Source organism: Candidatus Pantoea gossypiicola (genome assembly GCF_008632075.1).
Classification (GTDB): domain Bacteria; phylum Pseudomonadota; class Gammaproteobacteria; order Enterobacterales; family Enterobacteriaceae; genus Pantoea; species Pantoea gossypiicola.
In genome coordinates this window covers 230687-288357 of record NZ_VWVM01000001.1, presented here as the reverse complement: position 1 = coordinate 288357, position 57671 = coordinate 230687, and the positions used below count along the sequence as shown (strand labels likewise).

The window sequence follows — 57671 nt, the reverse complement described above, 5'->3', positions numbered from 1 at the left end:
TTTTGTCCGGTGTTTTTGAGGGTGTGACCACCGGCACCTCGATCGGCCTGCTGATTGAGAACACCGATCAGCGCTCGCAGGATTACGGTGCCATCAAAGATCTCTTCCGTCCGGGCCATGCTGATTACACCTATGAGCAGAAGTATGGCCAGCGCGACTATCGTGGCGGCGGCCGCTCATCGGCGCGTGAAACCGCGATGCGCGTAGCGGCCGGGGCGATTGCCAAGAAATATCTGCAGATGAAACACGGTGTCGTGGTACGTGGCTATCTGTCACAGATTGGTGATGTCGCCTGTGAGCTGAAAGACTGGAGCATCGTGGAGCAGAACCCGTTCTTCTGCCCGGATGCCGATAAGCTCGAGGCGCTGGATGAACTGATGCGCGGCCTGAAAAAAGAGGGTGACTCCATCGGGGCTAAAGTCACGGTTATGGCAGATAACGTGCCCCCAGGCCTGGGCGAGCCGGTCTTTGACCGTCTGGATGCCGATCTGGCGCACGCACTGATGAGCATTAACGCGGTGAAAGGGGTCGAAATTGGCGACGGCTTCGCGGTGGTTAACCAGCGCGGCAGTCAGCATCGTGATGAGATCCGCCACGACGGTTTTCAGAGCAACCACGCCGGCGGCATTCTGGGCGGCATTAGCAGCGGGCAGACCATCAGCGCCAATCTGGCGATGAAACCGACCTCCAGCATCACCGTGCCTGGTAAAACCATTACCCGCGACGGCGAAGAGGTGGAGATGATCACCAAAGGCCGTCACGATCCCTGCGTCGGGATCCGTGCTGTGCCGATCGCCGAGGCGATGATGGCGATCGTCCTGATGGATCATCTGCTGCGCCAGCGGGCGCAGAACGGTGACGTCAACAGCTCTGTACCGCGCTGGTGATGGCATGAAAGCTATTCTGCTTACGCTGAGTGCGCTGCTGATCAGCGCCTCCAGCCTGGCCGCCACACCGTGGCAACAGATTCAGGAGCCGATCAGCGGCGCACCGCAGTCAATTGGTGGCTTTGCCAACGGCTGTATTGTCGGCGCGCAGGCACTGCCGCTCAATTCACCGCACTATCAGGTGATGCGTCAGGATCAGCGGCGCTATTTTGGCCATCCCGATCTGATTCAGTTTATTCAGCGGCTCAGCACCCAGGTGCATAACCTGCAACTGGGTAACGTGCTGATTGGCGACATGGGCATGGCGGCCGGCGGGCGCTTCAGCAGCGGTCACGCCAGTCACCAGACCGGGCTGGATGTGGATATCTGGCTGCAACTGCCAAAAACACGCTGGAGCGCGCAGCAACTGCTGAAGCCGCAGCCGCTGGATCTGGTTGGGCCGGGCGATAAAAATGTCATTGCGCGCCACTGGCAGCCGGAAATCGACAGCCTGATTAAACTGGCCGCAAAAGACGATGATGTTACACGCATCTTCGTCAATCCGGCGATTAAAAAGCAGCTTTGTGCGGATGCGGGTAACGATCGCGACTGGCTGCGAAAAGTGCGACCGTGGTTCGCGCATCGTGCTCATATGCATGTGCGACTGCGCTGCCCTGCGGGCAGTATCGGCTGTGAAGATCAGCCCGCACCGCCTCCGGGCGATGGGTGCGGCGCAGAGCTGCAGAGCTGGTTCCTGCCGAAAAAGCCGGGTTCTGGCGCGCCCGTGAAGCGTGAGCCGCCACCGTTACCGCCTGCCTGTCAGGCCCTGCTGGATAAACATCTACTGTAAGGGATTCCATGGAGTGGTTTGTGGTCAGCCCGCTGCTGGTCGGGCTGCTGTTTTTAATCGCCATGCTCGCCGGTTTTATTGATTCAATCGCGGGTGGCGGAGGATTACTTACGGTACCTTCACTGCTGGCGGCGGGCCTCTCTCCGGCTCAGGCGCTGGCAACCAATAAACTGCAATCGGTCGGCGGATCGTTTTCCGCCAGTCTCTATTTTGTCCGGCGCGGTGCGGTCAATCTGAATGAGCAGTGGCTGAATATCGCCATGACGCTGATGGGATCCATTCTGGGCGCGATACTGATTCAGCGCCTGCAGGCTGATTTTCTGCGCCAGATGCTGCCGCTGTTTTTGATCGCGATTGGCCTGTGGTTCCTGCTGATGCCTAAGCTGGGCGAAGTCGATCAGGCGCGCCGGCTGCACGGTCTGCCTTATGCGCTGGTGGGCGGCGGGGCAGTGGGATTCTACGATGGATTTTTCGGGCCGGGCGCAGGCTCGTTTTATGCGCTGGCTTTCGTTACCCTCTGCGGCTACAACCTGGCCAAAGCGACCGCGCATGCCAAGGTGCTCAACTTCACCTCAAACATGGGCAGCCTGCTGTTCTTTATGTTCGGCGGCAAAGTGGTGTGGGGAACCGGTCTGATCATGATGCTTGGTGCCTTCTGCGGCGCGCGTCTGGGCGCACGACTGGTGCTGAGTCGCGGACAGAAACTGATCCGCCCGATGGTGGTGATTGTCTCTGCCGTCATGAGCATTAAATTACTGTGGGACAGCCATGGCAGCGACGTTATGGCCTGGCTTGCCACGCTGCATTCGTAACCTGAAACGCGATACTGTCATGAACCCGACCCATCATTATGAACAGCTGATTATGCTGTTTGATCGCTGCTTCAGCGATGAATTTCAGACACGCCTGATTAAAGGCGACGATGAACCGATCTATCTTCCTGCTGATGCAGAGTCGCCGTGGAACCGCGTAGTGTTTGCCCACGGCTTCTACGCCAGCGCCCTGCATGAGATCTCTCACTGGTGCATTGCCGGTGAAGCACGCCGCAAACTGGTCGATTTTGGCTACTGGTACTGCCCGGATGGCCGCGACGCGCTGACCCAGAGTCAGTTTGAAACGGTCGAAGTCAAGCCGCAGGCGCTGGAGTGGATGTTTTGTATGGCGGCAGGCTTTCCCTTCAACGTGAGTTGTGACAATCTCGACGGAGATTGTGAGCCGGATCGCATTGCCTTCCAGCGTAAAGTGCATGCTCAGGTCATGAGCTATCTGACGTCGGGCATTCCCGATCGTCCCGCGCGTTTTATTACCGCTCTGGCGGAATTTTATGGCAGGCCTTCACTCACCGCGTCGCAGTTTCCCTGGCCGGACGATCTGTGATGCAGGAAGGCATTATTAATAGAGGAATTGAGATGATCGCAGAATTTGAAGCGCGTATTCTGGCCCTGATTGACGACATGGTCGAGCATGCCAGTGACGATGAGCTGTTCGCCAGCGGTTATCTGCGCGGGCATCTGACACTGGCTGTGGCCGAAGTGGAACAACTGGGCGAACATACGCCAGAAGCGCTGCAGATCCAGGTCTCACGCAGTCTGCAAAATGCTATCGCTGCCGGAGAACTCTCACCGCGCGACCAGGCATTAGTGGTCGGAATGTGGGACAACCTGTTTGTTCAGGCACGCCAGCTCTCCGCATAACGTTGCAGGGCGGCGTGCCGCCCTCAGCATCGACTAAACTGCTTTTCCCTTCAGTAATTTCCTCACCCAGTAACGATTCGGATTAAGCGCTGCCAGCGTACTCACGTCCAGCGGCTGCGGTTCGCCCGTCAGCTGAGCTGCCAGCACTTCGGCTGCCAGCGGCGCACTGCACAGGCCGCGCGATCCCAGCGCTCCAAACAGATACAGGCCCGCCAGATCGGGCGCATCAGCGATATCGTGACTTGCGGCCAGCTGAGCCGGTAAATCAGCGTACTGCACCAGCGTAGCGTCATAATCCGGTACGCCGCCCACCATCGGCAGGTGATCCCGCGTGGCGCAGCGCACACCCATTCTCGCCTCTCTGTCACTGACATCCACGTTTTCTGCCCAGCGACGGTCAGGCAGGCAATCCAGTAGTCGGCTGCGGTTCTCCTGCTGATCCTCTTCCCGGTAATCCGTTGCGGTTTCGCCACGATGATAGCTGGCACCGATACAGTGGGTGCCAAACTGCGGGCTGACGGGCGTCAGGTAGCCATCGTAACAGAGCACGGTCTGCAGCGCGTCGAGGCCCGGGGTTGAAGGAACATGGCTCACCTGACCGGCCACCGGATAGGTCGGCAGCGGGGCGCTCTGCGCAACGTCGGCAATCGCATGGCCGTTAGCCAGCACCACCGTCGGATGACGGACCGCCGGGCGATCGCTGAACGTCAGCGTCCAGTGATCATCATCCCGTGAAAGGCTGTTTACCCGGTGCAGCCAGTGAATGCGTAATCCCTGGGCTTCGCCATAAGCCAGCAGCACGGTGGTCAGTTCGGCCGGTGAGAGCCAGCCACCTTCCGGGTAGAAAATGCCGCTACAGCCATGGTCAACATTCGCCAGTTTCTCCGCCTCTGCGACATCCACGCCACGGGCGATGGATTCAGGCAGGCCCATCGCCAGCATCTGATCAATCTTCTTACGGCTTTTCTCATCCCAGCCGAGTTGCAGCACACCACTCCAGTGATGCTCATAGGTGACGGTTAACTGATCGTAGAGCCGCCGGGCGAAGCTGAAGGCCGCCGGGAAAAAGGTGGCGAGCGCCGGGTCGTGCTGGTTGAGCAGCGGATAGAGCGCGCCCTGACGATTACCGGATGCGCCCAGCGCGGGGGCTTCGTCGGCACAGTAAAGGGTGACCCGCCAGCCGCGACGCAGCAGCGCCAGCGCTAAGGTGGCACTGGCGACGCCGCCGCCAATCAGGGCAACATCATGCTGCTGCGCAGATTGGCGATGATACCAGGGCTGCGGGCTGGGTAACGGAGGCGCATCCTGCAACGGCCCGCACAGCATTTCGCGCTTGGGACCAAATCCTTTGCGGCGAATAACGTCAAAGCCCGCCTGCTGCAGGCCGCGCCGGACAATACCTGCGGCGGTAAAGGTCGCGAAGGTCCCTTGTGGACGCGCCAGTTTTGCCATCATGCTGAACAGCGCCGGCGTCCACATATCGGGGTTCTTCGACGGCGCGAAACCATCCAGGAACCAGGCATCCACCTGACGATGCAGGCTTTCATCCAGATCTCCCATCAGCTGGTTGATATCGCCCAGCCAGAGGTCGAGCGTGATTCGTCCTCCGTCAAACAGCAAACGCTGACAGCCGGGCAGGGCTGCAGGCCACTGTTCCTGCAGCGCTTCGGCCCAGGGTGCCAGTTCCGGCCAGTGCTGCAGAGCAGCAGCCAGGTCTTCACGGGTTAACGGAAATTTCTCAAAGCTGATGAAATGCAGACGTTTTAACGTGGCATCGGGCTGTTCGCGCTGAAACGCATCGAATGCCTGCCACAGCGTCAGAAAGTTGAGGCCGGTGCCAAAACCACTTTCCGCCACAATCAGCAAATCACGTGGATGCTCTGCAAAACGCCCGGGAAAACCGTTGCCGCCAAGGAAGACATAGCGTGTCTCTTCCAGACCATTGTCATTAGAGAAATAAACGTCGCCAAACGCTCGGGAAACAGGTGTACCCTGTTCATTCCAGTTTAGCTGTGCATGTTCAACCGGGGTTATTTTCACGGTAAAGGCTCGTTTTTCAGGCAGTGGCGCGATTCTAGCGACCCACGTGACATGACGCAAATTTACAAAAGGAAATAGCTGATCGGACTTGTTCGGCGTACAAGTGTACGCTAGAGTGCATGCCAATTAAGAAGAAGTGGATGAGGAAGATTGAATGAAACGTGCTGTGATTACTGGCTTAGGGATCGTTTCCAGTATTGGTAATAACCAGCAAGAGGTGCTGTCATCTCTGCGTGAAGGACGCTCTGGCATCACCTTTTCTGAAGAGATGAAAGATTCCGGCATGCGTAGTCACGTCTGGGGTAACGTTAAATTAGATACCACCGGCCTCATCGATCGCAAAGTTGTGCGTTTTATGAGTGATGCGTCCATCTATGCTTATCTTTCCATGGAAGAAGCGATTAAAGATTCTGGCCTCACCACTGAAATGTATCAGAGCAACCCGCGTGTGGGTCTGATTGCAGGTTCAGGCGGCGGTTCCCCGCGCTTCCAGGTCTTTGGTGCTGATGCAATGCGCAGCCCACGCGGCCTGAAAGCGGTTGGCCCTTATGTGGTCACTAAGGCGATGGCTTCTGGTGTCTCTGCCTGTCTCGCCACGCCATTTAAAATTCATGGCGTAAACTACTCGATCAGCTCCGCCTGTGCCACCTCTGCGCACTGTATCGGTAATGCCGTTGAGCAGATTCAGCTCGGCAAACAGGATATTGTTTTCGCCGGTGGCGGCGAAGAGCTGTGCTGGGAAATGGCCTGTGAGTTCGACGCCATGGGCGCGCTCTCTACCCGCTACAACGACACGCCTGAAAAAGCGTCACGCACGTACGACAACGAGCGCGACGGTTTTGTTATCGCCGGTGGCGGTGGCATGGTGGTTGTCGAAGAACTGGAACATGCGCTGGCTCGCGGTGCACACATCTATGCCGAAATCGTCGGCTATGGTGCGACCTCTGACGGTGCAGACATGGTTGCACCATCAGGTGAAGGCGCAGTGCGCTGCATGAAGATGGCGATGAACGGTGTCGATACGCCAATCGACTATCTGAACAGCCACGGAACCTCAACCCCGGTCGGTGATGTGAAAGAGCTGGGTGCGATTCGTGAAGTGTTTGGCGATAACACGCCTTACATCTCAGCCACCAAAGCGATGACCGGCCACTCGCTGGGTGCCGCTGGCGTGCAGGAAGCGATTTACTCGCTGCTGATGCTGGAGCATGGTTTTATTGCGCCAAGCATCAACATCACCTCGCTGGATGCTGCCGCAACCGGTATGAACATCGTCACTGCGCCGATGAAAAAAGAGCTGACCACCGTGATGTCTAACAGCTTTGGTTTTGGCGGCACCAACGCCACCCTGACCATGCGTAAATATCAGGCATAATCATTACGTCAGTACGCTGAAGGGCCGGCTTGCCGGCCCTTTTTGTTTTTCAGCCCCTCTGCGTGACCTCGTTTAATCCTCCCGCTGCAGTAGCCTTAACAACTTATCGCATCCTGCCACAATCTCGTCAGGCGTCAGCGCAGCAAAGCCCAACAGCCAGCCTTGCTGAGACTCAGGTCCGGCATAGAGCGGGCTGAGACGTGGCAGCAGCAAACCCTGTTGTGCCGCCAGCGCGGTTAAGCGCGCCTCATCTTTGTTGATTTTCACTGTGATCTGTAACCCACCGCCGCTGGCAATCGGTGTCATCCAGGGCGAGAGCCGCTGCTCAATCTGCTCAAGCAACCGATCGCGACGGCTGCGATAGAGCTGACGCATCAGCCGCAGATGGCTGGCGAAATGTCCCTGTTGCAGGAAGGCGGCCGTGACAGCCTGTGGCAGCAGGGCGCTGTGCCCATCAAGCACGCTGCGTGCCTGACCGATGGGCGTAATCAGCGCAGGCGGCACCACCATCCATGCCAGACGCAGAGAGGGAAACAGCGACTTCGAGAAGGTGCCCAGCGTGATCACCCGCTGATGGCGATCCAGCCCCTGCAGCGCAGGAACAGGCCGTTCGTCGTAATGAAATTCACTGTCGTAGTCATCTTCGATTAACCAGCCCTGGTTGCGCTGCGCCCAGCCGAGCCACGCCAGACGCCGCGGCAGGCTGAGCGTGACGCCGGTTGGATAATGATGCGAGGGCGTCAGATACATCAGCTTCGCACTGCCGCTGGCGGGGATAGCACCTTCAGCGTCAACCTCAATGCCGCGCACCTGTGCGCCTGCGGCCATGAAGGCGTTGCGTGCGCCAGGATAGCCAGGCTCCTCCATCCATACCGCATCACCGGGATCGACGAACATCATCGCCAGTAACTGCAGCGCCTGTTGTGAACTGGTCAGAATGATCACCTGCTCCGGCTGGCACGCTACGCCTCGTGAGAGCGCCAGATAATCAGCGAGTGCGCTGCGTAACGGCAGGTAGCCGCAGGGATCGCCATATCCCATGGCGGCGCTGCCCAGCGAACGCTGCACGCTGCTGCTCAGGCGTCGCCAGCTGTCATGGGGAAAAGCGCGTAACTCCGGGGAACCGGCGGCAAAGGCGTGAGGAAACGGGGGATCCTGACAGCCTCCGGTTGCCAGCACCTGCTGACCTCGCGCCGAAAAACGGGCAGACTGAGGCCGTATCGGTGCTGACAGGGGACTGGCAGGGATGATTATCGCGACAAAGGTGCCGCGACCGGTTTCACGTCGCAGGTAACCTTCACTTTCCAGCTGTCCGTAGGCGGCTTCCACCGTCACACGAGACACCTGCAGATCCTGCGCCAGCTGCCGGCTGGAGGGTAACTTCTGACCAGCGTGCAAATGATGCCGGTTGATCGCCATCCGCAGGGTAGAGCAGAGCCGCTCACGCACGCCGCCACTGGCCTGATGCTGGAAAAGTTGTAATAACGGTGAAGGCATATGGGTCTTAACCCTGCGGGATAATGGGTATCAGTAAGCAGTCCACTTTGCCGTAAACTGCGACTTCACCACAACAGGAGAATCGCTATGTCATTGGTTTTACAGTTTCCGGCCGCTACGCCGCAGCAAAGCCTCGATTATCTGCAGACAAAACTCGCCTATTACACCGACGCCTGGGATCTGGCGGAAGATCTGGCCCGTCAGACGCCAGAAATTGTAGTGATCGATGCCCGCGCCCCTGAAGCTTATCGCGCCGGTCATATCTGCGGCGCAATTAACTTTCCACATCGCGGGATGGATGCCACCACGACGGCGCGGCTTGACCGCAGCAAAGTCTATGTCACCTATTGTGACGGCATTGGTTGTAACGGGTCGACGAAAGCGGCCTGGAAACTGGCATCGCTGGGATTTCAGGTGAAGGAGTTAATTGGCGGATTGGATTTCTGGAAACGTGACGGTCATCCGCTGATCTGGGGTGATTCAGCGGGCGAATGGCCTGCCGCCGCGCCCCTGGCATCCTGCGGCTGCTGACTCAAAGTACCAGCCAGAGTAAAAGGGTGATGACCACCAGTGCGACAAAAAATCCCAGCAGGGGACGCTGCGCCAGCGGCTGTATCGCGGGCGGCAGCGATGCAACAAACGGTGACCAGATCGGCTGAGGTTTAATCTCACTGGCAGCCAGCGGCTGCTCGAGAAGTTTTTCAGCCCGGTCAGCGCGACGGCTGAACAGGAAGTTCAGCAAATCCTGCGTCTGTGCCGTGGTCAGAACCATCTGCGGCGTCGTCTGAAAACGCTGCTGGCTGTAATCCTCCAGCTGCTGCCGTTCCTGCTGATCGAGCGGCTGCTTCAGGGACGCCTCCAGCAGTTGCAGCGTTGGCGCGCTGTGCTGACTCAGCGTCTGGCGCACCTGCAGATACTGTGTCAGCAGCGGGAAGTGGCGCGAGGGGATCGGATCGCCGCTGGTCAGATTCACCAGCTTCAGCGCCGCCGACCACAGCTTACCGGTGGATTCGCCGGTGGCGGCGGCCAGGCGCACCACCTGCTGATTCAGAGTATGGTGCTCGGCAGGCAGCAGCGTGCGATCGCTGACGCGGATCTGCTGCGGCTGGGGAATCGTCATCTGCCCGTTCTGCAGCATCGTCAGCACCTGGCGCAGCTGATCCTGACTCAGCGCGCTCAGGACGGTCTGACCAAACTGCTGACGGATAAAATCACTGACGGCCTGACGGTTATTACCTTTCGGCAGTAGCTCGGTGAGCTGAGTCATCAGCTGGCGGGTGCCATGTCCGTTCTGCGCCTGCGTCAGGCGACTATTCAGATACTGTTCCGCAGCCGGAAAATGACGCGACTGTAACTCGGCTTCACTCTTTACACCTACTTCATGACGGACGCCCGCCCAGAGTTCAGGCGCTTTAAGATTGCTGAGCGATAAGATACGCACGATCAGGCGTTCTAACGTCGTTCGCTGGGCAGGGGAGAGAGGCTGTTCGCCCGCCACAGAACCGTGACGGGTTACGCCGGTTTGCGGATTGACAGATGAACGATCGACCGGCGCACCGGGGCCGCTGAGAGGTTGCATGGCGGATTCCTTGGGAAAACAGAACAGCGTGGGGTGCGCCGGAAAACGAATAGGCCATGATAGCAAAAGCCCCCGGGAAATCCCACGGGGGACTCGCGTTTCGGTGCGAGATTTACGCTTCAGTTGTGAACCCCAGCCGACCTGGTTTATCACTGCCTTCAGTTGCATCTTTACTCACCGCAGCCCTGCACCTTAATCCGCAGCGGGTGCGGTTCAGGATGGTGGCTGAGTTACCGGTTTATGCCGGGTTAAAGGTGTGCGCAGCCGCTGCGCCAGTATGACACCGCCCAGCGTCAGACCACCGCCTATCCAGTGGTAACTGTGCAGCTGCTCATGCAGAAACAGCACGGCGATCAATGCGGTAAACAGCGGCGTCAGATTCATAAAGATGCTGGTGGTGCTGGCACCGAGGTGCTGCACGCCGTGAATCCATAAAAAGGGCGCGATGAGGGAGGCGAACAGTCCGGCGAACGCCACCAGTTGGAGGTTATGCCAGTTAAGCGATACGTCAGGTGCCAGTAAAAAGCCGGGCAGCAACAGCAGTACGCCGAATACGATCTGCACATAGAGACTCTGCCAGATTGGCAGTGGCAGCGCCCAGCGTTTCGTCAGGACGCCATACAGCGCATAGGCGGTGGAAGCAGCCAGCATCATCAGTTCACCGTTGCCCATGCCGTGATTCAGCAGTTGCATCACGTCACCTTCACTAACCAGCCACACCAGCCCGCAAAAAGAGATGATACTGCCGAGCAGGATACCGAGCGTTGGCGCAATCCGCAGGATAACCACGCTCAGCAGTACGGTAAGCAGTGGGATCAGCGCGCCGATGATCCCCATAAAGAGGGCGCTGACACTGTGCGCCGCGTAATAGGCGAGGCTCTGGTAGAGCACCATGCCGAGCAGCCCAAGAATCGCCAGCCGCCAGAGATGCGGTTTGATGATCTGACGCGTGCGCCACACGCCAGGCAGCACAAAGGGGGTCAGCACCAGTAGCGCCAGCAACCAGCGATAGAATGAGATCGCTGCCGGATCGATCGCACTGGCCGACAGTTTGCTGACAATTGAGTTGATCGACCAGATCATCACCGCGAAGAGCGGGTACAGGAAAAACATGCTGACTCTCCATATATCATCACACGCCATTAATGAGGCGCAGTGTACGCTTGTCCGGATTTATCCAGATAGTTAATATCGGACAAAATGAGCGAGTGAGCGGACAGAATGAGCCTGAAAGTGACCTACCAGCCGCCGGTCAATGCACCGCAGCTACGCTACTTTATGCGCTATGAACAGGCCAATGCCCGCACCGAATATCTGCCACATTCTCATGTCTGGGGCCAGCTGATCATGGTGAAGAGCCACGTCCTGGAGATGCAGGTAGAGGGTGAACGCCTGCTGACACCGGCCGATATTCCGGTCTGGATCCCGCCGGGTCAGCTTCACAGCAGCTATAACCATCGTCAGGCGCAGTTCCGCACCTTTAATCTGGCGGCACCGCTCTGCGCCGACTTACCCCGGCGCGCCTGTCTGATGCTGGTGGATCCCATTGCACACGCCATCATGGACGATTTCGCTGAGCAGCAAATCGAGCAACCCGCAACGGATGCCCAGTGGCGACTGTGCGAGGTGCTGCGCGATCGTCTGAAGCTGGCGCAGGTGCAGGAGAGTTATCTGCCGACTTCGGACGATAAGTTTCTGGCACCGGTGTTACATGCGCTGGAAGCGCATCCGGGCGATAACACGACACTGGCGGGCTGGGCAGCGCGGGTCTTTACGACTGAACGGACGCTGGCGCGGCGCTGCCAGCAGCATCTGCATATGACGTTTGGTGAGTGGCGACAGCGCCTGCGGTTTCTGCGCGCCATCGTACTGCTCGAGCAGGGAGAAAGTGTGCAGAGCATCGCCCATGAGCTGGGATACAGTTCCGCCTCGGCGCTGATTGTGATGTTCCAGCAACAGGCAGGCACCACGCCCGATCGCTACCGTGCGCGGTTAGGCTAACGCGTCGCTTTGTGCCAGAATAATTGCCTCACATGTAACAGACAGGAAAGCCGTAGTGAAAATTCTGGTCGATGAAAATATGCCTTATGCCCGTGAGTTATTCAGTCGTACCGGCGACGTGGTCGCGGTGCCGGGGCGTCCGCTGCCGGTGGCTGAGCTGGCCGATGCCGATGGCCTGATGGTGCGCTCTGTCACCCAGGTGAATGAATCGCTGCTGGCTGGAAAACCGGTGAAGTTTGTCGGCACCGCGACGGCGGGCACCGATCATATCGACGAGAACTGGCTGCAGCAGGCGGGCATTGCGTTCTCTGCCGCTCCCGGCTGTAACGCTATTGCGGTGGTGGAATATGTTTTCTCTGCGCTGCTGCTGCTGGCGGAGCGCGATGGTTTTGAGCTGCGTGACCGCACAGTCGGCATTGTGGGCGTCGGTAACGTTGGCGGGCGGCTGCAGAAGCGGCTGGAAGCCTGGGGCATCACAACCCTGCTGTGCGATCCACCACGCGCCGATCGCGGTGACGTAGGCGATTTCCTGTCACTGGAGGCGGTGACAGAGCAGGCGGATATTCTGACCTTCCACACACCGCTGTTTAAAGACGGCCCTTACAAAAGCTGGCATCTGGCGGATGCCGCGCTGCTGATGGCGCTGAAGCCCAACACCATCCTGATCAACGCCTGTCGCGGCCCGGTCGTGGACAACGGCGCGCTGCTGGAGGTGCTGAAAATGCGCCATGATCTCAGCGTAGTGCTGGACGTCTGGGAGCCGGAGCCGGATCTCTCGCTGGCGCTGCTGGATAAGGTCGACGTCGCCACGCCGCACATCGCGGGCTACACGCTGGAAGGCAAAGCACGCGGCACCACCCAGGTCTTTGAAGCCTGGTGCAACTTTATCGGTCAGCCGCAGCAGGTGCCGCTCAGCTCATTACTGCCGGAGCCGGAATTCAGTGAAATGACCCTGAATGGCCCGCTGGATCAGCCAACACTGAAACGCCTGGCGCATCTGGTGTATGATGTGCGCCGCGATGATGCCCCGCTACGTAAAGTGGCGGCGAAACCCGGCGAGTTTGATCGTCTGCGCAAGCAGTATCTGGAGCGCCGCGAGTGGTCTTCGCTGCAGGTAAACTGTGATGACGCCTCAACGGCTGAGATGCTGAATCAGCTGGGCTTTAACGCAATCTACTCCCCGAAGTAACGGGCGCTGCAGGCCAGCGCCCTGGCGCGCTTTTCCGTACTGTACTGAACAGTTGACGGAAGGTGCGCAATGCTGGCGTGCCTGTATGACGGCCAGTTCAGGGGAGATAGACCCAATGGATTTCGGGTTGCATTAAGGCGGCAGGAGAACGAATCCCGATGAGCTTACTCCGATAAGTGATTCGGGTGAGTGAACGCTGCCAGCAACGCTGCAACGTGAAAGACGATGGGAATAAATCTGAATCCCTGGGCGGTGAATATCACCGCCTTCTGTTTTTATGTCATTGTCTGGAGTAAACCAACATGTCTGACGGCTGGAATATTGCGCTACTGGGCGCAACAGGCGCAGTAGGGAACGCTGTACTGGAACTGCTGGCGGAACGCCAGTTCCCGGTTGGTGAATTATATTTGCTGGCCAGCGAAAACAGCGCGGGTGAAGTTAAACGTTTCGAGGGCCGCTCGGTGCGGGTCGACAATGCAGAGACGTTCGACTGGTCACAGGCACAGCTGGCCTTTTTCGTGGCGGGTCGTGACGCCTCGGCACGTTTTGCCGACGAAGCGGCCAATGCGGGTTGTCTGGTGATCGACAGCAGTGAGCTGTTTGCGCTGGAACCCGATGTGCCGCTGGTGGTGCCAGATGTCAACCCGCAGGTGCTGGCAGATTATCGCAATCGCAACATCATCAGCGTGGCGGACAACCTGGTGAGCCAGCTGCTGACGGCGATTAAACCGCTGGTAGATGCGGCCGGGCTGAGCCGTTTACAGGTGACCAATCTGATCTCGGTTTCCAGCTACGGCAAAGTGGCAGTCGATGCGCTGGCGGGTGAAAGTGCCCGCCTGCTGAATGGTATCCCAGCTGATGAACATCACTTTGGTCGTCAGCTGGCGTTTAACCTGATGCCACAACAGGCCGACGCAGAAGGCAGCGTGGAGAGTGAACGTCGCCTGATTGATCAGGTGCGCAAAGTCCTGCAGGACGAAGGCTTGCCCATTGCGGTCAGCAGCGTACAGGCTCCGGTGTTCTACGGTAACGCGCAGATTGTGCATATCGAAAACCTGCGCCCGCTCTCTGCGGAAGAAGCGCGTGCCGAGCTGGCGATGGCGTCAGATATTCGTCTGAGCGAAGAAGATGATGTGCCAACGCCAGTGACGGATGCTTCTGGCAACGGCGAACTGAGCATCGGTGCTGTGCGCAACGACTATGGTATTCCGGAGTTGCTGCAGTTCTGGTCAGTGGCGGACAACATTCGTTTTGGCGGCGCGCTGATGGCGGTGAAAACCGCTGAGAAACTGGTTCAGGAGTATCTGTAAGCATGTCCGATGGTCAGACGCAAAAACTGGCGCTCGGTATCGAGTATGACGGCAGCCGTTACTACGGCTGGCAGCGCCAGAATGAAGTCCGCAGCGTGCAGGAGAAGGTAGAGCGCGCGCTGTCGAAAGTCGCCGATCATCCGGTCAGCATTTTTTGTGCTGGCCGCACCGATGCGGGCGTGCACGGCACAGGGCAGGTGGTCCATTTCGAAACCACGTCGCAGCGGCCTGATGGTGCCTGGACGCTGGGCGTCAACGCCAATCTGCCGGCAGATATTGCGGTGCGTTGGGTGAAAGCGGTGCCGGATGAATTTCATGCCCGCTTCAGCGCCACGGCCCGACGCTATCGCTACCTGATCTACAATCAGCGCCTGCGTCCGGCGGTGCTGGCGCAGGGCGTGACGCACTTTTACCATCCACTGGATGCGGAGAAGATGCAGCGAGCCGGGCAATGTTTGTTAGGCGAGAATGATTTCACCTCATTCCGCGCGGTGCAGTGCCAGTCACGTACTCCCTGGCGCAACGTGATTCACCTCAACGTGACGCGTCAGGGGCCCTACGTGATTGTGGATATTAAAGCCAACGCGTTTGTGCATCACATGGTGCGCAATATCGTGGGCAGCCTGATGGAGATAGGCTGCGGCAATAAGCCGGAGTCATGGATGGCAACGCTGCTGGCGGCGAAGGATCGGACATTAGCCGCAGCCACAGCCCGGGCAGAAGGGTTGTATCTGGTGGCGGTGGATTACCCATCCCACTTTGCGTTACCACAGCCGTCGATGGGACCGTTGTTCCTCGCGGATTAATTCACTTTCAGGACTTAAAAGGGCGTGCTATGGAGTTTCTCCATTTTCTGGTCGATTTTATTCTGCACATCGATGTGCATCTGGCCGAGCTGGTTGCACAGTACGGTATCTGGATTTACGCTATTTTGTTCCTGATTCTGTTCTGCGAAACCGGGCTGGTTGTGACGCCTTTCCTGCCAGGCGATTCGCTGCTGTTTGTGGCGGGTGCACTGGCTGCACTGCCGGGTAACGATCTCAATGTGCATGTGATGGTGGCGTTGTTAGTGGTGGCCGCGGTGCTGGGCGATGCGGTGAACTACACCATTGGCCGCCTGTTTGGCGAGCGGCTGTTCAGTAACCCGAACTCGAAGATTTTCCGTCGCAGCCATCTGGATAAAACCCACGCGTTTTATGCCCGTCACGGCGGAAAAACCATTATCCTGGCGCGCTTTGTGCCGATTGTCCGCACGTTTGCGCCGTTTGTTGCCGGTATGGGCCATATGTCCTATCGCCACTTTGCGCTGTTCAACGTAACGGGTGCGCTGTTATGGGTGCTGCTGTTCTCCTATGCCGGCTACCTGTTTGGCGATCTGCCCGTGGTGCAGGAAAACCTGAAGCTGCTGATTGTGGGCATTATCCTGGTCTCGATTCTGCCGGGTGTGATTGAAGTCTGGCGTCATCGCCGTCAGGCGAAGCAGCAGAAGCTGCCGTAAGACTTCGCTCAGGGGTAAGACCAGATTTTTATCCACAGTCTGAACAGGTTGTGGTTTAATGAGCGACATTTACCGTCTGCTGAAGCGGTTTTCAGCAGTATCAAGACGACTGGACCAGGTCAGTTTTAAACAGAAAGGTCATCAATGAGCTGGATTGAACGCATTCTTAATAAAAGCACCACGACGCCAACGCGCAAAGCCAGCATCCCGGAAGGGGTGTGGACCAAGTGCGACAGCTGTGGCCAGGTTCTCTACCGCGCCGAGCTGGAGCGTAATCTGGAGGTTTGCCCGAAGTGCGACCACCACATGCGTATGCACGCGCGTGAGCGCCTCGGCAGTTTCCTCGATCAGGGCACGATGGTTGAGCTTGGCAGTGAGCTTGAACCCAAAGATCTGCTGAAGTTTCGCGATTCCAAGAAGTACAAAGATCGTCTGGTAGCAGCACAGAAAGATACCGGCGAGAAAGATGCGCTGATCGTAATGAAAGGTCAGTTGCACAGTATGCCCGTTGTTGCGGCAGCGTTTGAATTTGCCTTTATGGGCGGTTCAATGGGCTCTGTAGTCGGTGCACGCTTTGTACGGGCAGTTGAGCAGGCACTGGAAGATAACTGTCCGCTGATCTGCTTCTCCGCCAGTGGCGGTGCCCGTATGCAGGAAGCGCTGCAGTCGCTGATGCAGATGGCGAAAACCAGTGCGGCACTGGCAAAAATGCAGGAGCGTGGTCTTCCGTATATTTCTGTGCTGACTGACCCGACTATGGGTGGTGTTTCTGCCAGTTTCGCCATGCTGGGTGACCTCAACGTTGCGGAGCCTAAAGCGCTGATTGGCTTTGCCGGCCCACGCGTCATCGAGCAGACCGTGCGTGAAAAACTGCCGCCGGGCTTCCAGCGCAGTGAGTTTCTGATTGAGAAGGGCGCGATTGATATGATCATCCGCCGCCCGGAAATGCGCTACAAACTGGCAAGCCTGCTGGCCAAAATGATGAACCTGCCGGCACCGCTGCATGACGGTGAACCGTCCGCTCCCGCGACGACTGAATCGGAAAGCAACGAGGCCTGACAGGAGATAGAGAGGCGCGACTTTCGCGCCTCTTACCAATGCACCGTATACCGCAGCACCAGTCTGCCAGGTATAAATTAGCAAAACGGGACATATGGACAATCTTCACCTTCCTCAAGCCACGTCGCCTTTGGCCACGTGGCTTTATTATCTTGAGCATCTGCATACGCAGGCCATTGAACTGGGCCTGGACCGTATTCGTCAGGTAGCACTTCGTCTCGACCTGCTGAAACCCGCTCCGTTTGTCTTTACCGTAGCCGGTACCAATGGTAAAGGCACCACCTGCCGCACCCTGGAAACGCTGCTGATCGCTGCGGGCTATCGCGTAGGCGTCTACAGCTCGCCGCATCTGGTGCGCTATACCGAACGCGTCCGGATTCAGGGCGAGGAGCTTGGTGAAGCGCAGCACTGTGCCAGCTTTGCGGAGATTGAAGCCGGACGGGCTGATATTTCGCTGACCTACTTTGAATTCGGTACGCTCTCCGCGCTGAATCTATTCCGCCAGGCGCAACTGGATGTCGTGATCCTCGAGGTCGGCCTCGGCGGACGACTGGATGCCACCAACATCGTGGATGCCGATGTCGCCGTAGTCACCAGCATCGCGCTGGATCACACCGACTGGCTGGGACCGGATCGCGAAAACATCGGACGTGAGAAAGCGGGCGTCTTTCGCGCGGGGAAACCGGCGGTAGTCGGTGAACCCGATATGCCACACAGCATCGCTGTGGTCGCGCAGGAAAAAGGCGCTCAACTGTTACAGCGCAACCGCGACTGGTCCTGGCATGCGCAGGCCGAAAGCTGGTCGCTGCGTGATGCGCAGGGCGAGCTGAACGATCTGCCGTTGCCTCAGGTACCGCTGCCTAACGCGGCGACTGCATTGATAGCGCTGCGGGTCTCAGGGCTTGCGGTCAGTGAGACGCAGATTCGCGCCAGCCTGCCGCTGGCGATGCTGCCAGGGCGGTTTCAGACAATAAGTGAATCACCGCGCGTGATTCTGGATGTCGCTCATAATCCGCACGCGGCAGGCTATCTGGCGTCGCGGCTGTCGGCGCTGCCGAAACGCGGCAAAGTGCATGCCGTCGTGGGCATGCTGCATGATAAAGATATCGCCGGAACGCTCGCGGCATTGGCTCCAATGGTTGATGCCTGGTACTGTGCACCGCTTGACGGTCCGCGCGGTGCCAGTGCAGAGCAGCTGCTGGACGCGCTGCCGCAGGGCGAGGCCTTTGGTTCGGTTGAACTCGCCTGGCAGCAGGCGCGCGAGCGGGCTGCGCCGCAGGACACTGTGCTGGTGTGTGGTTCCTTCCATACTGTGGCACAGGTCATGGAATCGATTGAAACGGAGAAAGGACGTGGCAAGTAAGTTTCAGAACCGTTTAGTCGGCACCGTTATTCTGGTTGCTGTTGGCGTGATTGTGCTGCCAGGGCTGCTGGATGGTCAGAAAAAGCATTACAAAGAGGAGTTCGCTGCCATCCCGCTGGTGCCGAAACCTGACGATCAGCAGGACAGCGAAATGGTGCCGCCGGTAACTCAGTCGCTTCCTGCTCAGCCGCCGGAAGGCGCAGGCAGTGCCGTCAACAGCAGCAGTGGCAACGGTAAAACCAACGCCACGGCGGAGCAGGGACGGACGCAGCCGGATGAGGAGAGCGATCCTGTTGTTGTCTCGCAGCCGCCGGTTCATCAGTCTGTGCCTGCACAGACGGTGACGAAGCCGAAAGCCGAAGAGCCGCGTAAACCTAAAGTCATCGAGCAGCCAAAGCAGAAGCTGGTTGAACAGCAGAAGCCAAAAGCCGTGGAGCAGCCTAAACCAAAGCTGGTTGAGCAACCCAAAGCGGTTGAGCAGCCGAAGCAGGAAGCGCCAAAAGCGGCAGAGACCACGGCTCCGGCGGGACAGGCTTATGTGGTGCAGTTAGGTGCGCTGAAGAACGCCAGCAAAGTGAATGAGATTGTCGCGCAGTTGCGGCTGTCGGGCTATCGCGCCTTTACCGTGCCGTCAACGCCGGTTCAGGGTCAGATTACCCGTATCTACGTTGGCCCTGATGCCTCGAAAACTAAAATGCAAGGCGCAGTTGGTGAACTGAAAAACATCTCAGGACTGGGCGGTGTTGTAAAACCGTACAGCGCCCGTTAAACCGGCGATTGGCGCTGCCGATAGCAGTAACAGGCTGCGTCTTTTACCGGGCAGGCAGCGCGCTTAACGCGCGCTGCCACGAAGAATAGTGACGATTTTCAACGGCCTGTCTGGTTGATAATCACCCTGGCGATTGCGTTTTTTTTCATCGCCGCATTTATGGATGCAGAAAAAGAAAACCGCTACGCAAACGTTTTCTTTTTCTGTTAGAATGCGCCCCGAACTGGATGCAGGGGTGCAATTGCACTGGCGCTGGAAGAGTTCATGATCTGGATTGATTACGTCATTATTGCGGTAGTTGGTTTTTCGGCTCTGGTCAGCCTGGTTCGTGGGTTTGTCCGGGAAGCCTTATCTCTTGTTACCTGGGGATGCGCGTTTTTTGTCGCCAGTCATTACTACGCCTACCTTGCAGTCTGGTTTACAGGTTTTGACGACGAACTGGTTCGTAACGGTATTGCCATCGGTGTGCTGTTTGTGGCGACGCTGATTGTGGGTGCCATTGTGAACTACGTTATCGGCACGCTGGTGGAAAAAACCGGCCTGTCGGGAACCGACCGGGTATTGGGCGTCTGTTTCGGGGCGTTGCGTGGTGTGCTGATCGTAGCCGCTTTGCTGTTCTTCCTTGATACATTCACTGGCTTTTCCAAAAGTCCGGACTGGCAACAGTCTCAACTCATTCCCGAGTTCAGTTATATCATCAGGTGGTTCTTTGATTACCTGAAAAGCACGTCGAGTTTTTTACCCCGGTGATGTGACCGGGTGTGCGGCTAAATGAGGAAATGACAACATGTGCGGTATTGTCGGTATCACCGGTTTCATGCCGGTCAACCAGTCGATCTATGACGCGTTAACGGTGCTCCAGCACCGCGGGCAGGATGCCGCAGGCATTTGTACTATCGATGCGCTGAAATGTTTTCGCCTGCGAAAGGCAAACGGCCTGGTCAGCGACGTTTTCGAAGCACGCCACATGCAGCGACTGCAGGGCAATATGGGAATCGGTCACGCGCGTTACCCGACCGCGGGCAGCTCGAGTGCCTCTGAAGCGCAGCCATTCTATGTAAACTCCCCGTATGGCATCACCCTGGCGCACAACGGTAATCTGACCAACGCCCATGTGCTGCGTAAGCACCTGTTCGAAAAGGGTCGCCGTCACGTTAACACCACGTCAGATTCTGAAATCCTGCTGAACATCTTTGCGCAGGAACTGGATCGCTTCCAGAACGATCCGCTGGCAGCTGACAACATTTTTTCTGCGGTTGCGGCCCTGCATCAGCAGGTGCGCGGCGCTTACGCCGTGGTGGCGATGATTATCGGACACGGCATGGTCGCCTTCCGCGATCCTAACGGTATTCGTCCGCTGGTCCTCGGCAAGCGCGTTATCGCTGACGGCCGTACCGAATATATGGTTGCCTCAGAGAGCGTGGCGCTTGATACGCTGGGCTTTGAGTTCATCCGTGACGTGGCGCCGGGTGAAGCGGTTTATGTCACTGAAGAGGGCCAGCTGTCGACCCGTCAGTGTGCTGAAAACCCGAAAAGCAATCCGTGCCTGTTCGAGTATGTCTATTTTGCACGTCCCGACTCGTTCCTCGACAAGATTTCGGTCTACAGCGCCCGTGTCCGCATGGGCACCAAGCTGGGCGAGAAAATTGCCCGCGAGTGGGAAGATCTCGATATCGATGTCGTGATTCCAATCCCGGAAACTTCAACCGATATCGCGCTGGAGATTGCGCGTATTCTCGATAAACCCTATCGCCAGGGCTTCGTGAAGAACCGCTACGTCGGCCGCACCTTTATCATGCCGGGCCAGCAGTTACGTCGCAGCGCAGTACGCCGCAAGCTCAACGCGAACCGCGCGGAATTCCGTGATAAAAACGTGCTGCTGGTGGATGACTCCATCGTGCGTGGCACCACTTCCGAGCAGATCATTGAGATGGCGCGTGAAGCGGGCGCGAAACGGGTTTACCTGGCCTCAGCGGCACCGGAAATTCGTTTCCCGAACGTCTACGGCATCGATATGCCGAGCGCCACGGAACTCATTGCGCACGGTCGTGAAGTTGAAGAGATTCGCCAGCTGATTAAAGCCGATGCACTGATTTTCCAGGATCTCGACGATCTGATCGAAGCGGTGCGTGAAGAGAATCCGGACATTGCTCAATTTGAGTGCTCGGTGTTCAACGGCGTTTACGTGACGAAAGATGTCGACCAGCAGTATCTGGAGTATCTGGAGTCGTTGCGTAATGATGATGCCAAAGCGCTTCAGCGCCAGAACGAAGTTGAAAACCTTGAGCTGCACAACGAAGGCTGACATCCATCTATAGTCGGGCAGCATAAAACAGGGCGGGAGCAATCCCGCCCTGTTTGTTTTCAGAAACCCGCTGGCCGCGTATGATGGCGCATTAGCTGACATAAGGTTGGAATATGAAACGACTCATCATTGGCATCTCCGGCGCAAGCGGGGTGATCTATGGCGTGCGCATGCTGCAGGTATTGCAGCAGGTGGAAGAGGTAGAAACGCATCTGGTCATGAGTCAGGCGGCACGTCAGACGCTGGGGCTGGAGAGCGACTATTCGCTGCGTGACGTGCAGGCGCTGGCCGATGTGGTGCATGACGTGCGCGATATTGCAGCAAATATCTCGTCGGGCTCGTTTAAAACGTTGGGCATGGCGATTCTGCCGTGCTCGATGAAAACGCTTTCAGGCATCGTGCACAGCTACAGTGATTCGTTGCTGACCCGTGCGGCTGATGTGGTGTTAAAAGAGCAGCGTAAGCTGGTGTTGTGCGTACGCGAAACCCCGCTGCATGTCGGCCACCTGCGGATGATGACTACCGCGGCTGAACTGGGTGCCATTATCATGCCGCCCGTGCCAGCGTTTTATCATCGGCCTGAAACCATCGATCAGCTCATCGACCAGACTGTTAACCGGGTAATCGATCAGTTTGATATCGAGTTACCGGAAGATCTCTTTATGCGCTGGCAGGGTGCATAAAGTTCCGCAGGCGCACTTATTTAGTGCATAAGCGCGCCTCGGATCACTCTTCGTGCATTTGACGCACCAAAAGTTAACAACGTCGCTTTTTCTCTTTTACTTCACTGCTATATTCCCCTCACAAACACAGCGTTTTCGCCTGTCTGTCATCACGTTAACGGCGTGGATAACTTGCAGAACTGGCATGAAACATGCAAATTACTTTGCGCAAACATATCACGAACCACATAACAAAAAGCACTTCACTTGAGGGTAATCTATGAAAAAGCGTGTTCTGGCTCTTTCCCTGATGCTGGGCTTAACCAGTGCTGCCAGCGTCTTCGCGGCGGTTCCGGGTCCAATCCGTATCGGCACAGATCCAACTTACCCACCGTTTGAGTCGAAAGACGCGCAAGGCAAGTTAGTGGGCTTCGATATCGACCTCGCTAACGAAATCTGTAAACGTATTCATACCCAATGTACCTATGTTGAAAGCGACTTTGATGCGCTGATCCCCTCGCTGAAAGCGAAGAAAATTGATGCCATCATCTCCTCACTTTCCATCACAGCAAAACGTCAGGAAGAGATCGCCTTCTCGGAAAAACTCTATGCGGCGAACGCGCGCTTAGTGGCACCGAAGGGATCGAAAATTGAGCCGACCATTGAGTCGCTGAAAGGCAAAAACATCGGTCTGTTGCAGGGCACCACCCAGGAAACCTACGCCAATCAGAACTGGCGGCCAAAAGGGGTGAATGTTACGCCTTATGCTAACCAGGATCTCGTCTATCAGGATCTGAACGCCGGTCGTATTGATGCGGCCTTCCAGGATGAAGTGCAGGCAAGCGAAGGTTTTCTGAAGCAGCCGGTGGGTAAAAACTACGCCTTCGCCGGTCCGGCCGTGAAAGATGACAAGATCTTTGGCGTCGGAACCGGGATGGGACTGCGTAAAGATGACAGCGAACTGAAAGCCGCCATCGACAAAGCCTTTGCTGATATGCGCAAAGATGGCACCTACGACAAGATTGCGAAGAAATACTTCGATTTCAATGTGTACGGCGACTAACCATCCTGTCGCTTTATCCTCTGTATGCTGAAGCCCGCCGGAACGGACGGCTTAATACCGCTGCGCCCTGGCGGGCGGATGGCAGAGACGCCAGAGTGATAAAGCTAAACTGCCCGTCGATATCTGGCGGGCAGCGTTTTGTTTTCACCCCACGACAGGACCCTCTCGATGCTGTATGGCTATTCTGATGTAATTCTTCGGGGCACGCTGGTGACGCTTGAGCTGGCGCTCACCTCCGTCGTGCTGGCAGTGCTGCTGGGCCTGATTGGCGCAGGCGCGAAACTGTCTCGCAGCCGGCCACTGGCATTGATTTTTGAAGGCTACACCACGCTGATCCGTGGCGTGCCCGACCTTGTACTCATGCTGCTGATTTTCTACGGTCTGCAGATTGTCCTCAACCAGGTCACCGACGCACTGGGCATGGCGCAGTTTGATATCGACCCGATGGTTGCTGGTATCATCACGCTCGGCTTTATTTATGGTGCCTATTTCACCGAAACGTTCCGGGGTGCCTTTATGGCGGTGCCAAAAGGGCAGATTGAAGCGGCTACTGCGTTTGGCTTTACCGGTGCGCAGGTATTCCGCCGCATTCTGTTTCCGGCCATGATGCGCTACGCGCTGCCGGGCATCGGCAATAACTGGCAGGTGATCCTGAAAGCTACCGCGCTGGTCTCGCTGCTGGGACTGGAAGATGTGGTGAAGGCGACGCAGCTGGCCGGAAAAAGTACCTGGCAGCCGTTCTACTTCGCCATTGTCGCGGGTGCGATCTATCTGGTGTTCACCACGTTGTCGAATGGCGTGCTGTGGTGGCTGAACCGCCGCTATACGGTCGGTGTGAAGAGGGCGAGTTATGATTGAGATTATTCAGGAATACTGGAAATCGCTGCTCTGGACAGACGGTTATCGTTTTACCGGTGTTGCTATCACCCTGTGGCTGTTGATTCTCTCAGTCACCATTGGCGGTTGTCTGGCCATTCTGCTGGCGATAGCCCGCGTTTCGCCAAACCGGTTTATCAGCTTTCCGGTCTGGCTCTTTACCTACGTATTTCGCGGCACGCCGCTCTATGTACAGTTGCTGGTCTTCTACTCCGGCATGTACACGCTGGAAATTGTTAAAGGCACAGAACTGCTGAACGCCTTTTTCCGCAGCGGCCTGAACTGTACGTTGCTCGCGTTTACCCTGAATACCTGCGCTTACACCACGGAGATCTTTGCCGGGGCTATTCGCTCAGTACCACACGGTGAGATTGAGGCTGCGCGGGCTTACGGTTTCTCCACCTTTAAACTCTATCGCTGCATCATTCTGCCGTCGGCGCTGCGTACGGCGCTGCCAGCCTACAGCAACGAAGTGATTCTGATGTTGCACTCCACGGCGCTGGCCTTCACCGCGACGGTGCCGGATCTGCTGAAAATCGCGCGGGATATTAACTCCGCGACCTATCAGCCGTTCACCGCCTTCGGCCTGGCGGCGGTGTTATACCTGATTATCTCTTACGTGTTGATCAGCCTGTTCCGCCTGGCGGAGCGCCGCTGGCTGGCCCACGTGAAACCCTCTTCATCGCATTGAGTAGAACTATGGCTGACAATAAATTAAGCGTCACCGAATTGCATAAACGTTACGGTGAACATGAAGTGCTGAAAGGGGTCTCGTTAACTGCTAAAGCGGGCGATGTGATCAGTATTATTGGATCGTCCGGTTCAGGGAAAAGTACCTTTTTACGCTGCATTAACTTCCTCGAAAAACCGAGTGAAGGCACTATCGTAGTCAATAATCAACACATTACGCTGGTCCGTGACAAAGATGGTCAGTTGAAAGTCGCTGACAAAGAGCAGTTGCGCGCGTTGCGCACCAGTCTGACCATGGTGTTCCAGCACTTCAATCTCTGGAGCCACATGACGGTGCTGGAAAACGTGATGGAAGCGCCGATTCAGGTGCTGGGACTGAGCAAGACGGAAGCGCGTGAACGGGCGATCCGCTATCTCGATAAAGTGGGTATTGACGCACGGGCACAGGCGAAGTATCCGGTTCATCTCTCGGGTGGTCAGCAGCAGCGTGTGTCGATTGCGCGTGCGCTGGCCATGGAGCCGGAAGTGTTACTGTTTGATGAGCCGACCTCAGCGCTCGATCCGGAGCTGGTCGGTGAAGTGCTGCGCATCATGCAAAAGCTGGCGGAAGAAGGCAAAACTATGGTTGTAGTGACCCATGAGATGGAGTTCGCCCGTCACGTCTCAAATCACGTCATTTTCCTGCATCAGGGCAAAATCGAAGAGCAGGGACCGCCTGCGGAGCTGTTCGGCAGCCCGAAAAGCCCGCGTTTACAGCAGTTCCTCAAGGGATCGCTGAAGTAACGGATAGCGGGGCGGACAGGTGCCGGAAGCAGGGCACCGGCGTTACGTGCCCTGCGCCGGTACGCTGCCTGCCCGCTGCGTCACGTCTGCAGTAACTTCAGCGCCGTGTCCTCATCGGTCACCAGACCCGATACCCAGCCGCCCTGTAAGGCGGCCCGGATCGCCGAATACTTGCGTTCGCTACCGGCAAAGCCAATGATTTTGCGCTGTGTCTGACTTTCCAGATGCACGCTGGTCAGGAGTTCATCCGTTTCCCCCCACACACGTTCACCCTGCTGATTGAAAAAGTGACCGAGCATCTCACCTGCGACGCCACGCGCGTTCAGCGCCTCAACCTGCGCATCGGTAATAAATCCCTCAGCGTTCAGCGGACAGCCTGGCATCACTTCGCCAATCCCGACAAAGGCTACGTCTGCCCGTAAGGCGCGTTCGGTGACGCGCTGGTAGACCTTATGCTGCACCCACATCGCTTTATCCTCAGGCGTGTCGGCGTAGAGAGGGGCCGGGATAAAGAAATATTTGCCCTGCATCTTTTCGGCCATCTTCAGCGGGACATCATAGCGTGTCCCGGAATCATCCCGCGCGATGGCACCAATCATCGAAACGCAATGATGCTGCGGGCGATCCACCCAGGGTAACGCGTCGATAATAGAGCGTAAGGTTTTACCGGAACCAATACCAAAGACCTGTGGCGCTTCCTCACTGATGAACTGTGCCATCACCGCCGCCCCTTCGACGGCCAGCATTTGCTGAATGGCATCCTCGTTCAGACTGGCCGAGGGCACGACGCGACAGAGATCCAGACCAAACTTCTCCTGGACCTCACGCGCCAGCTGCAGACAGTGCGTGACGGGATGATCGATTTTTACGTTCACCATGCCCATTTCACGAGCACTGGATACCAGACGCTGCGCCACCTGGCGCGATAATCCCAGTGCCTGCGCAATCTCCTGCTGTGTCACGCCCGCAACGTAATACATCCACGCGGCACGCGCGGCCAGCTCCTGCTTTTTCTCTTCTCTGCTCATCACGCTGTTCCGTCGAATTCAGAGAGACATCTTAACGCGAGCCGGGCAAAAAGCGCTAACCGGGCAATAGCCCAATAAAAGAGCAAAAGTATTATTTGTGACAGGGCTCGCAGAAGGATCCGCGTGATGAACACTATGCTAACGGCTACCGGGCAAATGCCCCTTATCGTGGCAAATGTTTAATCGAGGCGATTATGACCAATCAATCCGTGTGGATGCATATCGGCGCAGGATCTTTTCATCGGGCACATCAGGCGTGGTATCTGCATCAGCTGCGTAAGCAGGGAGACGAAAGCTGGGGCATCGCGCTGGGCAATATCCGTCAGGACGCCGCGCCGCTGCTTGATCAGCTCGCGCGGCAGCAGGGCGAATATGTGCTGGAAACCGTGACGCCCGAAGGTGAGCGCGACTATGAGACCATCACGTCGCTGCGCAAAATTTTGCCCTGGGATAGCGACATCAGCGCGCTGATTGAGCAGGGCGCGCGTGCGGAAACGCGTGTGATTAGCTTCACCGTGACTGAAGCAGGCTACTACCTGACGCCCGCGTTTACGCTGGATCTCACTCAGGCGGACGTGAAGGCCGATCTGGGTGGCGATATCCGCACCCTCTACGGCGCACTCAGCCGCATTCTGACACAGCGAGTTGCCGAGGGCGGGGCACCGGTCACGCTGCTGAACTGCGACAATTTGCGTCACAATGGCGAGCGTTTTCGTGACGCCTTCCTGGCGTTTCTGACGGCCAAAGGCGATACCGCGCTGGCCGACTGGGTGCGTGCACAGACCCGCTCACCGAATACCATGGTTGATCGCATAACACCGCGACCCACCCCGCAGGTGGCCGAACGCGTGCAGGCGGCGACCGGCAGAGAGGATGGTGCGGCAGTGATGGCCGAATCTTTTATTCAGTGGGTCATTGAGGATGATTTCATTGCCGGACGCCCGGCACTGGAAAAGGTGGGCGTCGAGCTGGTGGAATCGGTGCTGCCGTGGGAAGAGGCGAAAATTCGCATCCTCAATGCGACCCATGCTGCGATTGCCTGGGCGGGCACGCTGATTGGGCTGAACTATATCGATGAGAGCACCCGTCATCCGGCCATTTATCAACTGGCGCACGACTACGTGACCCAGGATGTCATTCCCTCACTTTCACCCAGCCCGCTCGATCTGGCGGATTATCGCGATGTGGTGCTGGCCCGCTTCAGTAATCCCTATATTCAGGACACCAATCAGCGCGTCGGTGCCGATGGCTTGTCCAAAATTCCCGGCATGGTGACGCCAACCCTGCAGGCATGTTATCAGCGCGGCGTGCAGCCGGCCGCAACGGCGGTGATTCCGGCACTCTTCTTCCTGTTTATGCAGCGCTGGGCCAGTGACGACTTACCCTATCCCTATCAGGATGGTGCGCTCCAGGCCGAAACGCTGCATAAACAGTTTGCCAGCGCCGATCCGCTCCGTGCGTTCCTGAGCGATCGTGCGCTGTTTGCGGAACTGGCGTCCGATAAGGCGTTTCTTGAGCTGGTGACGCGCCAGGTGGCGAGTCTGCAGCAGTGGCTGAAGCAGCCTGAACTGGCGGCGGTGTAATCATGTATCTCGGTATTGATATCGGCACCTCAGAGCTTAAAGCGCTGATCGTGAACACGCAGGGTGAGATTGTGGCGTCTCAGCACGCCACGCTCAGCGTGCAGCGTCCATATCCTCACTGGGCAGAACAGGATCCTGAACGCTGGTGGCAAGCCTGCTGTGAGGTTCTGGCGGAATTGCGTCATCAGTCTCCTCAGGCCTGGGCTGAGATTCGCGCGATAGGATTGTCCGGTCAGATGCACGGGGCCGTGCTGCTGGATGCCGGGGGCAGGGTGCTGCGTCCATGTCTCCTGTGGAACGACACGCGCAGCGCACCACAGTGTGAAAGGCTGGCAAAGCACCATCCCCGGATGATAGCGATCAGCGGCAATATGATTATGCCTGGCTTCACTGCACCGAAGCTCTGCTGGGTTGCGGAACATGAGCCAGAGATCTTCAGCCGTATCGATAAGGTGTTGCTGCCGAAAGATTACCTGCGCTGGCGTCTGACCGGGCGCTTTGTCACTGAGCCTTCGGATGCTGCCGGAACGCTGTGGCTCGACGTGTCCCGGCGTGACTGGTCGGATGAACTGCTGGCCATCACCGGACTGACGCGTGCCGCCATGCCTGAGCTGGTGGAAGGCAGTGCTGTAAGTGGACATCTGCAGCCGACACTGGCGAGCGAGTGGGGCTTGTCCACCTCAGTCACGGTTGCAGGCGGCGGCGGGGACAATGCCGCGTCGGCTGTCGGGGTAGGCGCGGTGAACGCCGGGGATGCTTTTATCTCACTGGGGACGTCCGGGGTGATTTTTGTCGTCAATGACCGCTTGCAGGCGGACCCGCAATCCGGGGTGCACGCCTTTTGCCATGCGCTACCGGGCCGCTGGCATCAGATGAGTGTGATGCTCAGCGCCGCCAGTTGTCTGCGCTGGCTGTGCAATCTGCTGTCAGTGAGTGAAAGCCAGCTGATGGAGGAGATGGCTCAGCTCAGTGACGAACAGCTGCGCAGTGCCCCGATTTTTCTGCCCTATCTCTCCGGGGAGCGCACCCCTCACAACGATCCTGACGCCTCTGGCGCTTTCTTCAATCTCGCCATGAAACGCCGCGCGCCCTGCTGGGCTATGCGGTGATTGAAGGCGTGGCATTCGGACTGGCTGATGGGGCAGAGGTGCTTGGCGAGGCCCGGCACCCCATTCAGCAATACAGCCTCACTGGTGGGGGAGCACGCAGCACGCTGTGGGCGCAATTGATTGCCGATGTGCTGCAACTGCCGGTTGTTACCCACCCGGCCAGCGCCTCTGGCGCGCTGGGGGCGGCACGTCTGGCGTGGCTGGCTGATGGCGGTGCTGAGCATGAGGTGTGTCTGAAGCCGCCAGTCCAGGCGCGCTATCAACCGGACGACGCTCGCGGAGCCGTGCTGCAACAGCGGCTGCGTCTGTTCCGGGAACTCTACATCCAGCAGCAACAGGTGCGTAACCTGCTGCCTGCCTGACGACTAACCAAACAGAAGGTGATTGTGATGCAATCGAACGAATACTGGTTTGGCTTACCGAAAAAGATGTTCTGGGGCTTCCTCGCTATCGCCATCTTTATGGCGGGTGATGGCTTTGAAATGGCGTTTCTGTCGCGCCATATCACTGACATGGGCTTTTCGCCCGCGCAGTCTGCCGTCGTGTTCACCTTCTATGGTCTGGCAGCCGCGCTGGCAGCCTGGGCATCGGGCGTGGTCGCCGAGCTGATCACGCCGCAGCGCGCGATGATGATTGGCTTTGTGCTGTGGATCGTCATGCATGCCCTGTTTATGTCACTTGGGCTTGGACTGCGTAACTATCCCCTCATGGTGCTGTTTTACGGCATTCGCGGGCTGGCTTATCCGCTGTTTATCTACTCTTTCATGATGATGCTGGTGCAGGTCTTACCGCGCGAGAAACTGGCGGCGGCGACCGGCTGGTTCTGGGCGATGTATTCAATCGGCATTGGCGTGGTGGGCAGCTATCTGCCCAGTCTGACCATTCCGATGCTGGGGGAGACCGGAACGCTGTGGCTGGCCATCATCTGGGTAGCCTGTGGTGGGATTCTTGCCTGGTTCAGCCTGCGCAACGTGCCGGTAGATCGTTCCCGCGTGAATCTGCCGATGCGCGACAAGATGACAGAGATGTCGCGTGCCGTGACCATCCTGTTCACCAATCAGCATGTCTTTTATGCCTGCCTGATTCGCATCATCAACACGCTGTCGCTGTTTGGTTTCGCCATTATCATGCCACTGCTGTTTGTCGACCGTCTCGGCTTTACCCTCTCTGAGTGGCTACAGATCTGGGCGGTGTTCTTCTTTGTTACCATCTTTACGAATATCTTCTGGGGCCTCACCGGTGAGAAGCTGGGCTGGATCCGTCAGGTACGCTGGTTTGGTTGCCTGGGAATGGCTATCTCCAGCCTGACCTTCTATTACCTGCCGCTGTATGCGGGGCATAATTTCTGGGTGGCATTAATTCCTGCGGTCATGCTGGGGATCTTTGTCGCCGCGTTTGTGCCGATGACCGCCGTCTTTCCGACGCTGGAGCCGCATCACAAAGGGGCAGCGGTCTCGATTTACAATCTCTCCGCGGGACTCAGTAACTTTGTGGCACCGGCTATCGCCTCCGTCATGCTGCCATTCTTCGACATCGTCGGAGTGGTATGGGCCTACACCGCGCTGTATGTATTCGCTGACGTATTGACCTTCATTATCCGCGTGCCACAACCGGGGCACACGCGGGAAGAGAAGGCGATGCAGTCGCGGGTCGCCGGACAGCGTAGCTAATTACCCCTGCGGCGGCCCCGGGCCGCTGCAGGGTTATCCTGCGACATCCTGCAAGGCTTCCTGCAAATCGTACCAGCGGAAGCCGAAACCAGAGGCTTCCAGCCGCTTTGGCAGCACATGCTGTCCTCCCAGCACCAGTACCGACGACTCCCCCATCATCAGCTTAATGGCGCTGGTGGGCGTACGCATAAAGGCCGGGCGATGCATCACCCGCCCCAGCGTGGCGGCAAACTGCTCATTGCGCACCGCGTAAGGGGCCACCATGTTGAACGGGCCGTGCAGATCCTCATGATCCAGCAGCCAGAGAATCGCGTTGACCATGTCATCAATATGGATCCATGGCATATACTGTTTGCCACTGCCGATCGGCCCGCCCGCGCCAAACTTAAACGGCAGTTTCATTTTACTGAGTGCGCCGCCTTCACGAGCCAGCACCACGCCGGTGCGTATCAGGCAGACGCGGGTACGTTCACTCGCGGCGCTGAGCGCCAGCTGCTCCCAGCGGGCGCAGAGCTGATGGGTAAACTCATCATGGCCCTCATCCTCTTCAGTCAGCACCAGATCGCCGGTATTGCCATAGAAGCCGGTTGCCGAACCAGAAATCAGGACGGCGGGTGGCGTTGCACTGGCATTAATCAGTGAGGCAATCTGCTCGGTGATCTGCCAGCGGCTTTCGCATAGCTGCTGTTTATGCGGCTCCGTCCAGCGCTTGTCGGCGATGGGTTCGCCCGCCAGATTAATCACCGCATCGATGTTATTCAGGTTTGTCTGTTGCGCCAGACCTGACCAGAGTGCGACGTTCTCGCCCAGTTTTTCACGCGCGCTGACCACGTCACGGGTCACCACGCTTATCTGATGCCCCAGCTGTTGCAGGCGCGGGATCAGGTGACGACCAATCAGTCCCGTGCCACCGGTAATAAGAATGTGCATGTTGCGGCTCCCTTTGTGTTTTTGTTATGTGCTCCTTTCAGCATAGAAGAGCGGAGCCACTCTGAAGTGCGTCGCGTCGCGCTTTGTTATTCCGGCGTGAGAGATCGGAGCAGCTCAGCGTTGCCTTCGCAAAAAAAAATCGGTAAACATGATGCAACCCTGACAGCCAATTGAGGTAACCGATGAAGTATCCGTCCATCACCCTGTGGTCAGATTCATCATTTTTCAGTCCTTACGCTATGTCTGCCTATGTTGCTCTTACCGAAAAAGGGATCCCATTCCAGCTGAAACGTGTCGATCTGTCGCAGAATCAGCAACACGCCGCAGCATACCGCGAGCTGTCGCTGACCTGCCGCGTGCCGACTCTGCAGATTGATGACTTCCTGTTAAGCGAATCCTCGGCGATTACGGAATATCTCGAAGAGCGTTTTCCGGCACCCGAATTTGAACGCCTCTATCCACGTGACCGTGAGAAGCGCGCCCGTGCCAGAGAGATTCAGGCCTGGCTGCGCAGCGACTTCCTGTGGATCCGTCAGGAGCGTCCGACAGAAGTGCTGTTTGCCGGTGAACGTTTTGCGCCACTGACTGCGTCAGCGCAGCAGGCGGTGGATAAACTGGTTACCGCTGTCGATCGTCTGCTGCCTGAGGGGCAACAGAACCTGTTTGGTGAGTGGTCCATCGCGGATACCGATCTGGCAGTCATGCTTAACCGGCTGGTATTACATGGCGATCCTTTGCCCACCCGTCTGCGGCATTATGCTGAGTTTCAGTGGCAGCGAGCCTCGGTACAACTGTGGTTAGCAGAAAGTGGTAAAAATCGGTAACAGCCAGAGCTTGCTCAGGCTGTCGGAAGTGATTACCTTACGCCACATAAAAATAACGACGTGGCAAACTGCGTACTTAACTGTACGCCAAACAGGAAAGGGTTACTGATGGTGGATCAAACTGCGGGTGACGGCATCGAGTGGGTCGATATCGTAAACGAAGAGAATGAAGTCGTTGCTCAGGCGACACGTGCGCAGATGCGTGCTCAGTGCCTGCGTCACCGCGCCACCTATATTGTGGTTCATGACGGTATGGGCAAGATTCTGGTACAGCGTCGCACCGAGATAAAAGATTTTATGCCGGGCAAACTGGACGCAACCGCGGGCGGCGTGGTGCAGAGCGGTGAAGATATGCTGGAATCTGCGCGACGTGAAGCAGAAGAGGAGTTAGGGATCGCCGCGGTGCCGTTTGCTGAACATGGCAAATTCTACTTCGAAGATCAGCACTGTCGTGTCTGGGGCGGACTGTTCAGTTGTGTATCACACGGGCCATTCGCCATGCAGGAATCGGAAGTCGATGAGATTATCTGGATGACGCCCGATGAGATCACTGCACGTTGTGATGAGTTCACCGACGATTCGCTGAAAGCGCTCTCCCTGTGGATGAGCCGCAACGGCGATAACCGGGCCTGAAAACAGGCGCTTTAATTCAGGTTATTCATCCGCATCAGACCGGGCCGCTTTGTTACCGGCGAAAAAAAGGCATGCTCCGGGGCATGCCTTTTTCGTTATGACCAGCCGTTTAGCCTTCAGCCTGCTGGGACTGAATCGCCGTCAGGGCGATGGTATAGACGATGTCATCCACCAGCGCACCGCGAGACAGGTCATTGACCGGCTTACGCATCCCCTGCAGCATCGGTCCGATGGAAATCAGATCGGCTGAACGCTGTACTGCTTTGTAGGTGGTGTTACCGGTATTGAGATCCGGGAAGATAAACACAGTAGCGCGCCCGGCAACCTGAGAATTCGGCGCTTTGGATTTCGCCACATCTTCCATGATCGCCGCGTCATACTGTAACGGACCATCGATCACCAGATCAGGCCGTTTCTCCTGCGCAATACGCGTGGCTTCACGCACTTTTTCCACGTCGCTGCCCGCACCTGATGTACCGGTAGAGTAGGAGATCATCGCCACACGCGGATCGATACCAAAGGCTTTGGCTGAATCGGCGGACTGAATCGCGATTTCGGCCAGCTGCTCAGCGGTAGGGTCCGGGTTAATCGCACAGTCGCCGTAAACCAGCACCTGCTCCGGCAGCAGCATAAAGAACACCGAGGATACCAGTGAGCTGTTAGGCGCGGTTTTGATCAACTGCAGCGGCGGACGAATGGTGTTGGCGGTGGTATGAACCGCACCTGACACCAGGCCATCCACTTCGCCGCTCTCCAGCATCATGGTGCCGAGTACCACGTTATCTTCCAGCTGCTCCTGCGCGACCACTTCGGTCATGCCTTTGCTCTTACGCAACTCAACCAGACGCGGCACGTAGTTTTCACGAACCTGTTCCGGGTCAACAATCTCAACGCCTTTGCCCAGTTCAACACCCTGAGCCGCAGCGACACGCTGAATCTCCTCCGGGTTGCCTAACAGTACGCAGGTGGCGATGCCGCGTTCAGCACAGATAGCGGCCGCTTTAACCGTACGCGGCTCATCACCCTCTGGCAGCACCACGCGTTTGCCCGCTTTACGCGCCAGCTCGGTAAGCTGATAGCGGAAGGCAGGTGGTGACAGTCGACGGCTGCGCTCAGATGTGGCGGTCAGTGACTCAATCCAGTCAGCGTTGATGTAGCTGGCGACATATTCCTGCACTTTCTCGATGCGCTGCGTGTCATCAGCAGGCACTTCAAGATTAAAGCTCTGCAGGCTCAGGGAGGTCTGCCAGGTATTGGTTTTCACCATAAATACCGGCAGGCCGGTCTGGAAGGCACGGTCGCAGAGACGGGCAATGCGGTCGTCAATCTCGTAGTTACCGGTCAGCAGAATAGCGCCAATCTCAATGCCGTTCATCGCGGCCAGACAGGCGGCGACCAGCACATCCGGGCGGTCTGCGGAGGTGACCAGCAGAGAGCCAGGACGGAAATGTTCCAGCATGTGCGGGATACTGCGGGCGCAGAAGGTTACAGATTTCACCCGGCGGGTCTGAATCTCACCTTCGTTGATGATGCGCGCATCCAGGTGGCGGCACATATCAATGGCGCGGGTCGCAATCAGATCAAAGCTCCACGGCACGCAGCCCAGCACCGGCAACGGACTGTCTGAGAAAAGCTGCTTAGGATCGATATTGGCAATACTGGCTTTTGAGGAGTCATCAAAGATTTCTGACAGGTCAGGGCGGGTACGTCCCTGATCGTCAACCGGCGCGTTGAGTTTGTTGATGATCACGCCCGTAATGTTTTTATTCTTCTGACCGCCGAAGCTGCTCTGGGTCAGCTCAATACGCTCTTTCAACTGGGCCGGTGAGTCGTTACCCAGCGCCATCACAAAGACGATCTCGGCATTCAGCGTTTTGGCGATTTCATAGTTCAGTGCGTTGGCGAACTGATGCTTACGGGTTGGAACCAGACCTTCAACCAACACCACTTCCGCATCCTGGGTGTTGGCATGGTAACGGGAGATGATCTCTTCCATCAGCACATCCTGCTGGTTGGAGCCCAGCAGTGACTCAACACGCGACATCTGCAGCGGCTCTGCGGCAGGAATCGAGGAGTTCTTACGGATGATGGTGGTGGTTTGATCCGGAGTGTCGCCGCCAGCACGTGGCTGAGCAATCGGCTTAAAGACGCTAAGGCGAACACCTTTGCGCTCCATGGCGCGGATAACGCCCAGGCTGACGCTGGTCAGGCCGACGCTGGTGCCGGTCGGAATGAGCATAATTGTACGTGACACGTTTGAACCTCTCAGTAGTGGCAGGGTGTCAAAAACAACTCCGTCAGCCTGAGCTGACGGAGAAAACGATTTTACGCAGTCAGACGCGCGGCGTCCTGGGCGATGACCAGCTCTTCGTTGGTCGGAATCACCAGCGCCGGGCGGGTGCCTTCTTTATTGATGTAGCCTGACTTGCCGAAGCGGGCCGCCAGGTTGCGCTCGTGGTCGACGTCAAAGCCCAGCAGTGCCAGTTTTTTCAGTGAAAGTTCACGAACCATCGCGGCGTTTTCACCGATGCCGCCAGTGAACACGACGGCGTCAAGACGACCTTCCATCAGCGCGCTGTAGCTGCCGATATATTTCGCCAGGCGATGACAGAAGACATCCATTGCGCGCTTCGCATCTTCTTTGGTGGTGTAGTTATCTTCTACGTAGCGACAGTCGCTGGTGACTTCGGTCAGACCTAACAGGCCAGACTCTTTGGTCAGCAGTTTATTGATGGCATCAACGCTCATACCCAGCGTATCGTGCAGGAAGAAGATGATCGCCGGATCGATGTCGCCACTGCGGGTTCCCATCACCAGACCTTCCAGCGGAGTCAGGCCCATTGAGGTGTCTACGCACTCGCCATTACGAATGGCAGAAACTGAACCACCATTACCGAGGTGACAGGTGATAATGTTCAGTGACTCAAGCGGCTTATTAAGCATTTTGGCGGCTTCGTGAGTCACATAGAAATGGCTGGTGCCATGCGCGCCATAGCGACGAACGCCATGCTCTTTATATAATTTATACGGCAGCGCATAGAGATAAGACTCTTCCGGCATTGTCTGATGGAAAGCCGTGTCGAATACCGCGACATTCTTGTCTGACAGGTGGGGGAAGTTTTTCATCGCTTCATCAATACCGATCAGATGAGCCGGGTTGTGCAGCGGTGCAAAAGAAGAGGCGTCTTTGATGCCCTGTATCACGTCTTCAGTAATGATGACTGACTGAGTCAGCTTCTCGCCGCCATGAACGATACGATGGCCGATTGCAGCAATTTGTGCCGAAAGCTCAGGTTTTTGTGCCAGAATGGTTTTAACAATAAAGTTCAGCGCTTCGCTATGCGCTGCGCCAGCACCCAAAGGCGCTTCCTGTTTTTCGCCTTCCAGCTTCCATTTGATGCGGGCCTCAGGAAGGTGGAAACATTCCGCCAGGCCTGACAGGAACTCTTCACCGCTGGCAGGGTTGAGAATGGCAAACTTCAGGGAAGAGCTGCCACAGTTCAGAACCAGAACTAACTTACTCGACATGGAAGTACCTATTTTTTGAGAGTGGCTAAATAAAACGCAATCAGACTAACAGCGTAGCCCATGAAAGCTGGTAGATTAATGACAAACATCATGCGGTAGACAGAAAACTGTATTTCCGCAAAAAATTTCAGCAATCTTACGCGAAAATTTGAAGATTGCCTTGTCGAAACTTGGCTCAGGCCTCTTCCCAACGGCGCATCCCGCTTGCGGAAAGGTGTTAAAACGGCGTCAGAATAGCTGGAGTCATCTTTAAAGACAAAAATAATTGAAGGATGTTACGTAAAGTTGTGTGGTTATAACTATTTTTTAATCTTTGCAGTATTAGTTGAGGTGAGCCATGGCGAATGAATCCGGCAGTACCAATTGGTTTCGGCTGTTTCAGCGCGGCCAGCACTATATGAAGACCTGGCCCGCTGATAAGCGCCTGGCCCCGGTTTTCCCGGAAAACCGCGTTTCATCGGCAACGCGTTTCGCCATTCGCTTTATGCCACCTCTGGCGATTTTTACGCTGACATGGCAGATCGCGATGGGCGGTCAGTTAGGTCCGGCCGTAGCAACGGCACTGTTTGCCTGTAGCCTGCCGATGCAGGGACTATGGTGGCTGGGTAAGCGTTCAGTGACGCCGTTGCCGCCGACGCTGCTTAATTGGTTTCATGAAGTGCGTGCCCGGCTGGAAGAAGCGGGGCAGGCGATAGCACCGGTAGAAGGCAAGCCGACCTATCAGGCGCTGGCCGACCTGCTTAAGCGGGCGTTTAAACAACTCGACCGCACCTTCCTCGACGATCTCTGACCGATACCCGGGCTGGCGGTAAAATAGTTACCGCTAACCTGCGGCTAAATCAAAGAAAGGCGATACGGCGATTTCCGTGTCGCTAACGCTGTGCAATCATTTCTCCATTGTCGATTAACTGAGCGGTCTCTGACCGGGAGTGAATGATGGAAATGACCCATGCGCAGCGTCTGATTCTTACTAACCAGTACAAAATCATGGCCATGCTTGAGCCGGAAAATGCTGAACGTTTTCGCCGTTACCAGACCATTATCGAACGCGGTTATGCGCTGCAGATGCGCGAGCTGGATAAAGAGTTTGGCGAACTCAGCGAAGCGATCTGCCGGACGGTGATCGATATTATGGAGATGCATCATGCGCTCCACGTTTCCTGGTCAAACCTGAAAGATAAAGGTCAGCTGGAAGAGCGCCGTCTCGCCTTTCTGGGCTTTGATGCGGCAACGGAAGCACGCCTGCTGGGCTACGTCCGTTTTATGGTCAATACCGAAGGGCGTTATACCCACTTCGATTCCGGCACCCATGGTTTTAACGCACAGACTCCAATGTGGGAAAAGTATCAACGCATGTTAGCTTTGTGGCAGACTTGTCCGCGCCAGTACCATTTAAGTGCAAACGAAATTGCGCAAGTGATTAATGCCTGATGAGGAGGAGTGCGTGACCTACAGAGGTTTTCTATTTGATTTAGACGGCACGCTGGTCGATTCACTGCCAGCGGTTGAACGAGCCTGGAGCCAGTGGGGAGCCCGTCATGGTATCGCCGCTGACGAGATCCTGGATTTCATCCATGGCAAACAGGCGATTACCTCTCTGCGTCATTTCATGGCAGGCCAGTCGGAAGAGGCTATTCAGGCTGAGTTTGTCGCGCTTGAGCAGGCTGAAGCGGCAGACACCGACGGTGTGCAGGCGCTGCCAGGTGCCAGAGCGCTGCTGAACCGGCTGAACGCGCTGCAGATCCCCTGGGCCATTGTCACCTCCGGTTCGGTGCCGGTTGCGCATGCCCGACATAAAGCTGCAGGCTTGCCGAAACCTGCGGTGTTTATTACTGCCGAGCAGGTTGCTAAAGGCAAACCTGAGCCCGATCCTTATCTGCTGGGGGCGGAGAAGCTGGGGTTAGCGGCGACGTCATGTGTGGTGGCAGAAGATGCACCCGCGGGTATTTTGTCTGGCCTGAACGCGGGCTGTACGGTAATTGCTATCAATCCTCCGGCGGAGACGCCGCGACTGGATGACGTGGCGCTTCGGCTCGAATCACTGGCGTCGCTGGTGGTCACTCGTGAGTCTGATGGCAGCTTTACCTTCAGTCAGCAGGCTTAAAGATTAGCCCGGCGGCCAGACCGTCGGGCTTACAGTGGCGTATCCTGCGAGATTTCATCCAGCGACAGGCTGAAGCTCGGAATGAACACCTCAACGAAGTAATCCATCTCTGGTGAGCGCCGCTGCGCTAAGGTCTTTTCCAGCCGCGCTTTGGCCAGCAGGAATTCGTTGTTGCCGGCAGACAGCTCCTCAAGACATTTTACATAGGCACAGAGCGCATCCGCCTGTTTCACCACGGCCTGCTCCTCTTCGCTATGCAGATGCTCGTCGATCAACGGGCGATAGATCGTCTGAAACTCTTCCGGCAACATCTCAATCAGCTTCTGCTGCGCAATTTTCTCGATTTTTTTATATTCATGAGCAATTTGTGCGTTGTAATACTTGACCGGCGTTGGCAGGTCGCCGGTCAGCACTTCGCTGGCGTCATGATAAAGCGCCAGCATGGCGATGCGGTCGGCGTTAAGCGAGCCGCTGAATTTGAGATTTTTGATGACGGCCAGCGCGTGCGCCACCATGGCGACCTGCAGACTGTGTTCAGACACGTTTTCGGTGCGCACGTTGCGCATCAGCGGCCAGCGATTGATCAGCTTGAGACGGGAGAGATGGGCGAAGAAGTGACTTTGAGTCATGCGCGTTCCTGTTAGCAGGCAGGGGAGAGACAGGCTCTCCCCAAATAGCGTCAGTATACGCGGGCGTGACTACTGGCGATAGCCTTGCAGGAAGCGTCCAAATTTATTAATCGCCATCTCCAGATCATCCACACGAGGCAGCGTAACAATGCGCAGGTGATCGGGCCACGGCCAGTTGAAAGCGCTGCCTTGTACCAGCAGTACCTTCTCCTGAAGCAGAAAATCCAGCACCATTTTTTGATCGTCAAAAATATTGAATTTTTTGGCGTCAATTTTCGGAAACATGTAGAGCGCGCCCTGCGGCTTTACACAGCTGACACCGGGAATATCGTTGATCAATTCCCAGGCACGCTGGCGCTGCTCATAAAGACGACCGCCAGGCATGATAAATTCGCTGATGCTCTGGTAGCCGCCCAGCGCCGTCTGAATAGCATGCTGGGCCGGTACGTTGGCACACAGGCGCATCGACGCCAGCATCTCCAGCCCTTCAATGTAGCCTTTCGCATGTTTCTTCGGGCCGTTCAGTACCATCCAGCCCTGACGGAAACCGGCTACACGATAGGTTTTGGAAAGGCCATTGAAAGTCACGGTCAGCAGATCGGGGGCCAGGGCAGCGATACAATGATGCTGCGCCTCGTCATAAAGGATCTTGTCGTAGATCTCATCAGCAAAAATGATCAGGTTGTGCTGACGCGCAATTTCAACCACCTCTAACAGCAGTTCTTTGCTGTAGACCGCGCCGGTCGGGTTATTTGGATTGATAATCACGATACCGCGGGTACGCGGTGTTATCTTGCTGCGGATATCATCCAGGTCAGGGAACCAGCCTGCTGACTCATCACAAAGATAGTGCACCGCTTTTCCGCTGGAGAGGGAAACCGCAGCCGTCCACAATGGATAGTCAGGTGCTGGCACCAGCATTTCGTCGCCGCTGTTCAGTAACGCCTGCATCGCCTGCACGATGAGTTCTGAAACGCCGTTGCCAATGTAGATATCTTCTACCGTGACATCACGCATATCGCGCGCCTGATAGTGCTGCATGATCGCTTTACGGGCGGAATAGAGACCCTTGGAGTCGCAATAGCCCTGAGCACTGGGAAGATTACGAATAACATCGACCAGAATTTCGTCTGGTGCTTCGAAACCGAACGGCGCCGGATTGCCGATGTTGAGCTTAAGAACTTTATTGCCTTCTTCTTCGAGGCGTTTCGCCTCTTTCAGTACCGGGCCACGGATGTCATAGCAGACGTTATCGAGTTTTCCGGATTTATCTATTTGAAAAGTCATTGTTACCGCCTTAACGGGCAGAATCCTTTTTGGCTGCCACTGAAATCGAACCAGCACAATGTACTCTCCTGCCGGTCACAAATGAAGGGTGACACCCCGTTTTGGCGGGTTCGACAACTTTTCAGACGGTGAGTAGCGTAAAAAATATTTACCGAGGCTTGAGGTGGTTGATAAAACCAAAAACAATGCATATGGAAATATTTTAATCTACCCAAAGGGGGTGCTGAGACAACATATGGCTCTGGTATTGTGAAATGCTATATGAACGTTATGGAAAGAGCGCTTTTCTTTGCCCCTGAAATATACACTTAGGTAAATAGTTAAATGATATTTTATAAATGTTCACTTTATGGACAATTTTGTAATTCGTGCAACGTCTACGCCTTAACGCTGCTTAAGAGTGGCCTGTTTAAGGTCTTGTGATCGCCGGAAAAGTACCAAATGAAGAGGTATTTCTGGTGCGCTTTTATCAGCATTGTGAGCAGTACTTAACACTTCTTCACTAAATTTCGGAACGCTGAAGGCTTAAAAAGTGATCAATAATATGGCATAAGGGTCCGGAAATGCCTTTAGCACAAAATTTACAGCGCTTTTCACAAAATCATTTCCATTTTGAAGTCAAAAATGATTAAGTATAATTTATTATTTAATGCACATAGCCGCTTCGTCTTGCTGGCCTGTAAAGTGCGATTTTTATCCCGCCCCAATGTTTCTGGTGGGAATAAGACAACTACGCAGCTTCCTGCATTTGCGCATCCCAGCGCCATCGGTTCAGAAGTTGTATCTGTCTTTGCAGCACCGTGACCCGTTTAGTTGAGTCAGCAGTGCCGGTTCCGGATGAAATTTTTTTATGTCAGTCTTCACACAGGGCTGTCATTAAGCACCATTACCGCTTATCACTTTGATAAGCTTGTAATAACACCAGGGTAGTAGTTCGTAAAAATCTTATAAGTGAAGAAAAAACATGACTAATGCAAATCGTCCGATACTCAATCTCGACCTCGATCTGCTGAGAACTTTCGTTGCCGTTGCGGATTTGAATACCTTTGCAGCGGCCGCTGCAGCGGTCTGCAGAACCCAGTCAGCAGTCAGTCAGCAGATGCAGCGTCTGGAACAATTGGTAGGTAAAGAGCTGTTTGCCAGACATGGACGTAATAAGCTGTTAACAGAGCACGGGATCCAGCTTTTAGGCTATGCCAGAAAAATCCTTCGTTTCAATGACGAAGCCTGCACCTCACTGATGTACAGTAATATTCAGGGTGTGCTGACCATTGGTGCCTCTGATGACACCTCTGACACTATTCTGCCTTTCCTGTTAAACCGGGTAACCTCGGTTTATCCGAAACTGGCAATCGATGTTCGGGTTAAACGTAATCCATTTATGATGGAAATGCTCAATCAGGGTGAAGTGGACCTGGTTGTGACGACCTCTAGCCCGGGCAACTTTACCTATCAGGTCCTGCGTACTTCACCTACCTTGTGGTACTGCGCAGCGGATTATATCTTCCAGCGCGGCGAAGCCATTCCATTGGTGCTGCTGGATGAGCCAAGTCCTTACCGCGATATGGCCATTGATCATCTTAATGAAGCGGGCATCCCGTGGCGCATCTCCTACGTCGCTTCCACACTGGCTGCAGTGCGAGCCGCAGTGAAAGCGGGACTGGGCGTAACTGCGCGTCCGGTAGAGATGATGAGTCCGGAACTGCGCGTGATGGGAGCGGCGGAAGGCCTGCCGGTTCTGCCAGATACGCAATATCTGCTGTGCCGCAATCCTGACAGCGATAATGAGCTGGCACTGGCTATCTTCAACGCCATGCAGTCCACCAATGATCCGTATAATCTGAGCAACAATCCAGAAGGTACATTGCTGCTGGATGACGAAGAGTAATTTCGCTAACGTGTTGTCCTCAACACCGGCGTGGTTGCCTTAACAAACGCTTATAAATAGGCCCCTCATTCCCTGAACAGAACGAGAGGCTTTTTTATGTCTGACCCTCTTCATACTTTTTCCGCTGCCACTCTTCCTGATGTAAAACCCTCACTGTATTTCACTTACCACGAAACTGAAATCTGCCAACCGATTTAATGAACCATCTGTTCCGGATTACAGTTTGAGGTGAAGAAATTTAACGCAAAAAGGATAAAACTGTGTTCTGGATCAAGAAAATACCCCTGATAAGGGGAAGGAAAACAGAGTCATACCTGTCAAAATATGTTTGTTAAATGCACGATCCATGCATGTGAATACCCGCTACACTAAAATTAACCCTACAGACTGAAGCGATTTAGCTGGAAAGCGGGGCATCATTTGTTAATAATATGATGCAGGTGTGAAATAATGTTTGGATACTTTTGTCAAAGTTGACAAAAGGTTATAGAAAGGAGTAAAAAACCCCATAAAATGGCTGCTTATTACCTGATAACAGCAACATTTGAAAGGTTTTTACCCTTCCCTTGAATCGATGTGGTCAGTTTGCTGCGGGAAACGCGTGCAGGATGCCAGCGCCACTTTTGATGAGTAAGCAATGAGTATGTCAACTACCACCGAAATCATCGCTCAGCACTGGGCGTTTATCGTATTTATCGTTATTGCCTTTGGCCTGTGTGCTTTCATGCTGACCGGAGGATGGCTGCTTGGCGGCAGAGCGCGCGCCCGCTACAAAGACACGCCATTCGAATCGGGCATCGAATCCGTTGGTGATACCCATATCCGCCTGTCGGCGAAATTTTATCTGGTTGCGATGTTTTTCGTCATTTTCGACGTCGAAGCCCTCTTTTTATACGCATGGGCGACTTCAATCCGTGAAAGCGGTTGGATCGGCTTTGTGGAAGCCGCAATTTTCATTTTGGTGCTCCTGGCGGGTCTGGTCTATCTGGTACGCATTGGCGCACTGGACTGGGCGCCAGCTCGCCGTCGCGTGGTGGTGAAAACCACTACGGTCAGCCACACCAATCCTCATAAGCAGTAAAAGAGAGGCAATAAGATGGACTATACGCTCACCCGCATAGACCCGAACGGTGGTGAGAACGACCGTTATCCTCTGCAAAAGCAGGAAATCGTCAGCGATCCGCTGGAGCAGCACGTTCATCGCAGCGTTTATATGGGCAAACTCGAAAATGCCCTGCATGACATGGTGAACTGGGGACGTAAAAACTCCCTCTGGCCGTACAACTTCGGCTTGTCCTGTTGTTACGTAGAAATGACCACGTCGTTTACCGCAGTCCACGACGTGGCGCGTTTTGGTGCTGAAGTGATGCGCGCCTCGCCACGTCAGGCGGATTTCATGGTTATTGCCGGTACGCCGTTTACTAAAATGGCCCCGGTGATTCAGCGTTTATACGATCAGATGCTGGAACCAAAATGGGTCATCTCCATGGGGGCCTGCGCCAACTCGGGCGGCATGTATGACATTTATTCGGTGGTGCAGGGCGTCGATAAATTCCTGCCGGTTGATGTTTACATTCCTGGCTGCCCGCCACGTCCTGAAGCCTACATGCAGGCACTGCTGCTGTTGCAGGAGTCGATCGGCAAAGAGCGCCGTCCGCTTTCGTGGGTTGTCGGTGACCAGGGCGTTTACCGCGCCAATATGCCTTCAGAGCGTGAAAGAAAACGCGGCGAGCGCATCGCAGTCACAAATCTGCGCAGCCCGGACGAAGTTTAAAACCGTATGGATGGAAAACCGCGCCTGCAGCAGAACATCACAATTTAATGCATGGCCCCATCCTGACGCCTTCATTTGAGTGCCTGAGACCAGGCCGGAATGGTGAGTAACGTATGACAGATTTGACCACGCAAGATCTCGCTCAGCCTCTATGGCAAACCCGTGATCACCTTGATGACCCGGTGATTGGCGAGTTGCGTAACCGTTTTGGGCCGGATGCCTTCACTGTTCAGCCAACCCGTACCGGGATTCCGGTGGTCTGGGTTAAGCGTGAACAGATACTGGAAATCACCGAGTTTCTGCGTAAATTACCCAAGCCTTACGTCATGCTGTATGACCTGCATGGCGTGGATGAGCGTTTGCGTACCCACCGTGCAGGCCTGCCTGCGGCGGATTTTTCCGTTTTCTACCACCTGCTGTCGATTGAGCGCAACCGCGACATCATGCTCAAGGTGGCACTCTCTGAAAACGATATGCATCTGCCGACCATCACCCGTCTTTTCCCGAATGCCAACTGGTATGAGCGTGAAACCTGGGAGATGTTTGGTATTACCTTTGATGGCCACCCGCACCTGACCCGCATCATGATGCCACCAACGTGGGAAGGCCATCCGCTGCGCAAAGATTACCCGGCGCGCGCCACGGAGTTCGATCCTTTCACGCTGACGAAGCAGAAAGAAGATTTAGAGATGGAGGCGCTGACCTTTAAGCCTGAAGACTGGGGCATGAAGCGCAGCACCACCAACGAAGATTTTATGTTCCTCAACCTTGGGCCTAACCATCCGTCGGCGCACGGTGCATTCCGCATCATTCTGCAGCTGGATGGTGAAGAGATAGTCGACTGCGTGCCTGACATCGGTTATCACCATCGTGGTGCCGAAAAGATGGGCGAGCGTCAGTCGTGGCACAGCTACATTCCTTACACTGACCGTATCGAATACCTCGGCGGCTGCGTAAACGAAATGCCGTACGTGCTGGCAGTGGAAAAACTGGCCGGTATCGTGGTGCCCGATCGCGTTAACGTGATCCGCGTGATGCTCTCTGAGCTATTCCGCATCAACAGCCATCTGCTCTATATCTCGACCTTTATTCAGGACGTCGGTGCCATGACACCGGTGTTCTTTGCCTTTACCGATCGCCAGAAGATCTATGACGTGGTTGAAGCCATTACCGGTTTCCGTATGCATCCGGCCTGGTTCCGCATCGGCGGTGTGGCGCATGATCTGCCGCGTGGCTGGGAACGCCTGCTGCGTGACTTCCTGGACTGGATGCCGAAGCGTCTGAAGGAGTATGACAAAGCCGCACTGCGCAACACCGTACTCGTTGGCCGTTCCAAAGGCGTGGCTGCGTACAACATGGAAGAAGCGCTGGCGTGGGGCACCACCGGTGCCGGTCTGCGTGCGACAGGTCTCGACTTTGACGTACGTAAATGGCGTCCATATTCAGGCTATGAAAACTTCGATTTCGAAATCCCGGTCGGCGACGGCGTCAGCGATGCTTACAGCCGCGTTCAGCTGAAGATGGAAGAGATGTGGCAGTCGCTGCGCATTCTTGAGCAGTGTCTCAACAATATGCCAGAGGGACCGTTTAAAGCGGATCACCCGCTGACCACGCCGCCACCGAAAGAGCGTACGCTGCAGCACATTGAAACGCTGATCACCCACTTCCTGCAGGTGTCGTGGGGACCGGTGATGCCAGCCAATGAATCGTTCCAGATGATTGAAGCGACGAAAGGGATCAACAGCTACTACCTGACCAGCGATGGCAGCACCATGAGCTACCGCACCCGCGTGCGTACGCCGAGCTTCCCGCATCTGCAGCAGATTCCTTCCGTGATCCGTGGCAGCCTGGTATCCGACCTGATCGTATATCTGGGTAGTATCGATTTTGTTATGTCAGACGTGGACCGCTAATTATGCACGATCAACACATTGCCATTAAAACGATCGACCCTAACGAGGTCTTCGTGCTGAGCGCGGAAGAGCATCACGCTATTGAGCACGAAAAACACCATTACGAAGACGCGCGTGCAGCCTCGATTGAAGCGCTGAAGATCGTGCAGAAACAGCGCGGCTGGGTGCCGGATGGTGCCATCAACGCGATCGCCGACGTCCTCGGGATTCCGGCGAGTGATGTTGAGGGTGTGGCGACATTCTATAGCCAGATCTTCCGTCAGCCGGTAGGACGTCATGTGATCCGCTACTGTGACAGCGTGGTCTGTCATATCACCGGTTATCAGGGCATCCAGTCTGCACTGGAGCAGCAGCTGAAAATCAAACCGGGTCAGACCACGGCTGATGGCCGCTTCACGCTGCTGCCAACCTGCTGTCTGGGCAACTGCGACAAGGGTCCGACGATGATGGTGGATGAAGACACGCATGTGCATCTGACGCCGGAAGGCATCCCTGGTTTACTGGAGCAGTATCAATGACAATTAAACAGATCATTCGTACTGCTGAAACTCATCCGCTGACCTGGCGGATGCGTGACGACAAGCAACCTGTGTGGCTTGATGAATACCGCAGCAAAAACGGCTATGCCGGTGCGGAAAAAGCGCTGAAAAGCATGTCGCAGGATGAAATCGTCGCAGCAGTGAAAGATTCCGGCCTGAAAGGGCGCGGCGGTGCAGGCTTCTCTACGGGGCTGAAGTGGAGCCTGATGCCGAAAGATGAGTCGATGAACATCCGTTACCTGCTGTGTAACGCCGATGAGATGGAGCCAGGCACCTATAAAGACCGCCTGCTGATGGAGCAGATGCCTCACCAGCTGGTGGAAGGGATGCTGATCAGCGCCTTTGCGCTGAAGGCTTACCGTGGCTATATCTTCTTACGTGGCGAATATATTGAAGCCGCGGTGCATCTGCGCCGTGCGATTGCTGAAGCGACGGAAGCGGGTTATCTCGGTAAAAACATTCTGGGCACCGGCTTCGACTTTGAGCTGATCGTCCACACCGGCGCAGGGCGTTATATCTGCGGTGAAGAGACAGCACTGATTAACTCACTGGAAGGCCGTCGTGCTAACCCGCGTTCCAAGCCGCCATTCCCGGCGAGTGCGGGCGCGTGGGGCAAACCGACCTGCGTCAACAACGTTGAAACCCTCTCTAACGTCCCGGCGATTCTGGCCAACGGCGTAGAGTGGTACAAAAACATCTCTAAAAGCGAAGATGCCGGAACCAAAATGATGGGCTTCTCCGGACGGGTGAAAAATCCCGGCGTCTGGGAGTTGCCTTTCGGTATCACCGCACGTGAAATCCTTGAAGATTATGCGGGCGGCATGCGTGACGGACTGAAGTTCAAAGCATGGCAGCCGGGCGGCGCAGGAACCGACTTCCTGACCGATCAGCACCTGGATCTGCCGATGGAGTTTGCCAGCATCGGCAAAGCTGGCAGCCGTCTGGGCACCGCGCTGGCGATGGCGGTCGATCACGAAATTAATATGGTCTCGCTGGTGCGCAACCTGGAAGAGTTCTTTGCCCGTGAATCGTGTGGCTGGTGTACACCGTGTCGCGACGGTCTGCCGTGGAGCGTGAAAATTCTGCGTGCGCTCGAACAGAAGCAAGGTCAGCCAGGGGATATCGAAACCTTACTGCAACTCTGCCGTCAGCTTGGCCCGGGTAAAACCTTCTGCGCGCATGCGCCGGGTGCGGTTGAGCCGCTGCAGAGTGCGATTAAATATTTCCGTGAAGAGTTTGAAGCTGGCATGGCACCGCAGGTGTTTGGCAATACCCGCGCTATTGGCGGGATCCAGCCAAACCTGCTGAAAGCGCGCTGGTAATTCACCGCAGCACACGGAACAGGCCTGGTGCCGCCGCCCCGACAATGTCGTGCGTCGGGGCAAGAATATGATTAACGCTCGTCTCTGACGAGCCTTACGGAAGCATGTCACTATGGCTACAATTCATGTAGACGGTAAAGAGTATGATGTGAACGGAGCGGACAACCTGCTACAGGCATGTCTCTCTCTGGGCCTTGATATTCCTTACTTTTGCTGGCATCCGGCGCTGGGAAGCGTTGGGGCCTGCCGCCAGTGTGCGGTAAAGCAATTCCAGAATGCCGAAGATACCCGCGGTCGTCTTGTCATGTCCTGCATGACGCCGGCTTCTGACGGCACATTCATCTCCATCGATGATGGCGAAGCGAAAGAGTTCCGCGAAAGCGTGGTGGAGTGGCTGATGACCAACCACCCGCATGACTGCCCGGTGTGTGAAGAGGGCGGTAACTGTCACCTGCAGGATATGACAGTCATGACCGGCCACAGTTTCCGCCGCTATCGCTTCACTAAGCGTACCCACCGTAATCAGGATCTCGGCCCGTTCATCTCCCATGAGATGAACCGCTGTATCGCCTGTTACCGCTGCGTGCGCTACTACAAAGACTATGCCGATGGCAAAGATCTGGGTGTCTACGGCGCGCACGACAACGTCTACTTCGGTCGCCCGGAAGATGGCACGCTGGAAAGCGAATTCTCCGGCAACCTGGTCGAAATCTGTCCGACCGGCGTCTTCACCGACAAAACTCACTCCGAACGCTATAACCGTAAATGGGATATGCAGTTTGCGCCGAGCATCTGTCAGCAGTGCAGTGTCGGCTGTAACACCAGCCCGGGTGAGCGTTATGGTGAGTTACGCCGTATCGAAAACCGTTATAACGGCACCGTAAACCACTACTTCCTGTGTGACCGTGGCCGCTTTGGCTATGGCTACGTGAACCGTAAAGATCGCCCACGTCAGCCGATGCTGCTGCGCGGCAACGACTGGGTCACGCTGAACGCGGAGCAGGCGGTCAATGCCGGTGCAGATTTGCTGCGTCAGGCGAATAAAGTGATCGGTATCGGCTCGCCGCGCGCCAGCATTGAAAGTAACTTTGCCCTTCGTGAACTGGTGGGTGCAGAGAACTTCTCAACCGGGATGCCAGCGGATGAGCAGGCCCGTCTTGAACTGATGCTGAAGGTCCTGCGTGAGGGCGGAATCTATACGCCATCGCTGCGTGAAATTGAAAGCTACGATGCGGTACTGGTGTTGGGTGAAGATCTGACACAGGTTGGCGCTCGTGTGGCGCTCTCTGTTCGCCAGGCAGTGAAAGGCAAAGCGCGTGATATGGCCGCTGCGCAGAAAGTCGCAGACTGGCAGATCGCCGCCATCATGAACATCGGTCAGAACGCGAAACATCCGCTATTTGTTACCCACGTTGATGAAACCCGTCTGGATGATATCGCGGCATGGAGCTATCGTGCGCCGGTTGAAGATCAGGCGCGCCTCGGCTTCGCTATCGCCAGTGCGCTGGATGAATCTGCGCCTGCCGTCACCGATTTCGACAGCAAACTCAGCGGGAAAATGGATGTTGTCGTTCAGGCGCTGGCCGGTGCGAAAAAGCCATTAATTATCTCCGGTACTCACTCAGGCAGCAGCGCAGTCATTGAAGCCGCAGCTAACGTGGCGAAAGCCCTGAAGGCACGGGGTGCAGATGTCGGCATTACCCTGCTGGCGGGTCACGCGAACAGCATCGGTCTGGGCATGATTGGCGGCAATCCGCTGGAGCAGGCGCTGGAGCAGCTGAGCAACGGTGAAGCTGATGCGCTGGTGGTGCTGGAAAATGACCTCTATCGCCATGCGCCGAAAGCGCTGGTGGATGCGGCACTGGCTCAGACCACCAACGTGATTGTGGTTGATCATCAGCGTACCGCAACGCTTGAGAAAGCGGGTCTGGTGCTTTCAACCGCCAGCTTCGCCGAAAGCGACGGCACCTCCATTAACCATGAAGGCCGCGCTCAGCGCTTCTTCCAGGTTTACGATCCTGCTTACTACGACAACAACATTGTGATGCTGGAGAGCTGGCGCTGGTTGCACTCACTGCACAGCACGCTGGAAAGCCGTCACGTGGACTGGACGCAGCTTGATCATGTGATTGATGCGGTAGTCACCCGTCTGCCACAGCTCGCGGGTATTAAAGATGCGGCACCTGACGCCAGCTTCCGCATTCGTGGTCAGAAGCTGTCACGTTCTCCAATCCGTGCCAGTGGACGAACTGCAGCGCGCGCGAATATCAGCGTTCATGAACCGCGTCAGCCGCAGGACCAGGACACGATGTTCGCCTTCTCAATGGAAGGTAACAACCAGCCATCTGCACCGCGTTCACAGATTCCGTTTGCCTGGGCACCAGGCTGGAACTCACCGCAGGCGTGGAACAAGTTCCAGGCGGAAGTGGGCGGCAAACTGCGTCATGGCGATCCGGGCGTGCGTCTGATTGAAGCCAGCGCGGGTGCGTTACCGTGGTTCACTACCGTACCAAAAGCCTTTGTCAGTGATGGGCAGTGGCGTGTGGCACCTTTACATCGGCTATTCGGCAGCGAAGAGATGTCACAGCGTTCACCGGTCTTCCAGCAGCGTATGGCTGAGCCTGCCCTGGTGATTAACCCGGACGATGCGGCGAAGCTGGGCGTCAACAATGGCGCGGCAGTGGAGTTCAGCTGTGCCGGTGAGACAGTGCGTCTGCCGGTCCGTTTCTCGGCGTCACTGCAGGCGGGACAGATTGGTCTGCCGCTTGGCATGCCAGGCGTTCCGCCATTCCTGGCGAATGGTAAAATCGACACTCTGCAGGAGGCGGCGCAATGAGCTGGTTAACACCGGACGTTATCGACATTCTGCTGGCCATTGTTAAAGCCATCGTAATTCTGCTGGTGGTGGTGGCCTGCGGCGCGTTCATGAGCTTTGCCGAGCGTCGTCTGCTCGGCCTGTTCCAGAACCGTTATGGGCCAAACCGCGTAGGCTGGGGCGGCTCGCTCCAGCTGGTGGCGGACATGATCAAAATGTTCTTCAAAGAGGACTGGGTTCCGCCGTTCACCGACCGCTTTATCTTTACCCTTGCGCCGGTTATCGCCTTTGTTTCCCTGCTGCTGGCCTTTGCTATCGTGCCGGTTTCGCCAACCTGGATGGTAACAGACCTGAATATCGGTCTGCTGTTCTTCCTGATGATGGCGGGCCTTGCGGTCTACGCAGTGCTGTTTGCCGGCTGGTCGAGTAACAACAAATACTCGCTGCTGGGTGCGATGCGCGCCTCGGCACAGACCCTGAGCTATGAAGTGTTTCTGGGCCTGTCGCTGATGGGTGTGGTCGCGCAGGCGGGCTCGTTCAATATGAACGATATCGTCAACAGCCAGACGCATCTGTGGAACATCATTCCGCAGTTCTTCGGCTTCGTGACCTTCTGTATTGCGGGCGTGGCTGTATGTCACCGCCATCCGTTTGACCAGCCAGAAGCGGAGCAGGAACTGGCGGACGGCTACCACATTGAATATGCCGGTATGAAGTTCGGGCTGTTCTTTGTCGGCGAATATGTGGCGATTACCACCGTTTCAGCGCTGATCGTAACGCTGTTCTTTGGTGGCTGGCATGGACCTTTCCTGCCGCCGTTCATCTGGTTCGCCCTGAAAACGGCGTTCTTTATGATGATGTTCATCCTGATCCGTGCCGCGCTTCCGCGTCCACGCTACGACCAGGTGCTGTCATTCGGCTGGAAAGTGTGTCTGCCGTTGACGCTGTTGAACCTGCTGGCGACTGCCGCAGTGATTCTCTACACAGCGCCGTAAGGGGTTAACAAATGACTTTGAAAGATATTGTCGTAGGTTTCGGCACGACAGTTCGCAGTATCTGGCTGATCGGGCTGCACGCCTTCGCCAAACGTGAAACACAGATGTACCCGGAAGAGCCGGTTTATCTGCCACCCCGCTATCGTGGCCGTATCGTGTTAACCCGCGATCCGGACGGTCAGGAGCGTTGCGTTGCCTGTAACCTGTGTGCGGTTGCCTGCCCGGTTGGCTGTATTTCACTGCAGAAAGCCGAAACCAAAGATGGCCGCTGGTATCCGGAGTTCTTCCGCATCAACTTCTCACGCTGCATCTTCTGCGGCATGTGTGAGGAAGCCTGTCCGACCACGGCGATTCAGCTGACCCCGGATTTTGAACTGGGTGAGTTTAAGCGTCAGGACCTGGTGTATGAAAAGGACGATCTGCTGATTTCGGGACCGGGTAAATATCCGGAGTACAACTTCTACCGTATGGCAGGTATGGCGATTGACGGTAAAGATAAGGGCGAAGCGGAAAACGAAGCGAAGCCAATCGACGTCAAAGGCTTATTACCTTAAGGAGCAAGGCATGGAATTTGCGTTTTATCTTTGCGGACTGGTGGCGGTGCTGACGACGTTGCGCGTCATTACCCACACTAATCCGGTACATGCGTTGCTGTACCTGATCGTTTCGCTGTTATCGATCGCCGGCGTCTTCTTCTCGATGGGGGCCTATTTTGCGGGTGCGCTGGAGATCATCGTTTACGCCGGAGCCATCATGGTGCTGTTCGTCTTCGTGGTCATGATGCTGAACCTGGGCAAACAGACTGAAAAGCAGGAGCGTGAGTGGCTCAGTCCGTCGCTGTGGATTGGTCCGGGCATCGTTTCGTTACTACTGCTGGTGGTAATGATCTACGCCATTCTGACGGCGAATGACCAGGGCATTGATGGCACCATCATCGACGCCAAAGCGGTCGGCATCAGCCTGTTTGGTCCTTACGTACTGGCGGTCGAACTGGCCTCTATGCTGCTGCTGGCGGGTCTGGTCGTGGCGTTCCATATCGGTCGTGAAGAGCGTCAGGGCGAAGTCCTGAGTAACCGTAATGCTGACGCCGCTCAGGTGAAAAAGGAGAACGCATGATCCCGTTACAACATGGATTGATTCTTGCTGCCGTGCTGTTTGTCCTTGGACTGACGTCGCTGGTGATACGCCGCAATCTGCTGTTTATGCTGATCGGCCTTGAAATCATGATCAACGCCGCCGCTTTAGCTCTGGTGGTTGCCGGAAGCTACTGGGGTCAGGCCGATGGACAGGTGATGTATATCCTGGCGATCAGCCTGGCGGCAGCGGAAGCCAGTATTGGTCTGGCCCTGTTGCTTCAGCTCTATCGTCGTCGTCAGACGCTGAACATTGATACTGTGAGCGAGATGCGCGGATGAATCTTCTCTATTTAACTGTCTTGTTTCCGCTGATCGGCTTTCTGCTGTTGGCGTTTTCCCGCGGTCGCTGGTCTGAGAACCTGTCGGCCACGGTGGGTATGGGTTCGGTGGGTCTGGCAGCACTGACTACGGCCATGATCGGTTTCGACTTCTTCGCCAATGGTCAGCAGGCTTACACTCAGACACTCTGGACGTGGATGCATGTCGGCAACTTCGACATGAAGGTGAATCTGACGCTGGATGGCCTGTCGCTGACCATGCTGTCGGTAGTAACCGGCGTCGGTTTCTTCATTCATATGTTCGCCTCCTGGTACATGCGTGGAGAAGAGGGCTACTCCCGCTTCTTCGCCTACACCAACCTGTTTATCGCCAGTATGGTGGTTCTGGTGCTGGCCGATAACCTGATGCTGATGTATCTGGGCTGGGAAGGGGTAGGGCTCTGTTCTTATCTGCTGATCGGTTTCTACTACAGCAATCCGGAAAACGGCAAAGCGGCGATGAAAGCCTTCATCATCACCCGCGTCGGCGACGTCTTCCTGGCATTCGGTCTGTTCATCCTCTACAACGAACTGGGCACGCTGAACTTCCGCGAGATGATGGAACTGGCACCGGCGCACTTCGCCGCAGACAACCATATGCTGCAGTGGGCTACGCTGATGCTGCTGGGTGGCGCGGTCGGTAAATCGGCGCAGTTACCGTTGCAGACCTGGCTGGCCGATGCGATGGCGGGTCCGACACCGGTTTCGGCTCTGATCCACGCCGCGACCATGGTGACGGCGGGTGTTTACCTGATTGCCCGCAGCCACGGTCTTTTCCTGCTGACGCCGGAAGTGCTGCATCTGGTCGGCATCATCGGGGCAATTACCCTGGTGCTGGCAGGCTTTGCCGCGCTGGTGCAGACCGACATCAAACGTGTTCTCGCTTACTCCACCATGAGCCAGATTGGCTATATGTTTCTGGCGCTGGGTGTTCAGGCGTGGGATGCGGCGATTTTCCATCTGATGACGCACGCCTTCTTTAAAGCGTTACTGTTCCTCTCTTCGGGTTCGGTCATTCTGGCCTGCCATCACGAACAGAACATCTTCAAAATGGGTGGTCTGCGTAAAAGCATTCCGCTGGTCTACACCTGCTTCCTGGTAGGCGGCGCGGCGCTGGCGGCACTGCCGCTGATTACGGCGGGCTTCTACAGTAAAGATGAGATTCTGTTTGGTGCACTGGCTAATGGTCACATCAATCTGATGGTCGCGGGTCTGGTGGGAGCGTTCCTGACCTCTATCTATACCTTCCGCATGATCTTTATTGTGTTCCACGGCGAAGAAAAAATTCATGCACACGCCGGTAAAGGCATTACCCATCATCTGCCGCTGATTGTGCTGCTGCTGCTCTCCACCTTTATTGGTGCGCTGATCACGCCCCCGCTGGCGGGTGTCCTGCCAGCCAATGAGTTCGGTGAAGCGGGCAAAGTGGGACTGGAGATCACCTCGGGCGTGGTCGCGATTGTCGGCATTCTGATCGCTGCCGCGCTGTGGCTGGGCAAACGTGAGCTGGTTACCCGTATTGCAAACAGTGCTCCAGGCCGTTTCTTCGGCACATGGTGGTTTGCGGCCTGGGGCTTCGACTGGCTCTACGATAAAGTGTTCGTCAAACCTTATCTGGGTATTGCGTGGCTCCTGAAGCGCGATCCACTGAATGGCCTGATGAACCTGCCTGCACTGCTGTCACGTATTGCCAACAAAGGCCTTGTGGTTAGTGAGAATGGCTACCTGCGCTGGTACGTTGCGTCAATGAGCGTGGGTGCCGTGCTGGTGCTGGCTCTGCTGCTGGTGATGTAAAGATTGATGAGCGGGGGTGAGTTACCTCACCCCAATTAAGAATGTCAAAAATTACCTGAGTAATGAGCGTTATCGTCGCAGCCAGTTTCATTACCGCCAGCGCACAGCAACGGAGCATACTGAAGTATGTGAGGATTGCGAGCACTGCCGGGAATGAAAATGGCAAGTAAGATAGCTCAGAAAAGGTCATAAAAGGGAAGTGTGCCGTGTTATTACCTTGGCTAATTATCATACCCTTCGTCGGCGGTCTGATCTGCTGGCTGACCGAGCGCCTTGGCGCGAAGGTGCCACGCTGGATCGCGCTGATCACTATGGGGCTGACGTTGGCGCTTTCACTGCAACTCTGGTTGCAGGGAGGCTATTCACTGACGCAGGCAGCGGGCATTCCGCAGTGGCAGTCAAGTTTCTCCGTTCCGTGGATCCCGCGCTTCGGCATCAGCTTCCATTTAGCCATTGATGGGCTGTCGCTGCTGATGGTGGTGCTGACCGGCCTGCTCGGTCTGATGGCGGTGCTCTGTTCCTGGAATGAGATCTCAAAGTATCAGGGCTTCTTCCATCTGAACCTGATGTGGATCCTGGGCGGCGTAATCGGTGTGTTCCTCTCCATCGACCTGTTCCTGTTCTTCTTCTTCTGGGAAATGATGCTGGTGCCGATGTACTTCCTCATCGCGCTCTGGGGTCATAAAGCATCGGACGGCAAAACCCGTATCTCTGCCGCGACCAAATTCTTCATCTATACCCAGGCTTCAGGTCTGGTGATGCTGATTGCGATTCTTGGTCTGGTATTTGTTCACTATAACGCGACCGGCGTCTGGACATTTAACTACGAACAACTGCTGCAGACGCCAATGTCGAGCGGTGTTGAATATCTGCTGATGCTGGGCTTCTTCATCGCTTTCGCGGTCAAGATGCCCGTGGTGCCCTTGCACGGCTGGCTGCCGGATGCACACAGTCAGGCACCAACAGCCGGTTCTGTCGACCTGGCGGGTATCCTGCTGAAAACTGCGGCTTACGGCTTACTGCGTTTCAGTCTGCCGCTGTTCCCGAACGCGTCAGCCGAGTTTGCGCCCATCGCCATGTGGTTAGGCATCATCGGTATCTTCTACGGTGCCTGGATGGCCTTCTCGCAGACCGATATCAAACGTCTGATTGCGTACACCTCGATTTCGCACATGGGCTTTGTGCTGATTGCCATCTACACCGGCAGCCAGCTGGCGCTGCAGGGTGCGGTGATTCAGATGATTGCGCACGGTCTGTCCGCTGCGGCACTCTTCATTCTGTGTGGTCAGTTGTATGAGCGTCTGCATACCCGTGATATGCGTCAGATGGGTGGCCTGTGGTCGCGCATCAAATGGATTCCGGGTCTGTCGCTGTTCTTTGCTGTTGCCAACCTCGGTATGCCGGGCACCGGTAACTTCGTCGGCGAATTTATGATTCTGACCGGCAGCTTCCAGGTGGTGCCGATGATTATTATCATCGCGACCTTTGGTCTGGTGTTGGCCTCCGTCTACTCGCTGGTGATGATGCAGCGCGCTTACTACGGCGAAGCGAAATCGAAAGATCCGCTGCCAGGCATGTCACCGCGTGAGTTTATGACCATCGGTGTTCTGGTGGTGCTGCTGGTGCTGCTGGGCGTCTATCCACAGCCGATTCTGGATACTTCGCACGCTGCCATGAGCAATATTCAGCAGTGGTTTACCGCTTCAATTTCAACTACAAGGCCGTAATTCGCCATGACAATAACTCCTCACCAATTGATTGCGTTGCTACCGCTGTTAATCGTCGGATTGACGGTGGTGGTTGTGATGCTGTCCATTGCCTGGCGACGCAACCACTTCGTTAACGCCACGCTAACGGTAGTTGGCCTGAACCTGGCGCTGCTCTCGCTCTACTTTGTCGGTCAGGTCGGGGCGATGGATGTCACGCCGCTGCTGCGCGTCGATGGCTATTCGATGTTCTATACCGCGCTGGTGATGCTGGCGAGTCTGGCAACCTGCACCTTTGCCTATCCGTGGCTGGCAGGCTACCCGGACAACAAAGATGAGTTCTATCTGCTGGTGCTGATTGCGGCGCTCGGTGGCATCGTGCTGGCCAGTGCTAACCATCTGGCCTCGCTGTTCATCGGCATTGAGCTGCTGTCGCTGCCGTTATTTGGTCTGATTGGCTACGCTTTCCGCCAGAAACGTTCGCTGGAAGCGGCGCTGAAATACACCATTCTTTCCGCAGCGGCCTCATCATTCCTGCTGTTTGGTATCGCGCTGATCTATGCCGACTCCGGTAACCTGAGCTTTGTGGCGCTGGGTCAGAGTCTGACTGACAGCATGATCCACGAGCCTCTGTTGCTGGTGGGGCTGGGTATGCTGATTATCGGTCTGGGCTTCAAG

54 protein-coding genes and 1 pseudogene (2 of these 55 running past the window's edge) are annotated in these 57671 nt (G+C 56.1%); 45 read left to right on the top strand and 10 right to left on the bottom strand.

From position 1 onward, the window contains the following. The 5 genes in view from aroC to F3I20_RS01150 are tightly spaced (at most 32 nt apart) and all read left to right on the top strand, a layout consistent with a single transcriptional unit that may run on beyond the window. On the top strand, positions 1-887 hold the 3' portion of the coding sequence (gene aroC, locus F3I20_RS01170) for a chorismate synthase (protein WP_033783750.1). It extends 199 nt beyond the left edge of the window; only the last 887 of its 1086 coding nucleotides appear in the window; its start codon lies off the left edge, out of view; the stop codon is at positions 885-887. A 4-nt stretch (positions 888-891) separates the two neighbouring features. Beyond that, entirely contained in the window at positions 892-1716 is an 825-nt protein-coding gene (gene mepA / locus F3I20_RS01165) for a penicillin-insensitive murein endopeptidase (protein WP_150036961.1), read from the top strand. An 8-nt stretch (positions 1717-1724) separates the two neighbouring features. Next, positions 1725-2528 carry a sulfite exporter TauE/SafE family protein gene (locus F3I20_RS01160; RefSeq protein WP_150010600.1) on the top strand — a complete coding sequence of 268 codons (804 nt, stop codon included), beginning with the start codon at positions 1725-1727 and terminating at the stop codon, positions 2526-2528. A 19-nt stretch (positions 2529-2547) separates the two neighbouring features. Next, complete coding sequence (locus F3I20_RS01155) at positions 2548-3093, top strand: elongation factor P hydroxylase (RefSeq protein WP_150037059.1); 546 nt, start codon at positions 2548-2550, stop codon at positions 3091-3093. Positions 3094-3125: 32 nt separating this feature from the next. After that, entirely contained in the window at positions 3126-3410 is a 285-nt protein-coding gene (locus F3I20_RS01150) for a YfcL family protein (protein WP_003854283.1), read from the top strand. Between the two features lie 33 nt (positions 3411-3443). On the opposite strand, the gene mnmC is transcribed toward F3I20_RS01150, so the two are convergent. Beyond that, positions 3444-5450 (bottom strand): bifunctional tRNA (5-methylaminomethyl-2-thiouridine)(34)-methyltransferase MnmC2/FAD-dependent 5-carboxymethylaminomethyl-2-thiouridine(34) oxidoreductase MnmC1, encoded by a 2007-nt coding sequence (gene mnmC / locus F3I20_RS01145; RefSeq protein WP_150036962.1) that lies wholly within the window; start codon positions 5448-5450, stop codon positions 3444-3446. 154 nt (positions 5451-5604) lie between these two features. Between mnmC and fabB the strand changes: the two genes are divergently transcribed. Further along, positions 5605-6825 (top strand): beta-ketoacyl-ACP synthase I, encoded by a 1221-nt coding sequence (gene fabB / locus F3I20_RS01140; RefSeq protein ID WP_150036963.1) that lies wholly within the window; start codon positions 5605-5607, stop codon positions 6823-6825. Between the two features lie 72 nt (positions 6826-6897). Here the strand turns inward: fabB and pdxR are convergent, their stop codons facing one another. Then, on the bottom strand, positions 6898-8322 hold the full coding sequence (gene pdxR / locus F3I20_RS01135; RefSeq protein ID WP_150036964.1) for a MocR-like pyridoxine biosynthesis transcription factor PdxR: 1425 nt from the start codon (positions 8320-8322) through the stop codon (positions 6898-6900). An 87-nt stretch (positions 8323-8409) separates the two neighbouring features. On the opposite strand from pdxR, the gene F3I20_RS01130 reads away from it, so the two are divergent. Next, on the top strand, positions 8410-8853 hold the full coding sequence (locus F3I20_RS01130) for a rhodanese-like domain-containing protein (RefSeq protein ID WP_150010592.1): 444 nt from the start codon (positions 8410-8412) through the stop codon (positions 8851-8853). Between the two features lies 1 nt (position 8854). Here the strand turns inward: F3I20_RS01130 and flk are convergent, their stop codons facing one another. After that, positions 8855-9901, bottom strand: coding sequence for a flagella biosynthesis regulator Flk (gene flk, locus F3I20_RS01125; RefSeq protein ID WP_150036965.1), 1047 nt, complete (start codon positions 9899-9901; stop codon positions 8855-8857). Positions 9902-10114: 213 nt separating this feature from the next. Next, positions 10115-11014 (bottom strand): DMT family transporter, encoded by a 900-nt coding sequence (locus tag F3I20_RS01120; protein WP_150036966.1) that lies wholly within the window; start codon positions 11012-11014, stop codon positions 10115-10117. A 108-nt stretch (positions 11015-11122) separates the two neighbouring features. On the opposite strand from F3I20_RS01120, the gene F3I20_RS01115 reads away from it, so the two are divergent. The 15 genes from F3I20_RS01115 to hisP all read left to right on the top strand — a co-directional run bounded on the left by F3I20_RS01115 (position 11123) and on the right by hisP (position 25469). Then, positions 11123-11902 (top strand): AraC family transcriptional regulator, encoded by a 780-nt coding sequence (locus tag F3I20_RS01115; protein ID WP_150010586.1) that lies wholly within the window; start codon positions 11123-11125, stop codon positions 11900-11902. Between the two features lie 55 nt (positions 11903-11957). After that, positions 11958-13091 (top strand): 4-phosphoerythronate dehydrogenase PdxB, encoded by a 1134-nt coding sequence (gene pdxB / locus F3I20_RS01110; protein WP_150036967.1) that lies wholly within the window; start codon positions 11958-11960, stop codon positions 13089-13091. Positions 13092-13393: 302 nt separating this feature from the next. Continuing rightward, positions 13394-14401, top strand: coding sequence for an aspartate-semialdehyde dehydrogenase (locus F3I20_RS01105; protein WP_150010582.1), 1008 nt, complete (start codon positions 13394-13396; stop codon positions 14399-14401). Positions 14402-14403: 2 nt separating this feature from the next. After that, on the top strand, positions 14404-15207 hold the full coding sequence (gene truA / locus F3I20_RS01100; RefSeq protein ID WP_061063016.1) for a tRNA pseudouridine(38-40) synthase TruA: 804 nt from the start codon (positions 14404-14406) through the stop codon (positions 15205-15207). Positions 15208-15236: 29 nt separating this feature from the next. Beyond that, the gene (locus tag F3I20_RS01095) at positions 15237-15899 is read left to right on the top strand and encodes a DedA family protein (protein ID WP_033783739.1); all 663 of its coding nucleotides are present in this window, start codon (positions 15237-15239) and stop codon (positions 15897-15899) included. Positions 15900-16043: 144 nt separating this feature from the next. Next, a complete protein-coding gene (accD, locus tag F3I20_RS01090; protein WP_150010580.1) occupies positions 16044-16958 on the top strand; it encodes an acetyl-CoA carboxylase, carboxyltransferase subunit beta in 915 nt (304 codons plus the stop codon). A 94-nt stretch (positions 16959-17052) separates the two neighbouring features. Beyond that, positions 17053-18321, top strand: a complete 1269-nt coding sequence (folC, locus tag F3I20_RS01085; RefSeq protein WP_150036968.1) for a bifunctional tetrahydrofolate synthase/dihydrofolate synthase — start codon at positions 17053-17055, stop codon at positions 18319-18321. Then, positions 18311-19090: a cell division protein DedD gene (dedD, locus tag F3I20_RS01080; RefSeq protein ID WP_150010576.1), complete on the top strand. Its 780-nt coding sequence runs from the start codon at positions 18311-18313 to the stop codon at positions 19088-19090. The genes folC and dedD overlap by 11 nt, the downstream gene beginning before the upstream one ends. Before the next feature lie 264 nt (positions 19091-19354). Beyond that, a complete protein-coding gene (gene cvpA / locus F3I20_RS01075) occupies positions 19355-19840 on the top strand; it encodes a colicin V production protein (RefSeq protein ID WP_003854265.1) in 486 nt (161 codons plus the stop codon). Positions 19841-19877: 37 nt separating this feature from the next. After that, positions 19878-21395, top strand: coding sequence for an amidophosphoribosyltransferase (gene purF, locus F3I20_RS01070; protein WP_150036969.1), 1518 nt, complete (start codon positions 19878-19880; stop codon positions 21393-21395). A gap of 113 nt (positions 21396-21508) precedes the next feature. Next, positions 21509-22078 (top strand): UbiX family flavin prenyltransferase, encoded by a 570-nt coding sequence (locus F3I20_RS01065; RefSeq protein WP_013358589.1) that lies wholly within the window; start codon positions 21509-21511, stop codon positions 22076-22078. Between the two features lie 259 nt (positions 22079-22337). Beyond that, entirely contained in the window at positions 22338-23120 is a 783-nt protein-coding gene (argT, locus tag F3I20_RS01060; protein ID WP_150036970.1) for a lysine/arginine/ornithine ABC transporter substrate-binding protein ArgT, read from the top strand. A 168-nt stretch (positions 23121-23288) separates the two neighbouring features. Continuing rightward, positions 23289-23978: a histidine ABC transporter permease HisQ gene (locus F3I20_RS01055; RefSeq protein WP_150036971.1), complete on the top strand. Its 690-nt coding sequence runs from the start codon at positions 23289-23291 to the stop codon at positions 23976-23978. Continuing rightward, positions 23971-24687, top strand: a complete 717-nt coding sequence (locus F3I20_RS01050; protein ID WP_033733383.1) for an ABC transporter permease — start codon at positions 23971-23973, stop codon at positions 24685-24687. The genes F3I20_RS01055 and F3I20_RS01050 overlap by 8 nt, the downstream gene beginning before the upstream one ends. An 8-nt stretch (positions 24688-24695) precedes the next feature. Beyond that, positions 24696-25469 carry a histidine ABC transporter ATP-binding protein HisP gene (gene hisP / locus F3I20_RS01045; RefSeq protein ID WP_150010568.1) on the top strand — a complete coding sequence of 258 codons (774 nt, stop codon included), beginning with the start codon at positions 24696-24698 and terminating at the stop codon, positions 25467-25469. 80 nt (positions 25470-25549) lie between these two features. Here the strand turns inward: hisP and F3I20_RS01040 are convergent, their stop codons facing one another. Beyond that, a complete protein-coding gene (locus tag F3I20_RS01040) occupies positions 25550-26497 on the bottom strand; it encodes a sugar-binding transcriptional regulator (protein WP_150036972.1) in 948 nt (315 codons plus the stop codon). Between the two features lie 194 nt (positions 26498-26691). Here F3I20_RS01040 and dalD point away from each other — a divergent pair, with 194 nt between their 5' ends. From dalD to F3I20_RS01025, 3 genes and pseudogenes are all read left to right on the top strand, one after another. Beyond that, positions 26692-28080, top strand: a complete 1389-nt coding sequence (gene dalD, locus F3I20_RS01035) for a D-arabinitol 4-dehydrogenase (RefSeq protein ID WP_150036973.1) — start codon at positions 26692-26694, stop codon at positions 28078-28080. 2 nt (positions 28081-28082) lie between these two features. Next, a pseudogene (gene xylB, locus F3I20_RS01030) lies at positions 28083-29551 on the top strand (xylulokinase). Positions 29552-29578: 27 nt separating this feature from the next. Then, entirely contained in the window at positions 29579-30859 is a 1281-nt protein-coding gene (locus tag F3I20_RS01025) for an MFS transporter (RefSeq protein ID WP_150036974.1), read from the top strand. A gap of 33 nt (positions 30860-30892) precedes the next feature. Here the strand turns inward: F3I20_RS01025 and F3I20_RS01020 are convergent, their stop codons facing one another. After that, positions 30893-31789 carry a TIGR01777 family oxidoreductase gene (locus tag F3I20_RS01020; RefSeq protein WP_150036975.1) on the bottom strand — a complete coding sequence of 299 codons (897 nt, stop codon included), beginning with the start codon at positions 31787-31789 and terminating at the stop codon, positions 30893-30895. 182 nt (positions 31790-31971) lie between these two features. On the opposite strand from F3I20_RS01020, the gene yfcF reads away from it, so the two are divergent. After that, on the top strand, positions 31972-32613 hold the full coding sequence (yfcF, locus tag F3I20_RS01015; RefSeq protein WP_150010556.1) for a glutathione transferase: 642 nt from the start codon (positions 31972-31974) through the stop codon (positions 32611-32613). Positions 32614-32721: 108 nt separating this feature from the next. Beyond that, positions 32722-33246 carry an NUDIX hydrolase YfcD gene (gene yfcD / locus F3I20_RS01010; protein WP_003854255.1) on the top strand — a complete coding sequence of 175 codons (525 nt, stop codon included), beginning with the start codon at positions 32722-32724 and terminating at the stop codon, positions 33244-33246. A 109-nt stretch (positions 33247-33355) separates the two neighbouring features. Here the strand turns inward: yfcD and pta are convergent, their stop codons facing one another. After that, entirely contained in the window at positions 33356-35500 is a 2145-nt protein-coding gene (pta, locus tag F3I20_RS01005) for a phosphate acetyltransferase (RefSeq protein ID WP_150036976.1), read from the bottom strand. A gap of 71 nt (positions 35501-35571) precedes the next feature. After that, the gene (ackA, locus tag F3I20_RS01000) at positions 35572-36774 is read right to left on the bottom strand and encodes an acetate kinase (protein WP_150010552.1); all 1203 of its coding nucleotides are present in this window, start codon (positions 36772-36774) and stop codon (positions 35572-35574) included. A gap of 337 nt (positions 36775-37111) precedes the next feature. Here ackA and yfbV point away from each other — a divergent pair, with 337 nt between their 5' ends. From yfbV to F3I20_RS00985, 3 genes are all read left to right on the top strand, one after another. After that, positions 37112-37564, top strand: a complete 453-nt coding sequence (gene yfbV, locus F3I20_RS00995; RefSeq protein WP_150010550.1) for a terminus macrodomain insulation protein YfbV — start codon at positions 37112-37114, stop codon at positions 37562-37564. Positions 37565-37710: 146 nt separating this feature from the next. Next, positions 37711-38205, top strand: coding sequence for a YfbU family protein (locus F3I20_RS00990; protein ID WP_033783734.1), 495 nt, complete (start codon positions 37711-37713; stop codon positions 38203-38205). A 13-nt stretch (positions 38206-38218) separates the two neighbouring features. Continuing rightward, positions 38219-38878 (top strand): sugar phosphatase, encoded by a 660-nt coding sequence (locus tag F3I20_RS00985; RefSeq protein WP_150036977.1) that lies wholly within the window; start codon positions 38219-38221, stop codon positions 38876-38878. Between the two features lie 29 nt (positions 38879-38907). Here F3I20_RS00985 and yfbR read toward each other — a convergent pair whose 3' ends face one another. Both yfbR and F3I20_RS00975 read right to left on the bottom strand, forming a co-directional pair. Continuing rightward, entirely contained in the window at positions 38908-39507 is a 600-nt protein-coding gene (yfbR, locus tag F3I20_RS00980; RefSeq protein WP_150036978.1) for a 5'-deoxynucleotidase, read from the bottom strand. A 69-nt stretch (positions 39508-39576) separates the two neighbouring features. After that, entirely contained in the window at positions 39577-40794 is a 1218-nt protein-coding gene (locus F3I20_RS00975; RefSeq protein ID WP_033733369.1) for a pyridoxal phosphate-dependent aminotransferase, read from the bottom strand. 624 nt (positions 40795-41418) lie between these two features. Between F3I20_RS00975 and F3I20_RS23800 the strand changes: the two genes are divergently transcribed. The 15 genes from F3I20_RS23800 to nuoN form a co-directional block, all read left to right on the top strand. After that, positions 41419-41598 (top strand): hypothetical protein, encoded by a 180-nt coding sequence (locus F3I20_RS23800; RefSeq protein ID WP_150039725.1) that lies wholly within the window; start codon positions 41419-41421, stop codon positions 41596-41598. Positions 41599-41758: 160 nt separating this feature from the next. Then, a complete protein-coding gene (gene lrhA / locus F3I20_RS00970) occupies positions 41759-42682 on the top strand; it encodes a transcriptional regulator LrhA (protein WP_150010546.1) in 924 nt (307 codons plus the stop codon). A 637-nt stretch (positions 42683-43319) separates the two neighbouring features. Continuing rightward, on the top strand, positions 43320-43763 hold the full coding sequence (locus F3I20_RS00965) for an NADH-quinone oxidoreductase subunit A (protein ID WP_010258058.1): 444 nt from the start codon (positions 43320-43322) through the stop codon (positions 43761-43763). 15 nt (positions 43764-43778) lie between these two features. Next, positions 43779-44456 carry a NuoB/complex I 20 kDa subunit family protein gene (locus tag F3I20_RS00960; RefSeq protein WP_003854245.1) on the top strand — a complete coding sequence of 226 codons (678 nt, stop codon included), beginning with the start codon at positions 43779-43781 and terminating at the stop codon, positions 44454-44456. Positions 44457-44569: 113 nt separating this feature from the next. Next, entirely contained in the window at positions 44570-46369 is a 1800-nt protein-coding gene (gene nuoC, locus F3I20_RS00955) for an NADH-quinone oxidoreductase subunit C/D (protein ID WP_150010544.1), read from the top strand. A 2-nt stretch (positions 46370-46371) separates the two neighbouring features. Continuing rightward, a complete protein-coding gene (gene nuoE, locus F3I20_RS00950) occupies positions 46372-46887 on the top strand; it encodes an NADH-quinone oxidoreductase subunit NuoE (RefSeq protein WP_150010542.1) in 516 nt (171 codons plus the stop codon). Between the two features lie 2 nt (positions 46888-46889). Beyond that, positions 46890-48230: an NADH-quinone oxidoreductase subunit NuoF gene (gene nuoF, locus F3I20_RS00945; protein WP_175501446.1), complete on the top strand. Its 1341-nt coding sequence runs from the start codon at positions 46890-46892 to the stop codon at positions 48228-48230. A gap of 112 nt (positions 48231-48342) precedes the next feature. Beyond that, positions 48343-51066 (top strand): NADH-quinone oxidoreductase subunit NuoG, encoded by a 2724-nt coding sequence (gene nuoG, locus F3I20_RS00940; protein WP_150036979.1) that lies wholly within the window; start codon positions 48343-48345, stop codon positions 51064-51066. Next, positions 51063-52040 (top strand): NADH-quinone oxidoreductase subunit NuoH, encoded by a 978-nt coding sequence (nuoH, locus tag F3I20_RS00935; RefSeq protein WP_003854240.1) that lies wholly within the window; start codon positions 51063-51065, stop codon positions 52038-52040. Before nuoG ends, nuoH begins: the two co-directional genes overlap by 4 nt. 11 nt (positions 52041-52051) lie before the next feature. After that, positions 52052-52594: an NADH-quinone oxidoreductase subunit NuoI gene (gene nuoI / locus F3I20_RS00930; protein ID WP_003854239.1), complete on the top strand. Its 543-nt coding sequence runs from the start codon at positions 52052-52054 to the stop codon at positions 52592-52594. A gap of 10 nt (positions 52595-52604) precedes the next feature. Continuing rightward, positions 52605-53156, top strand: coding sequence for an NADH-quinone oxidoreductase subunit J (gene nuoJ / locus F3I20_RS00925; protein WP_003854237.1), 552 nt, complete (start codon positions 52605-52607; stop codon positions 53154-53156). Further along, positions 53153-53455 (top strand): NADH-quinone oxidoreductase subunit NuoK, encoded by a 303-nt coding sequence (gene nuoK, locus F3I20_RS00920; protein WP_003854236.1) that lies wholly within the window; start codon positions 53153-53155, stop codon positions 53453-53455. Before nuoJ ends, nuoK begins: the two co-directional genes overlap by 4 nt. Beyond that, positions 53452-55287 (top strand): NADH-quinone oxidoreductase subunit L, encoded by a 1836-nt coding sequence (gene nuoL / locus F3I20_RS00915; RefSeq protein WP_150010538.1) that lies wholly within the window; start codon positions 53452-53454, stop codon positions 55285-55287. The genes nuoK and nuoL overlap by 4 nt, the downstream gene beginning before the upstream one ends. Positions 55288-55493: 206 nt before the next feature. After that, positions 55494-57014, top strand: a complete 1521-nt coding sequence (gene nuoM, locus F3I20_RS00910) for an NADH-quinone oxidoreductase subunit M (protein ID WP_150036980.1) — start codon at positions 55494-55496, stop codon at positions 57012-57014. 6 nt (positions 57015-57020) lie between these two features. Next, positions 57021-57671, top strand: the 5' end (the start) of a protein-coding gene (gene nuoN, locus F3I20_RS00905) for an NADH-quinone oxidoreductase subunit NuoN (protein WP_150010536.1). It continues 807 nt past the right edge of the window; only the first 651 of its 1458 coding nucleotides appear in the window; it begins with the start codon at positions 57021-57023; the stop codon falls past the right edge of the window.

What these genes read in the sequence shown, in the direction of transcription:
- mepA (WP_150036961.1), top strand. Translation starts at nt 892, where the DNA reads ATGAAAGCTATTCTGCTTACGCTGAGTGCGCTGCTGATCAGCGCCTCC.
- F3I20_RS01160 (WP_150010600.1), top strand. Translation starts at nt 1,725, where the DNA reads ATGGAGTGGTTTGTGGTCAGCCCGCTGCTGGTCGGGCTGCTGTTTTTA.
- F3I20_RS01155 (WP_150037059.1), top strand. Translation starts at nt 2,548, where the DNA reads ATGAACCCGACCCATCATTATGAACAGCTGATTATGCTGTTTGATCGC.
- F3I20_RS01150 (WP_003854283.1), top strand. Translation starts at nt 3,126, where the DNA reads ATGATCGCAGAATTTGAAGCGCGTATTCTGGCCCTGATTGACGACATG.
- fabB (WP_150036963.1), top strand. Translation starts at nt 5,605, where the DNA reads ATGAAACGTGCTGTGATTACTGGCTTAGGGATCGTTTCCAGTATTGGT.
- pdxR (WP_150036964.1), bottom strand. Translation starts at nt 8,322, where the DNA reads ATGCCTTCACCGTTATTACAACTTTTCCAGCATCAGGCCAGTGGCGGC.
- F3I20_RS01130 (WP_150010592.1), top strand. Translation starts at nt 8,410, where the DNA reads ATGTCATTGGTTTTACAGTTTCCGGCCGCTACGCCGCAGCAAAGCCTC.
- flk (WP_150036965.1), bottom strand. Translation starts at nt 9,901, where the DNA reads ATGCAACCTCTCAGCGGCCCCGGTGCGCCGGTCGATCGTTCATCTGTC.
- F3I20_RS01120 (WP_150036966.1), bottom strand. Translation starts at nt 11,014, where the DNA reads ATGTTTTTCCTGTACCCGCTCTTCGCGGTGATGATCTGGTCGATCAAC.
- F3I20_RS01115 (WP_150010586.1), top strand. Translation starts at nt 11,123, where the DNA reads ATGAGCCTGAAAGTGACCTACCAGCCGCCGGTCAATGCACCGCAGCTA.
- F3I20_RS01105 (WP_150010582.1), top strand. Translation starts at nt 13,394, where the DNA reads ATGTCTGACGGCTGGAATATTGCGCTACTGGGCGCAACAGGCGCAGTA.
- truA (WP_061063016.1), top strand. Translation starts at nt 14,404, where the DNA reads ATGTCCGATGGTCAGACGCAAAAACTGGCGCTCGGTATCGAGTATGAC.
- F3I20_RS01095 (WP_033783739.1), top strand. Translation starts at nt 15,237, where the DNA reads ATGGAGTTTCTCCATTTTCTGGTCGATTTTATTCTGCACATCGATGTG.
- accD (WP_150010580.1), top strand. Translation starts at nt 16,044, where the DNA reads ATGAGCTGGATTGAACGCATTCTTAATAAAAGCACCACGACGCCAACG.
- folC (WP_150036968.1), top strand. Translation starts at nt 17,053, where the DNA reads ATGGACAATCTTCACCTTCCTCAAGCCACGTCGCCTTTGGCCACGTGG.
- cvpA (WP_003854265.1), top strand. Translation starts at nt 19,355, where the DNA reads ATGATCTGGATTGATTACGTCATTATTGCGGTAGTTGGTTTTTCGGCT.
- purF (WP_150036969.1), top strand. Translation starts at nt 19,878, where the DNA reads ATGTGCGGTATTGTCGGTATCACCGGTTTCATGCCGGTCAACCAGTCG.
- F3I20_RS01065 (WP_013358589.1), top strand. Translation starts at nt 21,509, where the DNA reads ATGAAACGACTCATCATTGGCATCTCCGGCGCAAGCGGGGTGATCTAT.
- argT (WP_150036970.1), top strand. Translation starts at nt 22,338, where the DNA reads ATGAAAAAGCGTGTTCTGGCTCTTTCCCTGATGCTGGGCTTAACCAGT.
- F3I20_RS01055 (WP_150036971.1), top strand. Translation starts at nt 23,289, where the DNA reads ATGCTGTATGGCTATTCTGATGTAATTCTTCGGGGCACGCTGGTGACG.
- F3I20_RS01050 (WP_033733383.1), top strand. Translation starts at nt 23,971, where the DNA reads ATGATTGAGATTATTCAGGAATACTGGAAATCGCTGCTCTGGACAGAC.
- hisP (WP_150010568.1), top strand. Translation starts at nt 24,696, where the DNA reads ATGGCTGACAATAAATTAAGCGTCACCGAATTGCATAAACGTTACGGT.
- F3I20_RS01040 (WP_150036972.1), bottom strand. Translation starts at nt 26,497, where the DNA reads ATGAGCAGAGAAGAGAAAAAGCAGGAGCTGGCCGCGCGTGCCGCGTGG.
- dalD (WP_150036973.1), top strand. Translation starts at nt 26,692, where the DNA reads ATGACCAATCAATCCGTGTGGATGCATATCGGCGCAGGATCTTTTCAT.
- F3I20_RS01025 (WP_150036974.1), top strand. Translation starts at nt 29,579, where the DNA reads ATGCAATCGAACGAATACTGGTTTGGCTTACCGAAAAAGATGTTCTGG.
- F3I20_RS01020 (WP_150036975.1), bottom strand. Translation starts at nt 31,789, where the DNA reads ATGCACATTCTTATTACCGGTGGCACGGGACTGATTGGTCGTCACCTG.
- yfcF (WP_150010556.1), top strand. Translation starts at nt 31,972, where the DNA reads ATGAAGTATCCGTCCATCACCCTGTGGTCAGATTCATCATTTTTCAGT.
- yfcD (WP_003854255.1), top strand. Translation starts at nt 32,722, where the DNA reads ATGGTGGATCAAACTGCGGGTGACGGCATCGAGTGGGTCGATATCGTA.
- ackA (WP_150010552.1), bottom strand. Translation starts at nt 36,774, where the DNA reads ATGTCGAGTAAGTTAGTTCTGGTTCTGAACTGTGGCAGCTCTTCCCTG.
- yfbV (WP_150010550.1), top strand. Translation starts at nt 37,112, where the DNA reads ATGGCGAATGAATCCGGCAGTACCAATTGGTTTCGGCTGTTTCAGCGC.
- F3I20_RS00990 (WP_033783734.1), top strand. Translation starts at nt 37,711, where the DNA reads ATGGAAATGACCCATGCGCAGCGTCTGATTCTTACTAACCAGTACAAA.
- yfbR (WP_150036978.1), bottom strand. Translation starts at nt 39,507, where the DNA reads ATGACTCAAAGTCACTTCTTCGCCCATCTCTCCCGTCTCAAGCTGATC.
- F3I20_RS00975 (WP_033733369.1), bottom strand. Translation starts at nt 40,794, where the DNA reads ATGACTTTTCAAATAGATAAATCCGGAAAACTCGATAACGTCTGCTAT.
- F3I20_RS23800 (WP_150039725.1), top strand. Translation starts at nt 41,419, where the DNA reads ATGATTAAGTATAATTTATTATTTAATGCACATAGCCGCTTCGTCTTG.
- lrhA (WP_150010546.1), top strand. Translation starts at nt 41,759, where the DNA reads ATGACTAATGCAAATCGTCCGATACTCAATCTCGACCTCGATCTGCTG.
- F3I20_RS00965 (WP_010258058.1), top strand. Translation starts at nt 43,320, where the DNA reads ATGAGTATGTCAACTACCACCGAAATCATCGCTCAGCACTGGGCGTTT.
- F3I20_RS00960 (WP_003854245.1), top strand. Translation starts at nt 43,779, where the DNA reads ATGGACTATACGCTCACCCGCATAGACCCGAACGGTGGTGAGAACGAC.
- nuoC (WP_150010544.1), top strand. Translation starts at nt 44,570, where the DNA reads ATGACAGATTTGACCACGCAAGATCTCGCTCAGCCTCTATGGCAAACC.
- nuoE (WP_150010542.1), top strand. Translation starts at nt 46,372, where the DNA reads ATGCACGATCAACACATTGCCATTAAAACGATCGACCCTAACGAGGTC.
- nuoG (WP_150036979.1), top strand. Translation starts at nt 48,343, where the DNA reads ATGGCTACAATTCATGTAGACGGTAAAGAGTATGATGTGAACGGAGCG.
- nuoH (WP_003854240.1), top strand. Translation starts at nt 51,063, where the DNA reads ATGAGCTGGTTAACACCGGACGTTATCGACATTCTGCTGGCCATTGTT.
- nuoI (WP_003854239.1), top strand. Translation starts at nt 52,052, where the DNA reads ATGACTTTGAAAGATATTGTCGTAGGTTTCGGCACGACAGTTCGCAGT.
- nuoJ (WP_003854237.1), top strand. Translation starts at nt 52,605, where the DNA reads ATGGAATTTGCGTTTTATCTTTGCGGACTGGTGGCGGTGCTGACGACG.
- nuoK (WP_003854236.1), top strand. Translation starts at nt 53,153, where the DNA reads ATGATCCCGTTACAACATGGATTGATTCTTGCTGCCGTGCTGTTTGTC.
- nuoL (WP_150010538.1), top strand. Translation starts at nt 53,452, where the DNA reads ATGAATCTTCTCTATTTAACTGTCTTGTTTCCGCTGATCGGCTTTCTG.